This is a genomic window from Streptomyces sp. NPDC096310, assembly GCF_044763125.1.
GTDB lineage: Bacteria > Actinomycetota > Actinomycetes > Streptomycetales > Streptomycetaceae > Streptomyces.
This window is the reverse complement of sequence record NZ_JBIWFO010000005.1, coordinates 57,690-115,360: the sequence shown is the minus strand read 5'-3', so window position 1 is coordinate 115,360 and position 57,671 is coordinate 57,690. Positions and strand designations below refer to the sequence as shown.

The following is a 57,671-nucleotide window of genomic DNA, read 5'->3' as shown; positions in this document are numbered from 1 at the left end:
TGCCCGTCCTCCAGGCCATCGCCCTCATCAGCGCGGTCGTGTACGTCCTGTGCAACCTCGCCGCCGATCTCGGCGCGATGGCCCTGAACCCCAAGCTCCGTATCCGCGGCGGGAGGACTCGATGAGTGAGGACCCGATGATTTCCGTGAGTTCCCCGAAGCCCGCGAGCCCCGTGAGTTCCGTGAGTTCCGCGCCGCCGCCCGCGGGGGCGGAGGCACCGCCCGTACGTCCGGGCTTCGTGGCCCGCACCTGGCGGACCGTGCGCTCCTCCCGCGCCGCCTCCGTCGGCCTCGCCGTCGTCGCCGTCCATGTGGCCGTCGCCGCGCTCGCCCCGCTCCTCACCCCGTACGCGCCCACCGTGGGCGACTCCGCGCGCGCCCTGCTCGGACCGGGCGCCGACCACTGGGCCGGCACCGACCAGTACGGGCGCGACGTCCTGACCCGCGTGCTGTACGGCGGGCGGTACGCGCTCGGCGTCTCCGCCGCCGCGACCCTGCTGACCATCGCCCTCGGCACCGTCCTCGGCTGCGCCACGGCGCTGCGCGGCGGCCGGCTGGACGACGCGCTGATGCGGGTGCTGGACGCGGTGCTCTCCGTCCCCTCGATCCTCGCCCTGCTCGTCATCGTGACCGCACTCGGCTCGGGCCCGGGCGTCATCGTGCCGGCCGTCGCCGTCGTCTACGTACCCCAGGTGGTACGGGTCGTGCGCGGCGCGGCCCTCGCCGTCGTCCCCGCGGACTACGTCACCGCCGCACGCGCCCGGGGCGAGTCGACCTGGTCGATCCTGCGCCGCGAGGTGCTGCCCAACATCACCGACGTGGTGTGCGTGGAGTTCGCGATGCGCGCTTCGTGGGTCGTCCTGCTGATCAGTTCCCTGTCCTTCCTCGGCTTCGGTGCCAACCCGCCCACCCCCGACTGGGGGCTGATGGTCGCGGAGAACCGGACCGCCATCACCGTCGTACCGATGGCCAGCGTCGCCCCGATCATCGCCCTGGCCACCCTCGTGGTCGGGCTCAACCTCGCCGCCGACGGCCTCTCCAAGGCGTGGGGCGTCGACCGGATCAGGGAGGGTTTCTGATGACCACGCACGCCGGCGGCGCCGCCACCCGTACGACCGCTCAGAGCGCCGGGCTGGTCTCGGTGACCGGCCTCCATGTCGCCTACCGTTCCGGCGGCGTGGACATACCCGTCGTCCAGGACGTCTCCCTCGACGTACGGCCCGGCCGGACCCTCGCCCTGGTCGGCGAGTCCGGCAGCGGCAAATCCACCGTCGCCGCCACGCTCCTGGGCCATCTGCGGCACGGCTCCCGGATCACCGCGGGCACCGTGAGCGTCGCCGGACAGGACGTCTTCGCGCTGCCGGCCCGGGAGCTGCGGCGGCTGCGCGGCGGTACGGTCGCGATGGTCGCCCAGAACGCGGGGCACGCGCTCACCCCCTCCATGCGCGTCGGCCGGCAGATCGCCGAGGCGCTGCGCGGCGAGGACGCCGCCCGCCACTCGGTGACGGACCTCCTCGAACAGGTCCGGCTGCCCCGCCCCGCCGACCTCGCCCGGCGTTATCCGCACGAACTCTCCGGCGGCCAGCAGCAGCGCGTCGCCATCGCCATGGCCATCGCGGCCCGGCCCCGGGTCCTGGTCCTGGACGAACCGACGACCGGCCTGGACGTCGTCACCCAGCGCGGCGTCCTCGACCTGATCGGCGCGCTGCGTGACGAACTCGGCCTCGCCGCCGTCCTGGTCAGCCACGATCTCGGGGTGGTCGCGCACATGGCCGACCAGGTCACGGTGTTGCGCGCGGGCCGCATCGTGGAGAGCGCGTCGACGCACCGCCTCTTCGGCGCGCCCGCCGAGCCGTACACGCGCCGGCTGCTCGCCGCCGTGCCGCGCCTCGCCGACGACGGACTCGCGCTGGTCGCCGAGGACGGCACGCGCGAGATCCGGCCCCGGGCCGTGCTGCCCGCCGACACCCCCGAGGCCGTCGCCGTACGGGACGTCACCATCGACTACGGGGCCACCCGCGCCGTCGACGGCGTCTCGTTCCGGGTGCGGCGCGGGGAGATCCTGGCGCTCGTCGGGGAGTCGGGCAGCGGCAAGTCCACCCTCGCGTGGTCGCTGGCCGGGCTGCGCGCCCCGTCCGGCGGCACGATGACGGCGACGGCCGACAGCCAGGACGACGGCGACCGGGGCGGCGACAAGGGCGGTGGCCCGGTCGGCGGTGATCGCACCGGCCGCGGTCGCACCGGCGGCGCCCCGGGTACCGGCGGCCCCGGGGGCGGGGACCTCACCGCGCCGTCCCGCAAGCGCCCCCGCGAGCTGCGCCGCAAGGTCCAGCTCGTCTTCCAGAACGCCGACACCTCTCTCAACCCCCGCCGCACGGTGGGCGACGCGGTACGCCGCCCGCTGCGGGTCTTCGGTACGGCGGCCTCCCGTACGGACGCGGCCCTACGGGCCCGCCGCCTCATCGCCGACGTCCACCTGCCCCCGGAGTTCGCCGACCGGCTGCCCGCGCAGCTCTCCGGCGGCCAGCGGCAGCGCATCGGTATCGCGCGGGCGCTGGCGGGCGAGCCCGACGTGCTCATCGCGGACGAGATCACCACCGCGCTCGACGTCTCCGTCCAGGCCGAGGTCCTGCGACTCCTGGACGACCTGCGCCGGGAGCGCCGGCTGGCCTGTCTCTTCATCAGCCACGACCTGGCGGTGGTCCGCGGTATCGCCGACCGGGTCCTGGTGCTGCGGCACGGCGTGGTGGTGGAGGAGGGCCCCACGGACGCGGTGTTCCTCGCTCCGGCCCACCCGTACACGCGCCGGCTCATGGCCGCCGCGCTGGAACCCGACCCGGAGACGGAGCGGGCACCGGTGCCTGAGGAGGAGTGGCAGGACGCGGCGTCCGGGGACGACATGTGGACGGAGATCACCAGCAGCCACCGCGTCCGCCGCTGGCGCCCCGCGCCCACCTGACCCGCCAGGCCCGCCCCGGCCGCACCCATCGATCGAGCAACCCCCACCGACAGCGACCCGGCCCGCGCAGGCGGCGCCGGTTCAGGCGCGAGGACAACCATGCGGTATCGCGAGACGTACGACCGGCCGATCCACACCGAGGACGTCTGGATCCCCACCCGGGACGGCACCCGGCTGCACGCCCGGATCTGGCGGCCCCTCGACGCCACGGCCGACCCGGTCCCCGCCCTGCTGGAGTATCTGCCGTACCGCAAGAGCGACTGGACCGCGCCCCGGGACGCCCAGCGCCACCCCTGGTACGCCGGGCACGGCTACGCGTCCGTACGGGTCGATCTGCGCGGCAGCGGGGACTCCGAGGGCGTCATGCTCGACGAGTACACCGAGACCGAGCTGGCCGACGGTGTCGACGTCGTCAACTGGCTGGCCGCACGGGACTGGTGCACCGGCAAGGTCGGTATGTTCGGGATCTCCTGGGGCGGCTTCAACGCGCTCCAGATCGCCGCCCTGCGCCCCGAACCGCTCAAGGCGATCGTCACCGTCTGCTCCACCGACGACCGTTACGACAACGACGTCCACTACACGGGCGGCGCCGTCCTCGGTATCGACATGCTCGCCTGGGCCGGCACGATGCTCGCGTTCACCGCCCGGCCGCCGGACCCCGCGCAGGTCGGCGCGGACCGCTGGCTGCCGCTGTGGCGCGAACGGCTCGACGCGATCACCCCGTATCTGCACACCTGGCTGGACCATCAGGAGCGGGACGACTACTGGCGCCACGGCAGCGTCTGCGAGGACTACTCCGCCATCGACGCCGCCGTTCTCGCGGTCGGCGGCTGGGCCGATCCGTACCGGGACACCGTGCTGCGGCTGGTCGAGCGGCTGGACGCGCCGGTACGGGGGCTGATCGGCCCCTGGTCGCACCAGTACCCCGACCGGGGCCTGCCGCCCGGCCCGGCCATCGGCTTCCTCCAGGAGACGCTGCGCTGGTGGGACCAGCACCTCAAGGGGACCGACACCGGGGTCATGGCCGAGCCCGCTCTGCGCGCCTGGATCAACGACCCGGTCCCGCCGGCCACCTCGTACGTGACGATGCCGGGCCGCTGGGTCGGCGAGGAATCCTGGCCGTCGCCCGCCGTCACCTGGGACGAACGCCCGCTCGGCGACGCCGGAGCGGCCCCGGTGATTGTACGGTCGCCGCACCACACCGGGCTCGACGCGGGCCGCTTCTTCCCCTTCGGCAACCCCACCGACCTGCCGCCCGACCAGCGGGAGGAGGACGGCCGCTCCGTCTGCTTCGACTCGCCGCCGCTGACCGGAAGGACCGAGATCCTCGGCCGGCCCCGGGTGCGGCTGCGGCTCGACTCCGCGACCCCGCGCGCCCATGTGATCGCCCGTGTCTGCGACGTCGCGCCGGACGGCTCGTCCACCCTCGTCACCCGGGGCGTGCTCAACCTGCTCTCGCGGCACGGCAGGGAACGGGCGGACGCGTGGGTGCCCGGCACCTTCGAGGACGTCGAGTTCGAACTCAACGCCACCGGTTACGCCTTCCCGCCGGGCCACCGCGTCCGCGTCGCCGTCTCCGACACGTACTGGCCCTGGGTCTGGCCGCACGGCGAGCGCGGGGCGCTGACCGTGCTCCCCGGCGAGAGCGCCGTCCTGCTGCCGGTACGGGATCCGGCGTACGACGCGGGGCGCGCCCCGATCCGCTTCGAGGAGCCGGAGCAGGCCGTGCCGCTCGCGGTGACCGTGGACGCTCCGGACCCGGCCGCCCCGCCGCGCCCGGAGCGGGTCGTACGGCACGATGTCGCCACCGGCGAGTGGACGCTGGAGGTCGACCCGAACTACGGCGGCTCCCGTACCTATCCGGACGGGCTGCGGTACGAGGAGAGTGCCCGCGAGGTCTACCGTATCCGTGCCGGTGACCCGCTGTCGGCCGTGGCGGCCTCACGGTGGACGATCCGGCTGCGGCGCCAGGACGGCTGGGACGCGTACCTCACGGCCGGCACGGAACTACGCGCCACGGCAACGGAGTTCATCATGGACAGCACCCTCGTAGCACGGGCGAACGGAGAGACAGTGGCCGAACGGTCATGGCACAGGACCACCCCCAGGACATCCGGATGACGGGCCGGACGCCACGGCGGGCCGTCGACGCCGCCAGCCGGACCCGCCAGCCCACCGAGGTACGCCGCCGCCTCATCGCGGAAGCGGCGGTGCCGCTCATCGCGGAGCGCGGCTCGGCGGCCGTCGGGGTACGGGACGTCGCGGCGGCGGCCGGGGTCTCCGTCGGCACGGTGACGTACCACTTCGAGAGCGTGCAGGAGGTGCTCTCCGAGGCGATGGTGCTGCACATCGAGCGGTACTACGCCACGCTCAGCGCCTCCGCCGACCGGGCCACCCGGGCCGCGGAGGGGCTACGGCTGCTGATCGACGCGCTCTTCACCGACCACACCGACCGGCACTGGCGGATGTGGTTCGACTACTGGAACGCGGGCGACCGGGACCAGGCGTTCGCCCGCGGCCAGGCGGCGCGGTACGAGAGCTGGCACGGGGAGATCCGCGCGCTGGTCGAACGCGGCCGGGACGAGGGCGACTTCGCCTGCGAGGACCCGGCCGACTTCGCGGTGCGCTTCGCCGCGCTGGCGGACGGACTCGCGCTCCAGCGGCTGCGCCAGTCCCCGCCGCTCACCACGCCGGACGCGCGCCGCCATCTCTACCGGCTGGTCGAGGTGGAGCTGGAACGCGGGGCCTGACGGGGCGGTCGCGGCCGTCGCGGCGGCCGGACCGGGGGCTCAGCGCGCGGGTTCGGCGGCGGTCTCGGCCACCGGCTCGGACCTGCGCGCCCGGTACGCCATCCACGCGGCGACCAGCGCGCCCGACACGTTGTGCCACACGGAGAACACGGCGGCGGGCAGCGCGGCCAGCGGGCTGAAGTGCGCGGTCGCCAGCGAGGCGGCGAGCCCGGAGTTCTGCATGCCGACCTCGAAGGCCATGGCCCGGCTCGCCGGCCGGCCGAGCCCGGCCAGCTTGCCCGCGCCGTAGCCGAGCGCCAGCCCGAGCCCGTTGTGCAGCACGACGGCGACGAACACCAGCAGGGCCGCCGACTTGATCGCGGCGGAGCTGCCCGCCACCACGACCGCGACGATCACGGCGATCGTCAGCGCCGACAGCCAGGGCAGCGCCCCCAGCACCCGGTCGACGTACCGCCCGGCGAGCAGCCGGACCGCCAGCCCGGCGAGGACCGGCAGCAGCACGGTCTTCAGGATGTCGGTGACCATCGAGCCCGCGTCGACCGGCAGGAACTCGCCCGCCAGCAGCAACGTCAGCGGCGGGGTCACCAGCGGCGCCAGCACCGTCGAGACGGTGGCGACGGACACCGACAGCGCCACGTCGCCCCGCGCGAGATACGTCACCACGTTCGACGCGGTACCGCTCGGCGCACAGCCGACCAGGATCACGCCCGCCGCCAACTGGGGCGGCAGATCGAGGGCGGTGGCGATCAGCCAGCCGAGCCCCGGCATGATCACGTAGTGCGCGACCAGGCCGAGCCCGACCGCCCACGGCCGCTTGGCCACCCCTTCGAAGTCCTTCGGCGTCATGGTCAGCCCCATGGCGAACATGACGACGCCCAGCAGATACGGCACCGAGACCGACCAGCCCGCGAAGGTGCCCGGGGTCAGCAGTCCCAGGGCGCCCGCGGCGAGCACGAGGACGGGGAAGACGGTGACCGCGCGCCGCGCCGCCCGGTCGCCCGCGTCGGCGTCGGCGGTGACCGGCGCGCCGGGCGAGGCGGTGACGGCGGGGGCATCAGGGGCGTCGGAGGTGTCAGACGCGTCGGGGGCGTCAGGGGTGGCTTCGGTGGGGGAGTCAGGTTCGGATCGCACGGCGCGATGCAACGCCTCGGCGCCGCCCCGCGCAACACCGTCTCGCGATGTGAGCATCGATGACCACAGAGCGGGACGGCCGTGCCGGTGGTCAGGTGTACTGGCCGACGGGCTCCCAGGGCTGTGTCAGAGGGGCCGCGGTGTGGTGCCAGTGGCTGACGATGCCGTTCCAGTCGGTCTGCGTCGCCATGGAGCTGTCCCATGAGGGGGTGTGGGTCGAAATCTGCTGCCAGGTGATGTCGTCGTTGTTCCGCGGATACGGCACCGCGTGCCCCGAGGCCCCGCCGGAGACATGGCCGCCCAGCTCCGTCGGGGGGACTGCGTCCAGACGGCGGTGCCGGCCGGCCCGGTCCTCGTGGGGCGAGGGCTGGTTGAGCCGGCCCTCGGCGGAGAGCCGCTGGGCCCGGGCGACGAGATGGGCCAGTTCGAGGCCGAACTCCGAGGCCAGCGCGGTCAGGTCGAGCCCGGTGTGCCAGCCGCCCACCAGGACCGCGTCCAGCGCGGCCGACCAGGCGGAGTCCGCGACCGGCACGCCCGTGGCCGGAGCGTGCGCGGAGTGCGGGGTCTGTACGGGCGGCGGCGGGATGGTCTGCTCGGCGGCCGGGAAGTCCGTCTGCGCTCCCGGGCCGAACCCGGTGGCCGCGGACCCGGCCGTGGGGTCGACGGGTGCGGCGCCCGCCGTCTGGTGGTCGTCGGGTGCCACGGTGAGGAGATGCTTGGCGACCGTACGGGCGTCGTCCTTGCCGACGGTGCGCCGGGCGAGCCGTACCTCACGCTCGTTGAGTCCGAGGAGGTTGGCGACGGCGCAGTCGCTGCCGACGGTCACGGCGAAGGCGGCGAGCATCCGCGTCCGGCCCGCCTGCGCCTCGTCGAGAATGCCCTGGGCTTCCCGGACCTGGTCGTCACTGCCGCAGAATGCCGCCGCGAGCACGGAGTGACGCTCCCACAACTCTCTGGGTTCCATGACGTGATCAACGGCCGTTGAGATCTTATGGGTCGATTTGCCGCTATAGATCACTACATCGAGTGCTATTTCCTTCAACCACTTATCCCGGGCCGGTCCGGAGCCGAAAAGGCGCTCCCGGACCGGGCCGTGCGCGGCCGGGCTCTCAGCCGAAGGCCCCGCTGTACGCGTTCAGGGCGGGCTGGCCGCCGAGGTGGGCGTAGAGCACGGTCGAGTCCCTGCCGATCTCGCCCGTACGGACCAGATCCATGAGCCCGGCCATGGACTTGCCCTCGTACACCGGATCGATGATCATCCCCTCCAGGCGTCCGGTGAGCCGGATGGCCTCCAGCGTCGACTCGACGGGGACACCGTAGTAGTCGCCCGCCCACCCTTCGAGCACGCTGATCTCGTTGTCGCGCAGCTCGCGCCCGAGGCCGATCAGCTCCGCCGTACGGCGGGCGATCCGCTCCACCTGGTCCCGGGTCTCCTCGATCCTGGCGGACGCGTCGATCCCGATGACCCGCCGGGGCCGGCCCTGCCCGGCGAACCCCGCGATCATCCCGGCGTGCGTGGAGCCCGTGACGCTGCACACGACGATCGTGTCGAAGAAGACCCCGTGCTCGGCCTCCTGGCGCTCCACCTCGTACGCCCAGTTGGCGAACCCGAGGCCGCCGAGCCGGTGCTCCGAGGCGCCGGCCGGGATCGCGTACGGTGTGCCGCCCTCGGCGCGCACCTCGTCCAGCGCCTGCTGCCACGAGTCCTTGATGCCGATCCCGAAGCCCGCCGAGTCGAGCCGGACATCGGCGCCCATGATGCGGGAGAGCAGGATGTTGCCCACCTTGTCGTTCACGGAGTCGGGCCAGTCGACCCACTTCTCCTGTACGAGCCGGGCCTTCAGCCCCAGATGGGCGGCGACGGCGGCCACCTGGCGGGTGTGGTTCGACTGGTATCCGCCGATCGAGACCAGGGTGTCCGCGCCCTGCTCCAGTATGTCGGGGACGATGTACTCCAGCTTGCGGGTCTTGTTGCCGCCGTACGCGAGCCCGGAGTTGCAGTCCTCGCGCTTGGCCCAGACGGCCGCACCGCCCAGATGGCGGCTCAGCCGCTCCAGCCTGTGGATCGGGCTCGGGCCGAAGAGCAGCGGATAGCGTGCGAAGTCCTCGATCGCCACGGGGGTGTTCCTCTCGCTCGGACTGGGTGGTGCGGGACGTACGGGGCCGTGGTGCGGGGAGGGCGGCCGCTCAGCGGGCGAGGACCAGGCCGTGGCCGCCGGAGACGGCCGGGGCGGGGTCCGTCTCGGTGAGGGTCATCCAGGTCGTGTGCGCGACGGACGCCGCGGTGGCCGCGTCCCCCGCCGCGCAGGCGTCGATCATCCGGTCGTGCAGGGCGACGGAGCCGAGTCCGGCCGCGGAGGAGAAGCGCACCCGCTCGATACGGCGCAGCAGCGGTGTGTACTGGTCGAGCACGTCCGTGACGACGGTGTTGGCCGCGGCCGTCACACAGATACGGTGCAGGGCGTCGTCGGCCGCCAGCGCGCCCGTCACGTCGCCCCGCTCCAGCGCCGCCGCGAACGCCTCGTTCCCGGCCCGCATCGCCTCGATGTCCGCCGGGGCGAGCACCGGGACGGCGAGCCGTACGGCCAGTTCGTGCAGGGACGCCACCACCGGCTGCGCGTCGCGGACGGCCCCGGCGTCGAGCGCGCTCACCCGGGTCGACCTGCCGGGCCTGCTCACCACGAGGCCGCCGCGCTCCAGCCGCATCAGGGCCTCCCTGATCGGCGTACGGCTCACCCCGATCCACCGCTCCAGCTCGCTCTCCCGAAGCTGCTCGTCGGGGCGGAGCGTGCCGTCGACGATGGCGTCCCGCAGGGCGCTGAAGGCGCGGTCCCGCAGCAGGACCCGGGAGGTGAGCGAGGTATCGGGAATCGGCATGCAATATATTGCATGCGCCGACCGGGGGCGCTGTCAAGAGCGGGCCGCGGGCGGACGCGGTTCAGGACGGACGCGGGGCCGTGTCCTGCCGCCCGTCCACGGACGGGGCGGGGAGCCAGACCCCGGGAGCGAGAACGCCCGTCACATAGGCGTGCGCGACCAGCGCCGCCCGGTTGCCGACGCCCCAGCGCCGGGAGAGCCGGCCCAGGTGGCAGGTGACGCCGTCGACCGTCAGCCCGACCGTCCTCGCGATCTGCGCCGTCGTACCGCCGCCCGCCACGAGCGCGAGGATCCGTGCCCCGGCCGTACTGGCCCCGCCGCGGATGTCCGCCGCGCCGGCGGCCGGGGGAGCGGTGGCGCGCTCCCCCCGTACCCGCAGCGCCAGCAGCAGAAGAGCGGAAAGGCCCGGTTGCGCCAGGCGACCGCGTCGCCGTCCCACTCCATGGGGTTCTGTCCGTGCGTCACCGCGCCGGCCCTTCTCACCATCCGACGGCTGGGGCAACCCCGTACCGTGATCCGACACTACAGGAACGTGTAGGGGCGGGGCCGTCCAAGGCGGTTGCGCCGGGCCAGGGTTGAGGAGCCGCCGAAGGCTCTTCGGCACCGGCCGGGAGCCCGCCCCACGTCAGCGGAAGGTGATCCCGCACATGACCGAGACCGTGCTCCCGACGAGGACCGCAGCCCCCGACAGCTCCGGATCCGCCACGACGGCCGGAACCGGCGGCACCACGGGTACCGCCGGAACCACCGGAACACCGGACATGCTCGATGCCCCGGGGGCCACCGGGGACCCCGGTCCCGGTCCCGGCCCCGCCCCCGTTCCTGTCTCCGATGTCTCGGAGAGCTTCGCGGGCAGCCTCCCCGTCCATGCGCAGATGGACTTGGTACGCCGCCACGGCCCGCTCGTCGTGCAGCGCAGGTACGGGCGGGACCTCGTCATGGCGGCCGGGCTCGACATCGTCACGGAGCTGGCCGACGAGCGGCGGTTCGCCAAGTACGTGGGGCCCGCGCTGGAGAACGTCAGGGAGTTCGCCGCCGACGGACTGTTCACGGCGTACAACGACGAGCCCAACTGGGCCAAGGCGCACGACATCCTGATGCCCGCCTTCTCCCTCGGCTCGATGCGCACCTACCACCCGGTGATGCTGAAGGTCGCCCACCGGGTGACCGGCGCCTGGGACCGGCACGCCGCCGGGGGAACCCCGGTCGATGTCGCCGACGACATGACCCGGATGACCCTCGACACCATCGGACTGAGCGGGTTCGGCTTCGACTTCGGCTCGTTCGAGCGGGACGGTACGCACCCCTTCGTGGACGCCATGGTGCGCTGCCTCGACTGGTCCATGACCCGCCTCCTGCGCGCCCCCGGCACCGACCACAGCGAGGCGGACGCCGCGTTCCGCACCGACGCCGCCCATCTCGCCGCGATCGTCGACGAGGTCATCGCGGCGCGCACCGCCGCCGCGGACGGACCGGGCGGACCAGGCGGACCGGAAGGACCGGGTGGGCGGCAGGCCCGAGGCGCCCAGGAGGCACAGGACCTGCTGGGGCTGATGCTCACCGCGCCCCACCCCTCCGACGGCACCACCCTCTCCCTGGAGAACATCCGCAACCAGATCATCACCTTTCTGATCGCCGGTCATGAGACCACCTCGGGCGCGCTCTCCTTCGCCCTGTACTACCTGCTCAAAGACCCGACCGCGCTCCGTCTGGTCCAGCGCGAGGTGGACGAGCTGTGGGGGGACACCCCCGACCCCGAGCCCACGTACGAGGACGTCGGACGGCTCCGCTACACCCGCCAGGTCCTCAACGAGGCGTTGCGGCTGTGGCCCACGGCCCCCGGCTTCCAGCGCCAGGCGCGCGAGGACACCGTGCTCGCCGGACGGCTGCCGCTGCGCGCCGGGGAGGGCGTCCTCGTCGTCGTACCGATGCTGCACCGTGACCCCTCGGTGTGGGGCGACAACCCGGAGCTGTTCGACCCCGCACGCTTCACCCCGGAGGCCGAGGCGGCGCGCTCCCCGCACGCGTACAAGCCATTCGGCATCGGCGAACGGGCCTGCATCGGGCGGCAGTTCGCCCTGCACGAGGCCACGATGCTGCTCGGGATGCTGGTGCACCGCTATCGGCTGATCGACCAGGACGACTACCAGCTCACCCTGAAGCAGACACTGACCATCAAGCCCGACGGCTTCACCCTCACCCCCGTACGGCGCACCCCCGCCGACCGGGCGGCGGGCCGCGCGGCCCTGCCCGCCGGTTCCGCGAGCACAGCCGCCGGCGTGCCCGGCGCCGCCCCGGACGGCGGTCACGACCCGGCGCGGCAGGCCGGGCTCCCCGTACGGGTCCGGCAGGGTACCGGCGCGCTCCTGCTGCACGGCACCAACTACGGGACCTGCCAGGACTTCGCCGCGCGGCTCGCCACCGTCGCCGGCGACCTCGGCTGCGCCACCGACGTCGCACCGCTCGACGCGCACGCCGCGGCCCTCCCCACCGACCGGCCCGTCGTCATCGTCGCCGCCTCCTACAACGGACAGCCCACCGACGATGCCGCGGCCTTCCTCCGCTGGCTGGAGCGGGCGGAACCCGGCGCCGCCGACGGGGTCGCCTACGCCGTCCTCGGCGTCGGCGACCGCAACTGGGCCGCCACCTACCAGCGCGTCCCCACGCTCATCGACGAACGGCTCGCCGCGCTGGGCGCCACCCGGCTCCTGCCCCGCGCCGAGGCCGACGCCTCCGGCGATCTGACCGGGGCCGTGGACGCCTTCGCGGACGCGCTGAGCACCGTACTCCTGGAGCGTCACGGCGACCCCGACGCCACCGAGGACCCCGCGCGGGCCGCCGCCGACGCCCCCGCCTACACCGTCACCGAGGTCACCGGCGGCCCGCTCGACACACTGACCGCCCGCCACGGACTCGTCCCGATGACGGTCACGCGGACGGCTCCCCTCACGGACCCCGCCCACCCCCGCGTCAAGCGGTTCGTCCGGCTCGCCCTGCCCGACGGGGTCACCTACCGCACCGCGGACCACCTCACCGTGCTCCCCGCCAACGCTCCCGGCCAGGTCGCCCGCGCCGCCGCGCTGCTCCACGCCGACCCCGAGACCGTTCTGAACATCGTCGCCAACCGTCCTGTACGGGGCGGGATCGCCGTCGACCGGCCGGTGACCGTACGGGAACTCCTCACCCGCCACGTCGAACTCCAGGACCGCCCCACCGCCGCCCATCTGGCCACCCTGGCCGCGCTCAACCCGTGCCCGCCCGAGCGTGCGGCGCTGCGCGCGCTCGCGGACGACGAGGACGCGCGGGCCGCCGACCACCGCACCCTGCTCGACCTGATCGAGGACCATCCGGCCCTGCGCACGGCCCTCACCTGGCCCGTGCTGCTGGAGCTGCTGCCGCCGCTGCGGCCCCGCCACTACTCCCTCTCCTCCTCGCCGTCGACGAGCCCGCACCACGCCGACCTGATGGTCTCGCTCCTGGACGCGCCGGCCCGCTCGGGGCGCGGCGGCCATATCGGTGTCGGCTCCGGGTATCTCACCTCGCTGCGGCCGGGGGAGACCGTGCTCGCCCGGGTCCAGCCCTGCCGGGAGGCGTTCCGTCTCCCGCACGACGCGACGACCCCGCTCATCATGATCGCCGCCGGTACCGGTCTCGCCCCGTTCCGCGCCGCCATCGCCGAGCGGCGCGCTCTCGTGGAAGCGGGCGCCCGACCGGCCCCCGCGCTCTGCTACTTCGGCTGTGACAGCGCGGACGCCGACTATCTGCACGCCGACGAGCTGCGCGCGGCCGAGCGGGCCGGCGCGGTCAGCATGCGCCCCGCCTTCAGCCACACCCCGGTCGGCGGCCGGCGCTTCGTGCAGCACCGTCTCGCCGACGAGGCGGACGAGGTGTGGGCCCTGCTGGGCGAGGGCGCCCACGTCCGTGTCTGCGGCGACGGTGCCCGGATGGCGCCCGGAGTCCGGGACACCCTGCGGGAGTTGTACGTACGCCACACCCCCGGCGCGGACGGGGACGCCTCCCAGCGGTGGCTCCAGGAACTCACCGCCCAGGGCCGCTATGCCGAGGATGTCCACACCGGCTGACCCTTCCCGGACGACCGTCCCCCGACCGGCCGTCGGGGCGGGGGAGGCGTCAGTCGAGCAGGCTGCCCAGCCTGCCTTCGAGCAGCACCAGCAACTCGGCCAGCGAATCGGCGAGTTGCCGGTGGTTCTCGGCGTCGAGGCCCTCCAGCAGCGACGCGTCGTACGCCACCTGCTCGGGCAGCAACCGGTCGAGCAGATGGCGTCCCCCGTCCGTCAGCGAGAGATGGGTGACCCGGCGGTCCCGGTCGTCGAGGCGCCGGGCGATCAGGTCGCGGCTCTCCAACTGCCGTAGCCGCTTGGTGACGGCCGCGCCCGACGCGAACGTCTCACGGGCGATCCGGCCGGGGGTCAGCTCCCGGCCCGTTCTGCGCAGCGCCCCCAGGATGTCGAACTCCGCCCGGGTCAGCCCCTCCCGGCGCAGCGGGGCGTCGGCGGCCTGCTGGAGCAGCGCGGCGCAGCGGTTGAGACGTCCGATCACCGCCATCGGCGCGGTGTCCAGACCGGGCATCACCTGCTCCCACTGCCGCATCACTCCTGCGACGGCGTCCTCGGTGTTCTCGGCCACACCCACACTCCTTCGTTACGGTCGGGCCGATTCTGCCCCCGGGTCCGGGTGGTCAGGACACCGGGACCCGGGGCGCGGCGTGGCGGACCAGCCGGGCCAACGTACGGTGGCCCTCGCGTTCGGCCGCGGCGATCCGCTCGGCGGGCAGGGCGCGCTGCCACCACTCGCCCGAGGCGACCTCGAACGCCTCGCGCAGCTCGACGAGGGCGAGCGCGAGCCGGTCCCGGGCCCAGCCGGTCTCGCGGTCGGCGTCCCCGGCGTCCGGTCCTGGGCCGTCGTCCGCGCTCGCGCTTTGGCGTTCGCCTTCGCCTTGACCTTCGCCTTCGCCTTGGGCTTCGCTCTCGCCGAGACGGCGCAGCGCCGCGCTCCGCGCCGCCGTCACACGTGCCAGCGCCTCCTCGATCCGGTCGGTGGCCCGGCGGTTGGTGACCACCGCGCAGCAGACCAGCCCCACCGCGACACCGACGACCGTGTCGATCAGCCGGTCGGCGATCAGCGTCCCGGCCGGCAGACGGCCGCCGAACTCGGTGAGCAGCAGCGCCATCGGGGTCACACAGACCGAACCCAGCCAGTAGTTACGGGTGATGAGGGCTTCCGCGCCGATCTGGAGCGCCAGGGCGAGCAGCACCATGACGGGCGGACCGATCCGGATCAGCGGCAGCAGCGCGAAGAAGAGGACCAGCCCGAGGACGTTCCCGAGCACCCGCTGGAGGGCCCGCTGCCCGGAGAGCGTGCTGTTGGCCTGGTAGATGGAGGCCGCGGAGACCACCGCCCAGTACGGATGCCCGACCCCGGCGGCCAGGGAGGCCCACCCCGCCAGGGTGCAGCCGACGGCCACCCGGGCCCCGATCGGCAGCAGCGGGGAGCCGGGCCGCAGCCGCGCCAGGACGGCCCGTACCCCCGTGGCCCGGTCCGGCGCTGGACACCGCTCCAGTGCCGGAACAGTGTGTTCCGCTTCCGTCGCGATGCCGGTCAGCCGGCGGGCCTCGTCAGGGGTCGGGTCGATCTCCGGCAGGGCGCCCCCGCCCCGTACCGCCCGTGCCGCCGCGGCGCACCGCTCGGCCTCGTCGGCCGGAGTGTGCGGACGCCCCGTGCGGGGCGTGGCGAGCGCCGACTCCGCGTGGGCCAGCAGGCGGGCGAGCCGGGCGCGGGCGTCGTCGGTGCCGGGGGCGAGGAAGAGCGTGTGCCAGGCGGAGTTGACCGCTCCGGCCAACGCCTGGCGGGCCGTCAGCTCGGTGTCCGGGCGCCCCGTGCCCTGGCGTCCCGGTGACTCCGTCCCCTCCCGCCGGACCCGCCACAGCCCCGCCGCCGACTCCAGCGCCCGGGCCACCGCGACCCGTTCGGGGCCGTGCGGCCGCACCAGCCCCGGCGCCATGCAGACGAGCCAGGCCACCGCCCCGGCGGCCACCGCCAGGGCGAGATGGAGGGGCACGTCGACGAGCCGCTGCGGCACGAAGAACGCGGACGACGAGATGAACGTGAGGATCAGATTGCCCGGCGACCCCACCCGGGTCGCGTCGCAGAGCGTCTTGTGCGCGGCGGCGACCAGTGAGGCGCCCACCACCAGCAGGACGGGTGAGGCGGTCAGCGAGGCGGCCGTCAGCGCGATCCCCAGGCTCACGACCATGCCCAGCACCACCCACGCCAGGGTGCGGGCGCGGGCCGCGTACGGCAGCCCGTGCGCGTACAGGGCGCACATCGCCCCCGCCGACGTGTACAGGACGAGATCCAGCCGCCCCAGCGCCAGCAGGGTCAGATCGGGCACGGCGAGTGCCGCCGCCGCGCTGAGCGCGGGCTTGTGCCAGGTGTCGACGGGGCGCCGCAGCCGAACGGCGCTTCTGAGATGCTTGCCCATGGAAAAAGATTAACAGGTGTTTTACCTGTAAATGAATTTTTGACCTCCGGCCCCTGCTACACAAAAGCGTGAAAAGCGAGCAAACTAGGGTTGTTACGGCTCGATGCCGTACATCCCGGTCAGACTTGCACGAAATGAAGGAGGCGAGTCGTATGGCCGACGTCTCACATTCGAGGGGCGACCTGTCCAGTCACCCCGATGTTCCCGAGATGCGCGCGAGGTACGCCCGCATGCTCGGCGGGCGCGGTGCGGCGCTCCTGGACGGGCCGGTGTTCCTCGTCGGCCTGTTCTGCGCCCTGTCGCCCTGGATCATCCACTTCACCGCCAGCCAGCCGGCCCTCGCGACCCACAACCTGATCATGGGGATCGCGATCGTCGTGATGGCGCTCGGCCTGACCCTCGCCCCGGTGCGGATGGCCGGGCTGAGCTGGGCCATGTGTGCGATGGGCGTCTGGCTGATCATCGCTCCATGGATCGTCGGCAGCGGACCGGACGCGGGTGTGATCTGGACCAATGCCGTCATCGGCGCCCTCACGTTCCTGTGCGGACTGGCCTGCGCCGCCATGGCGATGCGAGCCGCCCGGAAGGTGTGACCCGCCCGAGCCGTACACCGGGCGCGGCCGGCCCGTCCCGAGCGGGCGGGCCGCGCTCCGTCCGGCACGGTTCCCGGCGCGCCCACCGGGTGGGATCATGGCGCGATGACGCTGATCGACCACGTGGACGCCCTGCTCGAATCCGCCGGCACGCCCCCCGTCGTCGCGGCCGGCGACCCGGTTCTGCGCCGCGCGGCGGCCCCGTACGACGGGCAGTTGGGGGACGAGCGGCTGGCGCGCCTGATCCGGCTGATGCGCGAGACGATGCACGCCGCCCCCGGGGTCGGGCTCGCGGCGCCCCAGATCGGCATCCCGCTGCGACTCGCGGTCGTCGAGGACCCGGCCCAGGCTCCGCAGGACGTCCTCGCGGCCAGAGGGCGGGTGCCGCAGCCCTTCCGGGTGCTGGTCAACCCGTCGTACGAACCCGTCGGCGTGGACCGGGCCGCCTTCTTCGAGGGGTGCCTCAGCGTCCCCGGCTGGCAGGCCGTGGTGGCCAGGCACCGGGCGGTCAGACTCCGCTGCCAGGACGAACACGGACGGGAGACCGACGAGGAGTTCTCGGGATGGCCGGCCCGGATCGTTCAGCACGAGACGGACCATCTCGACGGAACGCTCTACATCGACCTGGCCGAGACCCGCTCCCTCTCCGCCACCCACCACCTCACCGAGCGCTGGTCCCAGCCCACTCCGGCCCTCGCCGCCCAGGAACTGGGCTTCCCTCTCTCCTGACCGTCCTTGTGTCCCGCTGACGCGGACTCCCCCCGCCCGGCCTCTGGTACGGTGCGACCCATGGGTACGCATTCTCATCTCCGTGCAGTGGAGTCGCGCTTCGGCGACCCCCACGGTGTGTGCGCGCCCCGCGGCATCAGCTTTCTGCGCCGCCGAGGCCGGGTGGGTTCTCCCCCGGCGTTCTCCTGTCTCTGTCGCTGACCCCTGCCGTAGGCCCGTAGCTCCGTAGCTGCTGAGCCCCCCAGGCCAGGGGCCGCGTCGTCAGGCACCACCCCCTCTCCGCGTTTTCTGTCGCACCCGTTCCGCCGTTGCGCCGTTCCGCAGTTCCGTCATGCCGACCCGAGGAGCCCCGTGACCACCACCGTCGAACCCACCACCGTCGAGTCCGCCGCAGCCGAACCCACCGACTCCGTACCGGCCGCGCTGCGCGACCACCGCATCCCCGCCGACGGTCTCTACGAGGGCCACCGGGAACTGCGCCGCCTCCCGGAGGGGTGGCCGGAGCGGCCGTACGAACTCTTCGGGCTCGTCCCGCAGGCGCGCACCATCGGCGCCGAGATCCGCGGCCTCGACCTCTCCCGCCCGCTGCCGGCCGGCGTCCGCGCCGAACTCGACCGCGCCCTGCTGGAGTGGAAGGTGCTCTTCTTCCGCGGCCAGCACCTCACCTCCGAGGCGCAGCGCGACTTCGCCCTGAACTGGGGCGAGTTGGAGACCAATCCGCTGCTCGCCACGGCCGGTGCGCCGGATGTCGTCCGGTTCGACCGCTCCGCCGTCCCCACCTTCGAGAACGTCTGGCACACCGATGTGACCTTCCGGGAGCGGCCCGCGCTCGGCGCCGTCCTGCAACTGCGCGAGGTGCCGCCCTCCGGCGGCGACACGATGTGGGCCGACATGGCCGCCGCGTACGACAACCTCCCGCAGGACGTGAAGGACCGTATCGACGGCGCGCGTGCCGTCCACGACTACATACCGGGCTTCTCGCGCTTCTACTCCGTCGAGCGGCTGGCCCCCTTCCAGGACGAGTTCCCGCCGGTCGAGCACCCGGTGGTGCGCCGCCACCCCGACACGGGACGGCGGATGCTCTTCGTCAACGCGTCCTTCACCACCCGCATCGTGGGGCTGGAGCGGGCGGAGAGCGACCGGCTGCTGCGGCTGCTCTTCCAGCAGGCCCATGTGCCCGAGTTCCAGGTGCGGTTCCGCTGGGAGGCGGGCGACATCGCCTTCTGGGACAACCGCGCCACCCAGCACTACGCCGTCGGCGACTACGCCCCGCACCGCCGGGTCGCCGAACGCGTCGCCATCGCGGGGGACCGGCCCTTCTGACCGGCCCTCCCGATCGGCCCTCCTGACCTGGCCTTTCGGCCGGGCGTCCCGACCGGTCCTCCTGCCACCGCGCCACCCCGTTTCCCGGGGCCCGTCCGCCTTTCGGACGGGCCCCGGTGCGCTGTGCGGATACGCCGGGACCGCGCGAGATCCCTGTTCAGACCCTTGACAGTGCTGGTTCACGCACATCAGGATGCCCGGGTGAACCTGTCAGACAGCCAGACAGCCGGGGACCCGCCCAGAAGGATCAGCGCGATGGAAGCCGTGCTGAACCATCTGCGCAGCGCCATCGAGCGGAGCGAGTACGCGGTAGGGGAGAAGCTGCCCTCCGAGGCGGAGCTCTGCCGCCGTCTCGAAGTGAGCCGGCCCGTGCTCCGCGAGGCCCTGCGGGCACTCCAGACGATGGGGCTGACCGTCTCACGTACCGGAAGAGGCACTTTCGTCGTGTCCAACGGGCCGGTGGAGGACCCCACCTTCGGCGACTACTCGGCGAGCGATCTCCTGGAGGTACGCCGCCATGTGGAAATCCCCGTCGCCGGGTACGCGGCCACCCGCCGCACCGCCGAGGATCTCGACCACCTCACCCATCTGCTGGAGCGGATGGAGCACGAGACCGACACCACCGCGTGGGTGGCGATGGACACCCTCTTCCATCTCTCGGTCGCCCAAGCGGCCCAGAACCCGGTCTTCCGCCGGGTCATAGAGGAGATCCGTGACGCACTGGCCCGCCAGTCGGCGTTCCTCAACGAACTCGGCGGGCGGCGTGAACAGTCCAACCTGGAGCACCGGGCGATCGTCGAAGCCCTCGTCGAGCGGTCCGAGAACGACGCCGTCGACGCCATGACCCACCACCTCGCACGGGTCGAGTCGACCCTGACCACCATCGTGCGCTCCCCCCACCGTGCGACACCCCCCGAAGAAGGCGAAGACCAGGCGTGAGCGAGCAGTCAGTCCAGACGGAGCAGCAGACGGGGCAGCCGGGGGAACCACCGGTCCCCCCGAGCGCCCATGTCGACGCCGGCGACGCCGGATACAGCAAGACCCTGAAGTCCCGGCACATCAACATGATCGCCATCGGCGGGGCCATCGGCACCGGGCTCTTCCTCGGCGCCGGTGGCCGGCTCGCCGCCGCGGGCCCCTCCCTCGCCGTCGCCTACGCGGTCTGCGGTCTGTTCGCCTTCCTCGTGGTGCGCGCCCTCGGCGAGCTGGTCCTGCACCGGCCGTCCTCCGGGGCCTTCGTCAGCTACGCCCGTGAGTTCATGGGCGAGAAGGGCGCCTTCGTCGCGGGCTGGATGTACTTCCTGAACTGGGCGACCACCGGAATCGCCGACATCACGGCGGTGGCGACGTACACCCACTACTGGGGCATGTTCTCCGACATACCGCAGTGGGTGCTCGCCCTGATCGCCCTCGCGGTCGTGCTCACCGTGAACCTCATATCCGTGAAGATCTTCGGCGAACTGGAGTTCTGGTTCGCGATCATCAAGGTCGGCGCGCTCGTCCTCTTCATGCTCATCGGCATCTTCCTGCTGGTCACCCAGCACCCGGTCGACGGCCACACCCCCGGCCCCTCGCTGATCACCGACAACGGCGGTCTCTTCCCGGCCGGGATGCTCCCGATGCTGCTGGTCATCCAGGGTGTCGTCTTCGCGTACGCCTCGGTCGAGCTGGTCGGTGTCACGGCGGGCGAGACCAAGGAGCCGGAGAAGATCATGCCCAAGGCGATCAACTCCATCATGTGGCGCGTGGCCCTCTTCTACGTCGGCTCGGTCGTCCTGCTGACGATGCTGCTGCCCTGGAACAAGTACTCCGCCGGCGAGAGCCCCTTCGTCACCGTGCTCTCCAACATCGGCATCCCGGCGGCGGGCGATGTGATGAACCTCGTCGTCCTCACCGCCGCGATGTCCAGCCTCAACTCCGGCCTCTACTCCACCGGACGCATCCTGCGCTCCATGTCGATGTCGGGATCCGCGCCGAAGTTCACCGGGGTGATGAGCCGCAGCCAGGTGCCGTACGGCGGAATCCTGCTCACCTCCGGCATCTGTGTGCTCGGAGTCGGCCTCAACTACGTGGTGCCCAGCGAGGCCTTCGAGATCGTCCTGAACTTCGCGGCGCTCGGCATCCTCTCCACCTGGTCCATGATCATGATCTGCCACCTGCTCTTCTGGCGGAAGACCCGGGACGGGCTGCTCGCCCGCCCGAGCTATCAGCTCCCCGGCTCCCCGTGGACCGAGATCGTCACCCTGCTCTTCCTCGCCTCCGTACTGGTCCTCATGTACGCGGACGGCGGCGCGGGCCGGACGACCGTGCTGGCCCTGCCGCTGATCGCCGCGGCGCTGGTCGGCGGCTGGTACCTGGTACGGGGCCGGGTCGGGACCATCCGGGACGCGGCCGCCCGCGAGCACGCCGCCGCCACGGGTGCCTCCGGCTCCTCCCGCACCACCGACCGCGACCAGAACACCGAGAGCTGACCATGAACGACCTCACCACCCGGCGTCACACCCCGGGCGAGCCCCCCGCCGTCCGCGCACCGGGCCATGTCCCCCTCGCCCATGTCGTCCGGGGAGGCGTCGTCGAGGGCGTCCACCACGGCTCGGTCGTCGTCCTGGCGGCCGACGGCAGCGTGGAGTTCCTGGCCGGGGACATCGAGGCCGCGTTCTATCCGCGCTCCGCCCTCAAGCCGCTCCAGGCGGTCGCCCTGCTCCGTGCCGGGCTGCCGGTACCCGACGACGAGGCGCTGGCCCTCACCGCGGCCAGCCACTCCGGCGAGGAGATCCACCTCGCCGTCGCGCGGCGCATCCTCGACTCCGCCGGACTCACCGAGGACGACCTGGGCAACACCCCTGATCTGCCGTACGGGGCCGAGCAGCGCGACGCGTGGCTGCGCCGCGGCCTCGGCCCCAGCCGCCTCGCGCAGAACTGCTCGGGCAAGCACGCCTCCATGCTCAGCACCGCCCAGGCCCGGCAGTGGCCGCTGACCGGCTATCTCGACCCGGGCCACCCGCTCCAGAAGGAGATCGCCAGGACTGTCGAGGAGCTGACGGGACAGCGCATCGCCCGGGTGACGGTCGACGGCTGCGGCGCCCCGCTCTTCTCCGTCTCCCTGCACGGACTCACCCGGGCGATCGCCCGGCTCGCCACCGCTCCCCCGGACACCGACGAGGGCCGGGTCGCGCACGCCATGCGCGCCCACCCGGAGCTGGTCTCCGGCACCGGCCGGGACGTGGCCGCGCTGATGCGAGCCGTACCGGGGCTGCTCGCCAAGGACGGCTTCGAAGGCGTCCAGGTGGCGGCGCTCCCGGACGGCCGGGCCGTCGGCGTGAAGATCTCCGACGGCGCGGACCGCGCCCGGATGCCGGTGACCGCCGCGGCCCTCGCCCTGTGCGGGGTCGACCCCGGTCTCCTCGACGCGTTCGCCCGTACCCCCGTGACCGGCGGCGGCCAGGAGGTGGGGAGCCTGCGGGCGGCGGGCGCGCTGGCTCCCGCCGCCCCGTGACGAGCCCGCCTCCTCAGCGGCCCCGGGCCGCGCAGGCCATGTCCGGCCGACTCCCTCCCCCCTTCACGAAGGAACCCTGAGCCATGACTGCCGGCCACCGCTCCGAACACGATCTGCTCGGCGACCGCGACATTCCCGCCGACGCCTACTGGGGCGTGCACACCCTGCGCGCCTCGGAGAACTTCCCCATCACCGGGACGGCCATCTCCGCGTACCCGCATCTGATCGACGCGCTCGCCGCCGTGAAGGAGGCCGCGGCCCGCGCCAACGAGGACCTCGGGCTGCTCGCGGCGGAGAAGGCCGCGGCCATCGCCACCGCCTGCCGGGAGATACGGGAGGAGGGCAGGCTGCACGACCAGTTCGTCGTGGACGTCATCCAGGGCGGCGCCGGCACCTCCACCAACATGAACGCCAACGAGGTGATCGCCAACCGGGCGCTGGAACTCCTCGGCCACGCCAAGGGCGACTACGCCCGTCTGCACCCCAACGAGGACGTCAACCTCAGCCAGTCCACGAACGACGTCTACCCGACCGCCGTCAATGTGGCCACCATCATCGCCGTACACGAACTGCTCGACGCGATGACCGTGCTGCGCGAGGCGTTCGCCGCCAAGGCCGAGGAGTTCCACGACGTCCTCAAGATGGGGCGCACCCAGCTCCAGGACGCCGTGCCCATGACGCTGGGGCAGGAGTTCTCGGCGTACGCGGTGATGCTGGAGGAGGACCAGAGCCGGCTGGCCGAGGCCGTCCTGCTCATCCACGAGATCAACCTCGGCGCGACCGCCATCGGCACCGGCCTCAACGCGCCGGCCGGCTACGCGGAGGCCGCCCGCCGCCATCTCGCGGACCTCACCGGGCTGCCGCTGGTCACCGCCGCCAACCTCGTGGAGGCCACCCAGGACTGCGGCGCGTTCGTCCATCTCTCCGGTGTGCTCAAGCGCATCGCCGTGAAGCTCTCCAAGAGCTGCAACGATCTGCGGCTGCTCTCCTCAGGACCGCGCGCGGGCTTCGCGGAGATCAACCTGCCGCCGGTCCAGGCGGGCTCCAGCATCATGCCCGGCAAGGTCAACCCGGTGATCCCCGAGGTCGTCAACCAGGTCGCCTTCGAGGTGATCGGCAACGACGTCACCATCACCATGGCCGCCGAGGCGGGACAGCTCCAGCTCAACGCCTTCGAGCCGATCATCCTGCACTCCCTCTCGGAGAGCATCACCCATCTGCGGGCCGCCTGCCTCACCCTCGCCGAGCGCTGCGTCCGCGGCATCACCGCCAACGTCGAGACGCTGCGCGCCACCGTGGAGAACTCCATCGGGCTCGTCACCGCGCTCAACCCGCACATCGGCTACACCGCCGCGACCGAGATCGCCAAGGAGGCGCTGGCCACCGGCCGCGGCGTCGCCGAACTCGTCCTGGAACGCGGTCTGCTCCCGGCCGACCGGCTCGCCGCGCTGCTGCGCCCCGAGGTGATCGCGGGTACGGGGCCCCGCCCCGTCTCCTCATAGCGCGGGCGCACGTGTGCCCGGCGCATGTGTGCCCGGCACACATGCCGTGGGGCGCGCCGGTCCTTTCGTACTCCAGGGGTACGGGACCGGCGCGCCCGTACGGCGTGGGGCGCGCGCCCGGTTCAGACGGGGTGCACGCCCGGCCGGCCCGCCTCGGTGACGAAGGACATCCGGGTCGACACCGGGGCGCCGGGGGTGGTCACGTAGGGCAGGACCCGGAAGTCGGCGCGGCAGCTCTGCGGGGTGAGGGAGCAGCGGACGTAGCCGCGCTGGTAGTTGGTGAACTTGATGTGCTCGTTGGCGGCCAGCAGGTTCGCCCCCGACGGGTCGAGGTCCATGCCGTCCATCTTGGTCGAGACGGAGGTGCCGACGAACTCGACCCCGATGGTGGGGGAGTCCGGGTCATCGAAGTTCCGCTTGAGGTCGGCTGCGAGATGCCGGTGCATGTCACCGGTGAGGACGACCGGGTTGGATACGTTCCGGTCGTCGATCTCCTTGAAGAGCCGTTCGCGCGAGGCCACATAGCCGTCCCAGAAGTCCATCACGAAGGACTGGCCAGGGCCGGGATCGGTGTCCACCTGGTTCATCGCGATCTGCTGGGGGATCAGATTCCACTTCGCGTCGGAGCGCCCGAGTCCCTGGTAGAGCCAACGTTCCTGCTCGGCGCCGAGAATGGTGCGGTCCGGTTCGAGCCGCTCCTCGCAGCCGGTCTTGGTGCCGTCGCCGCACGGCTGGTCGTCGCGGTACAGCCGGGTGTCGAGGATGTGGAACGTCGCCATCCGCCCGTACCGGAGGCTGCGGTACATCCGGGCGTCGAAACCGCTCGGCTTCTGCGGCAGCCGCAGCGGAAGGTGCTCGTAGTACGCCTGGAACGCCCCCGCGGCGCGCTCGCGGAAGACCGCGGGGTCCACGTCCACGTGCTTGGAGTGGTCGCCCGCCCAGTTGTCCTCGACCTCGTGGTCGTCCCAGACGAGGGCGAAGGGATGGGCCTGGTGGGCGGCGATCAGATCGCTGTCGAAGCGGTGCAGCGCGTGACGGTTGCGGTACTGCGTCAGATCCATCGGCTCGGGGCGCAGCTCGGCGGCGACGGGGGTCTTGCGTACGCCGCCCATCGCGTCGATGGGGTTCTCGTAGATGTAGTCGCCCAGATGCAGGATCAGATCCACGTCCTCGTCGGCGAGATGCCGGTACGCGGTGTAGAACCCCTCGAACCACGCCTGACAGGAGACGAACGCGAAGTTCAGCGAGCGGGGGTCGCTGGTCGGCGAGGGCGCGGTGCGTGAGCGGCCCACGGGGCTGAGCACCCCGCCGGCGCGGAAGCGGTAGAAGTACTGCCGGCCCGGTTTGAGCCCGGTGACCTCGACATGGACGGAGTGGGCGAGTTCGGCCACCGCCCGGGTCCACCCCCGGCGTACGACCCGCCGGAAGCGCTCGTCCTCCGCGACCTCCCACTGGACCTTGACCGCGCGCGGGTCCATGCCGCCGGTGCCGTCGGGGGCGAGCGGGTGCGGCGCGAGCCGGGTCCACAGGACGAAGCCGTCCGGCCAGGGGTCGCCCGACGCGACCCCGAGGGTGAAGGGGTCCTCGTGGAGGCGGCGTTCGGCGGCGCCCGCCCGGCCCGCCGACAGATTGCCCGCGGCGACCGCCAGTGCGACCGTTCCGGTGGCGCCGAGCATCGCCCGTCTTCCGAAGCCTGAGGCTGTGCTGATCCCACTGTTCATAGGCATGAATCCTGGTCCGTTCGTCGTGCGCGATCCCCGCGTGACCCGAGGCGGAAATGACGCGTGATTTAACGTCCGGTCATGTTGTAATCACACGGTGAATATCACACGTATTCACCCGTCACAAGACCACCCGCCGCCAGGTCGACAACGCCTGTCGCAGGCGACTGTACGGCGGCGTCGTAGCGAAGTCCGGTCGCGCCATGGGGTGTCCAATCAGCACCTGTGTAACACCCTTGACACTCCTCGCGGGCGGCTCATAGTGTCCACGCCACAGAATTCACGTTAGATTTCACATGGAGACGTGTCGTCTTCACGCCGGGTGGGTGGCGAACGACGGCGTAGGAACGATGTGATGCGCCGTTAGCCCGGCGCGCAGGAAGGACGTGTCCGTGTCCGTTCCCTCCGCCGCGGGGCACCTGCGCCCCTACGGTCTGCGCTGCGACCACCGGGTCACCCCTCTGGGTATCGACGAGCCGGAGCCCCTGCTCTCCTGGCGGCTCGCCTCCGACCACCGGGGCGACGACCCCGTGGCCCACCGGGTACGGGTGGCACGGCGGCCCGGGGACCTCGCGGTGGGCGGCACGGGCGGCGCAGGCGGCGCGGACGGCGAACCCCTCTGGGACAGCGGGCCGCTGACGGACCCGCACACGATCGGCGTCCGCTACACGGGGCCCGCGCTGGAGCCCCGTACCCGCTACCACTGGCAGGTCACCGTCCAGCCGGCCGGCGCGGCGGAGCCCACCGAGGCCGCCTCCTGGTTCGAGACCGGCCTCGTCATGGCGCCCTCCGACACGCCGCCGGCCGGCCCGCCCGGCGAGGACGGCTGGCGCGCCGCCTGGATCACCCACGACCCCGACCCCATCGACGTGATGGACGCGCCGACCGAGGGCGAGGCGGCCCTCGACCACCACGGACTCGCCCCCTGCCCCGTCCTGCGGCGCGCCTTCTCCGCCGCCCCCACCCCCGTCACCCGCGCCCGGCTGTATGTGAGCGCGCGCGGGCTGTACGAGATCCGCCTCAACGGCACCCGGGTCGGCGACGCGGAACTCGCCCCCGGCTGGACCGACTACCACCATCGCGTCCAGTACCAGACGTACGACGTGACGGAGCTGGTCCAGGGCGGCGAGAACGTGCTCGCCGCGACCGTCGCCGACGGCTGGTGGAGCGGGTTCGTCGGCTTCGAACCCCGCAGGGCCGGCGCCCACTACGGGACCACTCCCCAGCTCCTGGCCGAACTGCATCTGGTCGACGCCACCGGCCGTACCACCAGAATCATCACCGACCACACCTGGCGCACCCGCACAGGAACGATTCGCCATGCCGACCTGCTCATGGGCGAATGCCACGATCTGCGCCACTCGGCCGACGGCTGGGACCTGCCCGGCTACGACGACCGCCACTGGTCGCCCGCGCGGGTCACCGACGCCGACCACCGGCTGCTCGTCGCCGCCCCCGACGAACCCGTACGCGCCACCGCCGAACTGCCTCCCCGTACGGTCACCCGGCTGCGCGACGGCGTTCATGTGGTCGACTTCGGCCAGAACCTCGCCGGGCGGGTACGGCTGCGCGTCGACGGACTCGCCCACGGCGCTCGGGTGACGCTGCGCCACGCCGAGGTGCTGGACAAGGACGGTCAGCTCTACACCGCCAACCTGCGCACCGCCGCCGCCACCGACCTGCTGATCGGCGACGGCCGCGCCCACACCGTCTTCGAGCCGCGCTTCACCTACCACGGCTTCCGCTACGCCGAGATCAGCGGCCTCGACGAGCTGGCCGCGCCGGACATCGTCGCCGTGGCCCTGCACAGCGACACCCCCTGGGCCGGCTCGTTCGACTGCTCCGACCCCGACATCCGCCGGCTCCACACCTGTGTCACCTGGGGCCAGCGCTCCAACTTCGTCAGCGTGCCCACCGACTGCCCCCAGCGCGACGAACGCCTCGGCTGGCTCGCCGACGCCCAGGTCTTCCTGCCCACGGCCGCCCTCAACGCCGATGTCGCCGCGTTCTTCACCAAGTGGCTGCGCGACGTGGACGACGCCCGTGCCCCCGACGGCGGCTTCACCAACGTGGCCCCGCGCCTCGTGGGCGTCGCCGACGAGGGCGCCCCCGGCTGGGCCGACGCGGGCGTCATCATCCCCTGGCACCTCTACCGCACCTACGACGACCCGCGCTTCCTCGCCCGCGCACTGCCCGGCATGTGCGCCTGGGTCGAACTGATCCGCCGTCACAACCCCGACCTGGTCTGGCGCCACCGCGTCGGACCGCACTTCTCCGACTGGCTCGCCCCCGGCACCCCCACCCCACGCGAGGTCGTCGCCACCGCCTACTTCGCGCACAGCGCCCACCTCACCGCACGCGCCGCCGACGTGCTCGGCCACCACGAACTCGCCCGCGACCACCACCGGCTGGCCGCAGCCGTACGGGCCGCCTTCACCGACCGCTTCGTCACGCGCCCGCCCGGCACCGGCGGCGGTACGGACAGCGGTACGGACAGGGGGACGGACGGGGGCGTGAACGGGGGTGCGAACGGTGGTGCGGACACCCTGCGGATCGCGGGCGACACCCAGACCGGCTACCTTCTCGCGCTCGCCTTCGGCCTGCTGCCCGAGGAGCACACCGGCGCCGCCGCCCGGCGCCTCGCCCACCTGGTCGAGGCCGCGGGCCCCGGACTCGTCACCGGCTTCCTCGGGGTCGCGCTCGCCGCGCCCGTCCTGGACGCGTACGGCCGCGCCGACCTCGCCCACGCCCTGCTGCGCCGTACCGAGGCGCCCTCCTGGCTCTTCCCGCTGCACCACGGCGCCACCACGATCTGGGAACGCTGGGACGGCTGGACCCCCGACGCCGGTTTCCGCGCCCCGGCGATGAACTCCTTCAACCACTACGCGCTCGGCTCGATCGGCGAATGGCTCTACCGGGGCGTCGCCGGACTCGACCAGAGCGCGGACTCCACCGGCTACCGGCGACTGACCGTACGCCCGGCCCCCGGCGACCTCACCCACGCGAGCGCCCGGTACGAATCGGTCCGCGGCACCGTCGCCGTCCGCTGGGAGCGGAGTGGCGACACCTTCGCGCTGCGCGTCCGGGTGCCCCCGGGCGCCACCGCCGAGGTCCACGTCCCCACCACCGACCCCGCGTCCGTCCGCGAGTCCGGTGAGGTGCCCGTGGACGGCGCGCACCTCACCCGTGCCGGGACCGCCCCCGGCCGCGCCGTCTACCGGGTGGCCTCCGGTGTCTACCGCTTCACCGCGGCCTACGTACCGGCGGGCACGCCGGGCTCACCGCAGAACAGCCCGCGCTCGTACGCCGCGCACGTCAGCACATCAGGTCCGGCGACGCCGTCGTACGCCGGCCCCCACGAGGAGGAGACGAAATGACCACGGGTTCCCGCACCCCGCCCCTCCCCGGCACGGTCGGTCGCCGAGGGTTTCTGCGGATGGGCGGCGGCGCCGCGGCGCTCGCCGCGCTCCCCACGGCTCTCACCGCGTGCGCGGGTTCAAGCGGTTCCGGCAACGGCAAGATACGTATCGTCGGCGTCGCCGACCAGCAGAAACCCATCGAGGAACTGCTCGCCGCCTACCGCAAGAGCCACGCCGGCACCGCCTTCGCCACCTCCTTCGCCCCCACCGACCAGGTCCAGACCGTCGTCCGCACCCAGCTCGCCGGCGGCAACGCACCCGACGTGCACGTCCTGTTCCCGGGCAGCGGCAGCGCCATGTCCATGGTCGAACTCGCCAGGGCGGGGCTGCTCGCCGACCTCTCGGCGCAGAAGTGGACCCAGGGCATACCCAAGAACTTCGACGCCGCCTACCGCTACGAGGGCAAGACCTACCTCTACTCGGCGGGCAGCAGCGTCATCGGCGCCGTCTACAACAAGAAGACGTTCGCCACGGCGGGTGTCCGGCCGCCCACCACCTGGAGCGAACTCCTCGACGTCTGCGCGACGCTGAAGGCGAAGGGCATCGTCCCGATCGCCCTGGGCGCCCAGACCCCCTGGGTCACCCAGCTCATCACCTACGCGCTCGTCCCCAACGCGGTCTACGCCGGGACCCCCGGCTTCGACGCCGACATGGCCGCCGGACGCACCACGTTCGCCGACTCCGGCTGGGCCGACGCCATGGGCAAGTACAAGGAGCTCCAGACCAAGGGCTTCTTCAACGACAACCCCAACGGCACCACCTTCGAGCAGCAGACCTCCCTCGTCGCGAGCGGCAAGGCGGCCATGGCCGTCCAGGTCTCCGCCGTGCTCTCCACCTTCCGCGACGCCACCAGGACCCCCGACGACCTCGGGATGTTCCCCTTCCCCGGCGGTGACGACGCGGCGCGGCTCTGGATACCCGCCGGCATCGTCGTCGGGCTCGGCGTCGCCGCCCACGCCAAGAACCCGGACAAGGCCAAGGCGTTCGTGGAGTTCCTCGGCCGCCAGGAGAACATCAACGCCTGGGCGACGGCCGTCTCCGCCATCCCTTTCCAGCGCGACGCGTCGACCGAGATCGACCCCGTGCTCGGGGAGTTCCTGCCGATCATCGACGCCGACCGCGCCGTCCCCTTCATGGACCAGGCCTGGCCCAACGCGGAGGTGCAGCCCGCCCACTTCGCCGCTGTACAGGACCTGCTCGCGGGCAAGACGGACGTCAAGGGCGCGCTGGGGCAGATGGACACGGCCTACGGCAAGAAATCGTGAACACCCTGCCCGAGCGGACCACGCCCGACTCGCGGCGGCCGTCCCCCGCGCGAGCCGACCCCCGCGAGCGCCCGGACCCGCGCGGCCCGGTGCGTAACGCCAGATGGCGGCGCGATGCCACCGTCCCGCCATGGGGCTTCGTCGTGCCCGCGCTCCTGGTGTACGCCGTCGTCGTCCTCTACCCGAGCCTCGCCGGCGTCGTCTACGCCTTCACCGACTGGTCCGGCATCGGCGGCTTCTCCTTCGTCGGTCTGGACAACTTCCGTACCCTGCTGGACGACCGGCGCGCCCTGGAATCCGTCAGCAACACCCTGCTGCTCACCGTCGCCGTGGTCGTCGTCCAGAACGCCGTCGGACTGCTGCTCGCGCTCGGTGTGCACGCCAACATCAGATCGCGCTCCCTGCTCCGCGTGATCTTCTTCGCGCCCGCCGTGGTCAGCCCCGTCATGGTCGCCTTCCTGTGGAAGTACGTCTACAACCCCGACGACGGCGCCGGACTCAACGGGATCCTCGGCGCCCTCGGCCTCGGCGGGCTGCGCCAGGACTGGCTCGGCGACCCCTCCCTCGCCCTGTGGTCCGTCGCCGCGATGGTCGTGTGGCAGTACGCGGGCTACTCGATGGTCATCTTTCTCGCGGGGCTCCAGGGCGTACCCGCCGAACTCCACGAGGCCGCGCGGATCGACGGCGCCGGTACCTGGCAGCGCTTCCGCTACGTCACCTGGCCGCTGCTCGCCCCGGCGCTCACCGTCAACCTGATGCTGTCGACCATCGGCGGCCTCAAACTCTTCGACCAGGTGTACGCGGCCACCAACGGCGGCCCCGGCACCTCCAGCGAGACCCTGTCGACCGTGCTCTACAAAGAGGCCTTCGTCTACGGCAAGTTCGGCTACAGCACCGCCGTCGCCCTGGTCCTCGCGCTGTTCGTCGCCGCCGTCTCCCTGGTCCAGCTCCGCTATCTGCGCGCCCGGGAGGTCACCGCGTGAGTTTCCTGAGTCAACCTCTATGCCGCCAAGGGCGTGTCGGTGATCGTGTTGATCTTGCTGTTGGCTTGGTGGGTGGCGGGGTCGTTCCAGGTTCCGTCGCGCCAGCAGGCCCACATGACACGAAGCCAGGCGCGGGCGGGGATGCGGATGGCGTGGGGATGTCGTTTCTGGCGGGAGCGGGCGTCGTTGTAGATTTTCGCGGCCCGGTCGCCGCTGTGCCGGCTGTTGTCGGCGAAGGCGGTCAGGGCGACGCGGGCTCTGCGGTTGGTCGCGAACCGGAATGCGACCGTGCGGGACTTGCCCGATGCTCGCGTCACGGGAACGACACCGGCCTCGGCGATGAGCTGCTCGCTGGTGCGGGCGCGTTCCAGGAGCGGGCCGATCTCGCCGACGACCTGGCCGAGGCTGACTTTGCCGATGCGCGGCATGGTCGCGAACAGCGGCGCGTAAGGGTGGGTTTCGACCGCTTCGGCGATGGCCTTGTCCAGCGTGCGGATGGTCGTGCGGATGCCCTTCACCAGCTGAACCTGGACCTGGACCAGCTGCTCGACGGCTGCCTCGCTGAGGCGGGAGGCGGCCTTCGGGGCCGTCCGCAGGCGTTCGATCAGGACACCTCCGGGCTTCCTGCCGGAGTAGCCGTGGCGCTTGCACCAGGCTTCGAGGCGTCCGGCGGTGAGCCTGGCGGCGGAGGCCGGGGTGGGGTAACGCTCAAGGAAGGCCACCGCGATATCGCTGTCGAGGTCGGCGAACACGGCCTTGCCGCCGGGCCAGTGCGTGTCCAGCAGCGCGGCGAGCTGATTGACCGCCGCGATGCGGGCCTCGACGTGGTCGGCGCGGGTCCGGGTGAGGGCCTGCAAGTCGAGGGTGGCCCGCTCGGTGGGCTCCAGCCGGGGCAGCAGGTGTCCGTCGGTGCGCAGGTAGTCGGCGAGTTTCATGCTGTCGCCAGCGTCGGTCTTGGCCTTGCTGGCGCCCCAGCGTGGGCGCGTCGCGTGGAAGGCGTTCGGGTGCACCGGGACCACAGGATGGCCGGCGGCCGGCAGCCGGTCCACGGCCAGGCCGCGGCTGGTCTCGATCATCACGGGCAGATCCGCCGGGGCTCCGTGCTCGCCCAGCCGTGTCAGGGTCCTGGCGAATCCCTCTTCGGTGTGGGCGAACTCCCACCGGTCCACGCGTTTTCCGGTGTCGTCCATGACGGTCACGTCATGGGTCTCGGTCGCCCAGTCCCCTCCGATGAACACGAAAGAAGTACTCCTGTGACGTCGACGGAGCACCTGCCCGGTGGTGGTGAGGTCGTCTGCCGGGAGCTCATCAATCGGCCCTCTGCGGGGCGTGTCCCTGAAGCCGATCAGACGGCCTCGGCCCGGCGGGGCCGGCGGAACTCACGCCGGCCGTCGAACGGCTCGCACTACTGGCCATGCACCTGCCGGGACCGAGAGGTCACAACCCTACCGAAGAGGGGTGCAGAAGGGATGGTCCTCTCATGAGCACCACCGCCACCGCCCCGCAGGACGTACGCCCCGCGGGCCGGCCGCCGAAGGGCTTCTCCCGTTACCGCGGTTACGCCCTGGAACTCGTGATGATCGCCGTCGCGGTGGTCTTCCTCTTCCCCGTGTACGCGCTGGTCACCCTGGCGATGAAGGACCCGCGGCAGATAGCCGAGTCGCCCCTGTCCCCGCCCGCGCCGCCGACCTTCGCCAACTTCGGGGACGCCTGGTCCTCCGCCTCGCTCGGACCCGCCCTGGTCAGCAGTGCCGTCATCACCACCGTCAGCCTGCTCCTGCTGATCCTCCTCGGCTCCACCGGCGCCTACTACCTCGCCCGCCGGGCCCGCGGACTCGGCTACGGGCTCTACGTCCTCTTCCTGCTCGGGATCGTGCTGCCGTTCCAGCTCGGGATGATCCCGCTCTACAAACTGGTCGACACCCTCGGCTGGCTCGGCACCTACCAGGGCATGGTCCTCTTCTACACGGGCATCCAGCTCCCGTTCACCGTCTTCCTCTACACCGGCTTCATCCGCGCCCTGCCCGCGGACTACGCCCAGGCCGCGCTGATCGACGGCTGCGACCATCGGCAGGCGTTCACCCGGGTCGTCTTCCCGCTGCTGCGGCCCATCACCGGCACCGTGATCATCCTGAACGCGGTGTTCATCTGGAACGACTTCTTCACCCCGCTGCTCTACCTGGGCGGATCCGGCAAGGAGACCGTGCCCGTGGGGGTGTTCGCCTTCGTCGGCCAGTACGTCTCCGACTACGGCCTGGTCTTCGCCGGACTGGTGCTGGCCGCGCTGCCGATCCTGCTGGTGTTCCTGCTGCTCCAGCGCTATGTCATCAAGGGGTTCGCGAGCGGCCTCAAGGGCTGAGCGGGCCGGGAGGGCCGGGAGGTTTGACTCCAGGGTCCTCCCGGGGCTCCCGGTCCTCCCGGTCCTCCCGGGGCGGCGTCGGGCTCACCGGGCGCCGGCGGGGCCCCGCCACCGGGCCCGCGCGCTCTCCACCCGGAACAGATACTCCGCGTACGCCTCCTCGTAGAACGCCACGCCCGCCGGATCCGGCTCCACCACCGCCTCCGGCGCCGTCCACGCGGCGACGTCCAGCTCCCGGCCCAGCCGCTCGCCCCGGGCCGCGACGGCGGCCAGCACCGCGCCGCGCGCGCCCGGCTCCGGGCCGCGCGCCACCCGCAGCGGCCGGCCGATCACCTCGGCGAACAGCCGCAGCCAGGCCGGGCTGCGGGTACCGCCGCCGCACACCGCCAGATCGCCGGTGAGGCCCGCCGCCTCCAGACAGTGCCGGGCCGCGAAGGCGATCGCCTCGCACATGGCCCGTACGAGGTCGGCGCGCGAGGCCCGCAGATCGAGGCCGGTGAACTCGGCGCGCGCGGTGTGGTCCACGAACGGGACGCGCTCGCCCGAGGGCGACAGATAGGGGAGCGCGGCCACGCCCCGGGCGCCGCGCGGTGTCCCGTCCAGCAGATCCGAGAGCTGCGCGTGCGAGGTGCCGGTAATTCCCAGCACCCAGTCGAGCGCGACCGTCCCGGTCATCGCGGGCAGGGCCCGCATATGGCGGTCGGATCTGGCCAGCGCGAGATGGAAGCCCACCGGCTCCGCCTCGAACGCCACCCGCTCGACCACGACCTGGCACGCCAGCGTCGTACCGACGATGAGCAGCCCGTCCCCCGGCTCCGTCACCCCCGCGCCGATCGCGCACGCGGGCAGGTCGTAAGGGCCCGAGGTGACCGGTGTCCCGGCGGGCAGCCCCGGGACGTTCCCGAGCGCCTCCCCGTACGGCAGACTCGCCGCGATGGGCGGCAGCAGCCCCGCGCGGTGACCGACGCCGAGGGCTTCGAGCGCCTCGGGGGCGTAGGCGCGGGTGCGCGGGTCGAGGAAGGGGACGGAGGCGTCGGAGAGATCGGTGGAGCGCTCGCCCGTCAGCCGCAGATGGAGGATGTCCTTGCAGCACGCGGCGGTCGTCGCCGCGTCCAGGGAGCGCGGCTCGTACCGGTCCAGCCAGGCCAGCAGCGGCCCCGGGGAACCCGGGAACAGGACGTTCCCCGTCCGCCGGTACATCTCCCGCGCCGTACCGTCGGCCATCCACCCCGCGACGAGGGCGCCCGCGCGGCCGTCCATCCAGGAGAGCGCGGGGCGCACGGCCCGGCCCCGGTCGTCGGCCAGCCACAGGCCGTCGCCCTGGCCGGTGAGGGCGACCAGCGCGGGGGTACGGCCCGCGGTCACCGCGGCGACCACGGTACCCGCGGCGCGCACCACCTCTTCGACGTCCTGCTCCACGTGGTCGCCCTGCCCGCCCAGCGAGATCGGGACCGACTCCACACCGCGTGCCGCCCCGTCCTCCGCGAAGGCGACCGCCTTGGCCACCGAGGTACCCATGTCCACTCCGACGAACACCGTGTCTCCTCTTGCCGATTCGATTCGATGTGCTGTGCCGCGGGGGCCGTAGATCTTCAGACGACGCGGTGCGCGAGCGGTTCACCGCGCAGGAAACGGCCCACCTCGGCCGCCGCGATCCGTGCCGCGTTGTGCGCGACGGCGGTGTTCGCGCCCGCCAGATGGGGCGTCATGACCAGCCGGGGAGCGGTCCGCAGCCGCGACCCCGGCGGGGGCGGCTCCACGGCGTACACATCGAGGCCCGCCGCGCCGAGCCGCCCCGACTCCAGCGCGTCGCACAGCGCCTCCTCGTCCAGCAGCGCGCCGCGCGCGCAGTTGACGACCACCGCGCCCTCGGGGAGCAGCGCCAGTTCGCGGGCGCCGAGCAGCCCCCGGGTCTCCGGCGTCAGCCGTGCGTGCAGCGACACCACCTCGGAGCGGCGCAGCAGCTCGTCCAGGTCGGCGACGGGCGTACCCGCCGCGCGCAGCGCTTCCTGGTCCGCGTACGGGTCGTACAGGAGGACCCGCGCGCCGAACGCGGCCAGGGCGCGCGCCACCCGGCTGCCGACCGCGCCGCAGCCGACCAGTCCGACCGTCGCACCGTCCAGTCCGGGGCCGCAGTTGCCGTACGTGTAGAACTCGCCGGCCCAGCGGCCCGCGGCGAGCGCGGCGGACGTCTCCGGGATGCGGCGCATCGCGGCGAGGAGCAGGCCCACCGTGTACTCGGCGGTGGCGGCGGCGTTCCGGCCGGGCGTGTTGCAGACCTGGACGCCCCGCTCCTTCGCCGCGTCGAGATTGACGTTGACGGGCCCGCCCCGGCCGACCACCACCAGCCGCAGCTCGGGGGAGCCTTCGAGGACCTTACGGGTCACCGGGGCCATCTGGGTGACGCAGACGCGCGCCCCCTCCAGCGCGGCGAGGACGGTCTCCTCGTCACCCGACGCCTCCACGACCTCGCCGACCGGGCCGAACGGGGTCAGCGGCCAGTCCAGCAGCAGCTCCGCGATCGTATGGTCACGGCCGATCTCGGCCTCCAGTTCCCGGGTGAACAGGTCGGGGGCGACGAAGTGGTCGCCCGCGGCGAGGATTCTCATCGGCGCGGTCTCCTTCGGCTGGACTGGGCGGACGCCGGGTGGTTCGGCCGAACCCGGCGCCGCATGCGTACGGGGGGCGGGCCGACGGCATGTCAGACGGCGGCGGTCTCGGCGATCTGGTAGGGGACACCGCGCTCGTCGAGGGAGCGCAGCACATCGGGCGGGGTGCGGTCGTCGATGAGTATCAGATCGAAGGTGGTGAGCGGGGTCAGCCGGTGCAGCGCGGTGCGGCCGAGTTTCGAGTGGTCGATCATCAGGACGCTGCGCCCGGCGGCCTTGAGCATCGCCCGCTTGACGGCGACGATGCGCTGTTCCTGGTGGAAGGCGTAGTCGCCGTGGACGGACGAGGTGGAGACGAAGCACAGGTCGACGCGGAGCGCCTCCACGGCCTCCACACAGGGGACGCCGAGGAACGAGTCGTGCAGCGGGTCGTAGTCGCCGCCCAGCGCCATGAGATGGAGGCCGCGTTCGTCCGCGAGGAGGTTCAGCACCTCCAGGAAGTTGGTCACGACGGTCAGCGGCTCGAAACGGGGAAGGAGCCGGGCCAGCTCCAGCGCGGTGGTCGAGTCGTCCAGCATCACCGACATGCCGGGCTCGATCAGCGACGCAGCCCTGGCCGCGATCGCCGCCTTCTCGCGACGCATGGACTTCTTGCGGAACGCCACATTGCTCTCGAACACGCCGGAGGGCTGGACGGTGACCCCGCCGCGGAACTTGCGCAGCACACCCTCGCGTTCCAGCTCGTCGATGTCGCGGTAGATCGTCATCACGCTCACGCCGAACCGCTCCGCGAGATCCGACGCCGACACCGAGCCCTCGGTCAGCACATGGTCGGAAATCTCGCGGCGGCGCTGGAGGGGGCCCCGCCGGCTCTTGTCCTGTGACATTCCTCGGTCCTGTTCCAGCGACACCTCAGTAACATCAAGCTCTGAGGATATAACATTGTTTGTTGATGTACCGTCGGCAGTGTTCACCACGGACAGCGGGCAGGTCAACCCGTCGGCCGACCGGGTGGAGCGTTCCTCACCAGGCAGGACACGGGAGATCCGGGCCGCGGTCGGCTGTCGGGACGTCAGCCCTGAGGCGTGGGCGCGGGTGTGAAAATCGCCCTGAGGTCACGCGTCGTCAGCTCAGCGGGCATCGCTGTCCCATGACGGGCATCGCTGTCCACGACGGGCATCGCATACCACGACGGGAACGACGGGAAGGCGGGAGCTTGTGACGGACCCACGCCACGGGGACGTGTGGATCGGCGTCGACCTCGGGACCCAGAGCGTGCGCGCGCTCGCCGTCACCGACGACGGCCAGGTGGCCGGCCGCGGCTCCGCCCCCCTCACCGGACACCGCGACCAGGACCGCCACGAACAGCTCCCCGCCGACTGGTGGTCGGGCGTCCGTGACGCGCTGCGCGGAACGCTCCGTACCGTCGCCGCCGCGCGGGTACGCGGCCTCTCCGTGTGCGGCACCTCCGGTACGGTCCTGCTGACCGGACCCGACGGCGCGCCGCTCAGCCCCGCGCTCATGTACGACGACGGGCGCGCCGGCGCCGAGGCCGTACGCGCCCAGGAGGCCGGCGCCGAGGTATGGCGGTCGATGGGACACCGCATCCAGCCGAGCTGGGCCCTCGCCAAACTCCTCTGGCTGACCGGGGCGGGCACGCTGTCCGGTACGGCGCTCCGGGGGGCCCGCGTCTGCCACCAGGCCGACTTCGTCACCGCCCGGCTCGTCGGTCACCCCGTGCCGACCGACACCAGCCACGCGCTGAAGACCGGATACGACCTGACCACCCGGACCTGGCCGCTCGCCGTCCACGACCGGCTCGGCCTCACGGAGCTGGACTTCCCGGCCGTCGTGCTCCCCGGCACCCTCCTCGGTACGGTGTGCGCCGAGGCGGCCGAGGCGACCGGGCTCGCCGTGTCCACCCCGGTCGTCGCCGGCATGACCGACGGATGCGCCGCCCAACTCGGCTCCGGGGCCTGGGACATCGGCCAGTGGAACACCGTCCTCGGTACCACCCTCGTCCTCAAGGGCGTCACCGCCGCCCCGCTCCACGACCCCGCCGGCGTGCTCTACAGCCATCTCTCCCCGGACGGCCACTGGCTCCCCGGCGGCGCCTCCAGCGTCGGCGCGGGCGCCCTGACCCGGGCGTTCCCCGGGGCCGACCTCGCCCACCTCGACCGGCTCGCCGCACACCGCGAACCGGCGGGCGCCGTCGCCTACCCCCTCGTCTCGCACGGCGAGCGCTTCCCCTTCCTGGCCGCCGACGCCGAGCCCTTCCTGCTGTCCACGCCCCGCGACGACGCCGACCACTACGCCGCGCTGCTCCAGGGCGTCGCCCTCGTCGAACGGCTCTGCCTGGCGTACATCGGCCAACTCGGCGCCCCCGTCGACCGGGCGGTCACCTTCACCGGCGGCGCCACCCGCAGCGCCTACTGGAACCAGCTCCGCGCGGATGTCCTGGGCCGCAGAGCCACCGTCCCCGCGCACACCGACTCGGCGCTCGGCATGGCGGTGCTCGCCGCGCACGGCGTCCGGCGCGCCGCCACGGACGCCGGCCGGGCGGGACCGGACGCGCCGCTCTCCGACCTGCGCGCGATGGTCCGCGTCCGTACGGTCCTGGAGCCGCGCCCCCGGGTCGGCGCCCGCTTCCAGGAGCCCTTCGTGGCCCTGGTCGACGCACTGGAACAGCGCGGCTGGCTGCCCGCGCCGACCGCCGCCTACGCACGGGAGCACGGATGAACCCCGACTCGACCCCCCTCGCGCCGGCGCCCGCGGCGCCCGCGACACCCCCGGCGCCCGCGACGCTCTTCCTCGCGCGCCACGGCGAGACCGTCTGGCACGCGGAGAACCGGTACACCGGCGTCAGCGACATCGAACTGACCCCGCGCGGCGTCGAACAGGCCGGGGAACTCGGCGGGTGGGCGGGCGGCGCCCGGCTCGACGCGATCGTCACCTCCCCCCTCTCCCGGGCCCGGCGCACCGCCGAACCGGCCGTCCGTACGACGGGCCTGACGCCCGTCGTCGAACCGGAGCTGACCGAGGTCGACTTCGGGGTCGCGGAGGGGCGCACCCTCGCCGAACTCCAGGCGTCGCACCCCCGCGAGACGGCCGACTTCCTCCGCGACCCGGCCGCCCATCCGCTGCCGGGAGGGGAGGACCCGAAGGCCGCCGCGGGCCGGGGCGCGGCCGCCCTGCTGCGCCTCGCGGAGGCGTGGCCCGGCGGGCGTGTGCTGGTCGTCGCGCACAACACGCTCTTCCGCCTCGTCCTGTGCCGGCTGCTCGGGATCCCGGAGAGCGAGTACCGCAGGGTCCTTCCGGGGCTCCGCAACTGCGCGATCACCGAGGTACGGGTGACGGCGGGGCAGCCCGCGCTCCTGTCGTACAACGTGCCCGCGACATCGTCGGCGTGACCGCGCAGAGGCCGGCGTCATCCCATCGGGTCCGGGAACGTGCCCTCCGGCGCTCCCGCTCGTTGTATCGATCATGAACGTGCAACGGATTCTCACCGCAGCCGCCGCCGGTTCCGCGCTTCTCGCCGCCGTCGCCCCCGCCGCCCAGGCCGCCGACCTCGGCTCCACGCTGAGCGGTACGGCGAAGACCGCCGTCGCTCTCGGCCAGGAGGCCAAGCCGGTTGTCCAGGGTGTCACCGGGGACAAGGTGGGCAAGAAGGTCGGCGCCGTGAAGAAGGCCGTCCAGGCCGGAACGGACGCGGTCCAGGCTGGCAATGAACTGATCAACTGACCCGACGAGCGTATGTCCGGGGCGGGGCGGTGCCGACAGGCGCCGCCCCGCCCCCGCGTTCCGCCACCGGTGTGTTCCGGCCGCCTGTATGCCGAAGCCCCTTGTTACCGAACCCTCTTGTATGCCGAACTACCCAGGCGTGGTTGCCCGTTGGCGTCCCGACGTCAACAATGCCCATGACAAACCGAAGGAACTTCGGTCACAGAGGGGACACCACATGAGAAAGCCTCTCCTCGGCGCGCTTCTCGCCGTCCTGCTCCTCGGGGCAGGCGCGGCACCCGCGATGGCCACAAGCCATGACGCGGGCGCGCCCACGAAGGCTGTACGGGCCGACGCGGCCACCCGCGTCGCCGATCCGGCACCCCGAACCCAGCTCGCCGCGGTCGACTTCGCCGGAACGGTCGCGCTCAGCAACTGCTCAGGCTCCGTCGTCCGTACACCCCGGTCGCAGCCGTCCGACCCCGCACTGGTCCTGTCCAACGGGCACTGCCTGGAGACCGGCTTCCCGGCCGCCGGGCAGGTCATCGTCGACCGGGCGTCCACCCGGACCTTCACCCTGCTCAACTCGGCCGGCACCGGGGTGGCGACCCTGCGGGCCAGCAAGATCGCGTACGCCACGATGACCGACACGGACGTCTCGCTGTACCAGCTCACCAGCACCTACGCCCAGATCCAGAGCGCGTACGGCATCACGGCGCTGGAACTCAACGCCGCGCGCCCCGTGCAGGGCACGGCCATCAAGGTCGTCTCCGGCTACTGGAAGCGCATCTACAGCTGCGGCATCGACGGCTTCGCCTATCTGCTGAAGGAGGGAAGCTGGACCTGGAAGGACTCGGTCCGCTACACCTCGGCCTGCAACACCATCGGCGGCACCTCGGGCTCGCCCGTGATCGACGACGCCACCGGCAAGGTCGTCGCCGTCAACAACACGGGCAACGAGGACGGCGCGCGCTGCACGCTCAACAACCCGTGCGAGGTCGACGCGAACGGCACGGTCACCGTGCGCCAGGGCATCAACTACGCGCAGGAGACCTACGGGATCGTGGCTTGCGTCACCACCGGAAGCAAGATCGATCTGAGCGCCGCGGGCTGCACCCTGCCCAAGCCGTAAGCCGTAAGCCGTAAGCCGTAAGCCGTAACGCCCGCGCCGCGCGGTGTGCGACGCGCGACGGCTGCCGTCCGGCATCCCGGACGGCAGCCGTTCACTGGGGGCGCCGGGTCACCTCGGTACGGAACTCGCCGGGCCGGCAGTCCTCTTGAGCGGGCCCACCGACTCCAGGGTCGGGACCACCCGGTCGATCGTGCCGTCCGCCGCGAACATCATCCGGTCCAGAGTGGTCTCCCGGTGCATCCCGTCACCGCGCGGCTTGCCGGGGCCCGAAACCGCGAAACGGTGGTACGCGATGTACCAGTCGTCCGTGCCGGGGGCCCGCACCACCGAGTGGTGTCCCGTGCCCTTGATGCCCAGGTCGGGACGTTTGGAGAGGATCACGTCCCGCTTGGTCCAGGGGCCGAGCGGGGAGGGCCCGGTGGCGTACGCGACCTGGTAGTTCTCGCTGCGGGTGTCGTCCTCCGACCACATCAGGTAGTACGTGCCCTGCCGTTTGACGACGAAGGTGCCCTCCCGGAAGCCGCTCGGGGTGATCCGGCGGATCTCGGACGGATCGTACGACACCATGTCGTCGTGGAGCGGGACCACGTACGCGTCGCCGTTGCCCCAGTAGAGATACGACTGCCCGTCGTCGTCGGTGAACACCGACGGGTCGATCATCTGCCCGCTGAGCCCACCGCCCTTGGCGACCAGCGGCTTGCCGAGCGCGTCCTTGAACGGACCCGCCGGGCTGTCCGCCACGGCCACCCCGATCTGCTGCTCGGCGCAGAAGTAGAAGTAGTACTTCCCGTCACGCTCGGCCGCCGCCGGTGCCCACGCGTTGCCGTCCGCCCAGCTCACATCGGGCCCGAGGTCGAGGACCACCCCGTGGTCCCGCCAGTTGACCAGATCGGCCGAGGAGTACGCCTTGAACCGGGTCCCGCTCCAGCCCTCGAAGCCGTCCGTCGTGGGATAGATGTAGTAACGCCCGTCGAAATACTGGATGTCGGGGTCCGCGTTGAGCCCGGGGAGCAGCGGACTGCGCATGTGCAGCGCGGTGACCGTCCAGGTCCTGCGGGTGCCGTCGGCGGCGGTGACGGTGTATGTCTGCGGGGCGCGGAAGTCCCGTCGCGTTCCGGAGGGCGGGCTGATCCGCGCGCCCGCCGAGAGGCCGAACTCCGGTGCCAGGTGCGAGAGACGCGTGCCCGGCTCCAGCGGCAGGGTGACCTTGGCCGTCGCGTCGTCGACGAGGGCGTACGCCTTGAGGCCGGGGCTCGTCGCGTCCGCGACCGACGCCTTGGGGGCGTACGCGCCGAGCAGCCGGTCGTACTCCGCCCGGGTCACCGGCAGGACGGTCCCGTGACGCGGGCTCGCCGGGAGTTCGTAGTTCTCCGACATGGTCCACCTGCCGGAGTCGAGGTCGGTGGTCTCGAAGGGGATGTAGCCCCGGCCCCCGAACTCGTCGATGAACAGGTACCACTTCTCCTCGGTGTTGGACTTGAAGACCGTCGGCCCCTCGCCCCGGGAGATCGAACCTTGGCCGATGCAGTCGGCGACGAAGTCGTACGAGGGGGAGCGCAGGTCGTCGGACTTCTCGGCGGTGATGAACTTGGCGCACGGGGTGGACGAGGAGCCGTCCCGCTCGTCCTTCGTGAAGCGGTAGTAGCTGCCGTCGTGCCGGATCACGGTCGAGTCGATGACCGAGTAGCCGGGGTCGTTCCACACCTTCGCCTCGCTGAAGGTACGGAAGTCGCGTGTGGTCGCGTACATCATCTTGTTGTACGTCGAGCCGGTGTGCTGCGGGTCGTCGTCCGCGTAGATCTTCGAGGCCCAGAAGACGACGTACGCGTTCAGCTTGTCGTCGTAGTACGCCTCGGGGGCCCAGGTGTTGCCCGCCGTGTCCGGGGCGACCTTCACCAGCCGCTGGTCGGTCCAGTTCACCAGGTCGGTGGACTCCCACACCATGATGGACTTGCTGCCGGTGCGCTGCACCTGGTCCCAGTTGCCGTTGCCGTACATCCGGAGGTCGGTGGCGATCTGGTAGAACTTGTCGCCCTCGGGGGAGCGGATGACGAACGGGTCGCGCAGCCCCTTCGTACCGAGGTCCGAGGAGAGGACCGGGTTGCCGCCGTTCAACTCCCGCCAGTGCAGCGGGTCGTTGCCGCGGCTGAGCGCGGTACGGATCTGCTCGCCGTTCGCGGTGCCCTCACCGGTGAAGTAACTGAAGGCGTAGCCCGTGTACTTCTGCTTGGCGGGCAGTTCGCGGACGGTGGCGGGGAACACCCGGGTGGCGTGGGCCTTGCCGCGGGTGACGGTGGCGGTGAGCCGTACGGACCGCGGGCCGGAGCCGTGCCGGGGGCGGTGGACCAGGCCGGTCGTGTCGATCACCGCCGGCTTGTCGGACTTCCAGCGCACGGAGGTGGAGGCGGTGCCGGTGTCCGGCAGGGTGAGATGGCCGCGTACGTCGTCCAGGCCGGCCACGGTGAGCTGTTGGGCGGCGAGCGTGGTGGCGGCCTTGTCGCTGTCGTCAGGGGACTCCGCGTGCGCGGGCCCCCCGGGTACGGCGAGCAGTCCGAGAAGCAGGGCGAAGAGTGGAACGAAGCCTCTGCGTGCGGAGCGGGGGCGCATGGAGGTCCTCCCCGGACAGAATGTTCTGTGAGGTATTGCGCGTTCCTGTTGGAACGGCCGTCTCGAAGTGTTGTCACTTGTGCGACACAGCGTCAATGGTCGTGCACGGATCGGCCGCACCGGAATTCCTCCGGTGCGGCCGATCCGTGCACGGTGGCGCGCGGGTGCCTCTCCGTCTCCGGGGCCGTCTTCCCGCGCGGGGGCCGTTTCCTACGCCGGTGGTGTGAGCGCCGCCGTCGGTGTCAGCGCGAGGAGCAGACAGGCCGGGGCGGCCGGCAGCTCGACGGTCAGCTCCGCGCGCTCCGCCCGCCAGCGCGCCCTGCCGGACGAGGCCAGGGGGTGCAGGATCTCCACCCGCGCCTCGACACCCGCGAGATGCGGTACGGACAGGATGCGCGCGGCCTCCGCGTCCCGGCGCCAGAGCGACAGATAGGTCGTACCGCCGGCCGCCTCCACGGACCCGTCGCCGGGCCGCAGCCCCAGCGCGATCCAGGCGTCGGTCCACTGCGGCAGCCCCAGCGGCCAGAAGGGCACGGCGGAGGGCAGATCGCCCCGCAGCCGTTTGTACGTGGCCACCGCCTGCTGGACCAGGGCGAGTTGGTCCGGCGTCATATGGTCCAGGTGGCCGGAGAGATGGATCCGGCCCAGCAGCGCGCTCCCGAGGGTGAAGGTGATCTCCTCGGGGGTGAACCCCGGCTGCGGGTAGGCCCAGACCGCGCCCTGCTCCGGTGGCACCGCAGTGGGCGCCGAGGCCGCGATCGGCGGGTAGTACAGGGGGTCCTGCTGATCGCTGGTGGACTGGAGCTGGGCGACGGCCAGAGAGGCGCCGTCCATCCGCATGCCGCCGGACGCGCAGTTCTCGACCACCAGACCGGGGAAGCGGTCCAGCACCGCGTTCAGCCATGCCAGATAGGCGCGGGTGTGGCCGAGCAGACCGCCGCCGGGCGAGGTGTCCCCGTCGCCCTGGGTGCCCGGCGCCACGCTGATGTTGTAGTCGAGCTTGAGATACCCGACGCCCCAGTCGCCGGCGATCCGGTCGATGGTCGCGTCGAGATGCGCGCGGGCCGCCGGATGGCGCAGATCGAGCTGATGACGGCCGTGTTCGGTGATCCGGACCCCGTCGCGCCGGAAGAACGCCTCCGGAGGCAGGGCCTTGGCGACCGGGCTCCGTACCCCCACCACCTCGGGCTCCAGCCAGAGCCCCGGCACCATGCCGCGCGAGCGGATGTGGTCCAGCACCGCCCGGATCCCGCCGCCCGGGAAGCGGCGCTCCGAGGGCTGCCACTCGCCGACGCTGTCCCACCAGCCGTTCGCGTGGTCGTCGTACCAGCCGGAGTCGATGCAGAAGTACTCCGCGCCCGCCTCGGCGGCTGCGTCGACGAGCGGCAGCAGACGCTCGGTCGTCGGGTCGCCCATCAGGGTGTTCATGTAGTCGTTGAAGACCACCGGCAGCGCGGTGTGATCCGGGTGCGGGCGGCGGACGGCACGGCGGTACGCGGTGAGCTGGCCGAGGGCGTCCTCGAAGTCCGAGCCCACCGCGATCGTCGCGCCGACCGTGGTGAACTCCTCGCCGGGCGCCAGCCGTTCACGCCACTGGTGCTCGGCGTCGGTGGGCCCGTTCAGCGCGAGATACGCCGCGCCGGCCCGCTCACCGGTGTCCCAGCGCCACCCCGCCGCCGACTCGATCTGCCAGAGCAGCGAGTGCCCGGTGGTGCGGTCGGTCAGCCCGCCCATCGGCAGATGGCCGTCGCTGGGCCAGCTCCCGCGCCCGGCGAGGACGAGCGCGGCCCGGCTGTCGTGCTCGTGGGCCTCGTGGTTGAGCCCGGCGACCGTCTCGCGCAGCGGAGCCTGGTACCAACGGCACTCCGCCAGCCAGTCGTTGCGCGCGCGGTGCACGTCGAGTACGTCAGGGGAGGGCAGCCCGCCCAGGAGCAGGCTGCTGACGGACTGCACGACGAGTGGCTCCGCGCCCTCGTTGACGAGCCGCACCTCACCGCGGAGCACGGCCACCCCGTCCGGCGAGGAGAACCGCACCTCCGCGGTCAACCCGCCGAGCGGATCGTGCAGTTCGAGGGTGAGCCGGTGCCAGCCGCCCGCCCGCACGGAGCGATGCGCACGGTACCGCAGCCGCGAGCCGAGCGCGCCGTCCAGGAAGCGCTGCCCCGACCAGCCGCTGCCGTGGCCCAGCGCGGTCACCTCGACGAGCGGCAGCAGCGCCGGGGTGCCCGCCGGGGCGGCGGTGGTCCCGCCGGGGCGGACCGGCCCGGTCATCCTCAGCGTGCCGTCGGCGGCGGTGGCGAAATCCGCCCGGAGCGCCGCGTGCCCCCAACTGAACGTCTCCCGCGTGCCGTTCGGCTGACCGGTCAATGTGTCCCCTCCCGATCCGCCGCAGTCGGCGGTGTGCGTCCGGTACGTGAATCCTTCGTTACGGTCTCTTGACGCGTCCTGTGTGACCGGTCACAATCCTGGCATGAATGTGACCGGTCACACAAGGAAGACGGCCAAGGCGGGCGCGAAGGCGGGCCCGAGCATCCGGGATGTCGCCGCCGCCGCGGACGTCTCGTACCAGACCGTCTCCCGTGTGATCAACGGTCATCCGAGCGTCAGACAGTCCACCCGCGAACGGGTCCTCGCCACCATCGACGAACTGGGATTCCGGCGCAGCGCCACCGCGCTCGCGCTGGCCAGCGGCCGGTCCAGGTCGGTCACCGTGCTCACCGCGAACACCACGCACCACGGCTACGCGGCGATCCTCCAGGGCATCGAGGAGGCGGCGCGCGGCGCCTCGTACGCCATGGGGATCCGGGTACTGGAGTCGGCCGACGAGAGCGCCGTACGGGCCGAGGTCCAGCGCGCCGCCGACACGGGCGGCGGGCTGATCGTGATCGCGTACGACCCGGCCGGGGTGGCGGCGCTGGCCGCCGTCCCCGCCGGGCTGCCGTTCGTCGGCGTGGTCGAGACCCCCGCGAGCCCGCCCGCCGACGGACTGCCCTGGGTGTGGACCGACGACCGGCGGGCGGCCCACGAGGCCACCCGCCATCTGCTGGGGCTCGGCCACCGGACCGTGCACTACGTGGCGATCCCCTCCAGCACCCGGCGCACCGCGCCCCGGACGGCGGGATGGCGGGCCGCGCTGCGCGAGGCGGGGGCGGCCCAGCCGCGGTGGATCAAGGGCGGCTGGGGGCCGGCCGACGGGTACGCGGCGGGGCGGAAGCTGGCCGCGGACCCGGCCGTCACCGCGATCCTCTGCGGCAACGACGATCTCGCGCTCGGTGTGATCCGGGCGCTGCACGAGGCGGGCCGGGCGATCCCCGGCGAGGTGAGCGTGGCCGGTTTCGACGACGCGCCGGGCTCCGCGTACCTCACCCCGTCGCTCACCTCCGTACGACTGGACTTCACCGGCCTGGGGCGGGCCGCCTTCGGGCTGCTGCACGGGGTGGTCGAGCAGTCGGAACCGGTGGCGCCGCGCCCGCTCTCCGTACCGGAGCTGGTGGTGCGGGAGAGTTCGGGCCCGCCACCGCCACCACCACCCGGGAGCCGTGACACGACCCGGGGGCGATGACACCACCCCGGGCCGGAGCCCCGCACCGGGCCTACCGCCGTAACGCCACGCCGGACCCACCGCCGCAACCCCACCGCCGGAGCCACCCACCGGAAGCCACCGCCGGAGCGCGTCCTCCCCATGTCCCCCTACGCAGTGAGGCAGAGACCCCGATGAAGAGAGTTCTCCCAGCCCTCGTCCTGATATGCGTGACCGCCCTCACCGCCACCGCGTGCAGCGACCCCACGGCCGGGGACGGCGGCAGCGGCGCGGACTCCGGCTCCGGCGTCCCGGTCGACCCGACGGCCAGGCTCGACGGCGTCAAGCTGACGATGTGGACGGCGCAGAACACCGTCAACGCGCCCCGGCAGGTCATCGACGCCTTCGAGAAGGCCACCGGCGCCACGGTCGACACCCAGGCCATCCCCGACCTGTACGAGCAGAACGTACCGACCAAGCTCGCCTCGGGCGACAAGCCGGACCTGATGTTCTGGCAGCCGTCCGTCTCCACGCTCCCCTTTCTCCAGCCCCGGCAGAACCTCCTCACACTCGACAAGGAGCCGTGGGCCGACAAGCTCGGTGACACGGAGAGGTCCCTCGGTGTCATCGACGGCAAGCGGTACGCCGCGATCGTCACCAGCCCCGCCATGCTCGGCGTCTACTACAACAAGGACGTCTTCCGGAAGGCGGGCATCGCCGAGGACCGGTTCCCCCGGAGCTACGGGGAACTGCTGAAGCTCGGCCACACGGTCAAGGACCGCACCGACGCCGCCGCGTTCTACGAGTCCGGTGGCGACAAGTGGCCCCTTCAGTGGCAGATGCAGCTCCAGCTCACCGACCTCGACCGGCAGTGGTGGGACGGGCTCAACACCAACAAGGAGAAGTGGACGGACCCGGTCGTCGTCAAGGCCGTCACCACGTACAAGGACCAACTCCTCGGCGCGGGGCTCGCGCAGAAGAACTACCGTACCGGCACCTTCACCGGCTCCGCCGACGCGCTCTGGAACGGCGACGCGGGCATGGTCCTCAACGTCACCTCCTTCCAGACACAGTTGCAGGCGAAGCACACCACCGAGGAGATCGACCGGAGGATCGGCTGGTTCCCGGTCTCGAACTCGGACGCGGCCGGACTCTACTCGCCCGACCAGACGAACGGTGTCGTCGCCTTCAGGACCGGCGACGAGAAACGGCAGAACGCCGCCCGCCAGTTCCTCGCCTTCTGGCTCGGCCCGGACTACGCGGACTACATCAAGGCGATGAAGATCCCTTCCGTCCAGCCCGCCGTGGACAGCCCCGCCGGACTGCCCGGAACCTCGCTGGCCCAGCTCAAGGCGCTGCCGACGGCGCACGGTGTGTTCCAGGCCAAGGCCGTCGTCGCCCCGGACACCCACCTCTACCTCGCCGACATGATCTACGGCAAGAAGACCCCGGAGCAGGTCACACAGGCCATCCAGGACCAGTTCGCCCAGGTGGCCAAGGCCCAGGGCGCACCCGGATTCTGACGCGAACCGTCCATCCGGCCGGTTCGCGGAACACCTCACCACTCACACCTCACCACTCAGCACCACAGCACTAGAACACCTCATCGCTGAACACGTCAGAACGAGGGATGCCAGCCGTGGCGCAGACAGCCATACGCTCACGCAAGGCGGCGCCGCCCGCCCGCGGGGAGAGGAAACCGGTGGGAAGGCTGCCCCGTGCGGCCGTGCACCACCCCTGGTGGTTCGCGCTGCCGGCGGTCGTGCTCTTCGTCGGCTTCTTCCTGGTGCCGAACCTGCTCAACTTCTACTACCCGTTCACCAATTGGTCCTCGTACCACTCCGACATCGCCTTCACCGGGCTCGACAACTTCGCGACGATCGCCGAAGACGGCTCCCTGCTCAGGGCCATCAGGACCACCCTGGTCTACGCGGCCCTGGCCGCCCTCTTCCAGAACGGTTTCGGGCTCGGCCTGGCCCTGCTGCTGGAGCGGGACTCCCGCTTCAACCGGTTCTTCCGCGCCGTGTTCTTCCTGCCCGTACTGATCTCCGCGCTCGCCGTCGGCTATGTCTTCCAGGCCCTGCTCGAACAGGACGGCGCGGTCAACTCGCTCCTCGGTACGGACATTCCCTGGCTCGGCTCCACCACCTGGACGCTCGTCCTGGTCTCCGTCATCCACGGCTGGAAGTGGATGGGCCTGTCCATGCTGATCTATCTCGCCGGCCTCAAAGGCATCCCCGGCGACATGCTGGAGGCCGCCAGGGTCGACGGGGCAGGGCCCTGGCGCACCTTCCGCTCCGTGCGGTGGCCGATGCTGGCGCCCGCCCTCACCTTCAATGTGACGACCGCGCTCATCGGCTCGATGAACACCTTCGACATCGTCCAGGCCACCACCGGCGGCGGCCCCGCCGCCTCCACCGAGGTCTTCAACATCTACATGTTCCGGATCTTCGGACAAGGTCTGTACGCCCAGGCCTCCGCGATGAGCCTCGTCCTCTTCCTGATCGTCGTCGCCATCGCGATCCCCCTCGTCATCGGGCTGCGCCGAAGGGAGCAGATGCTGTGACCACCGTCCACGCCCTCCGTACGGCCGGCCGCGCACCCGCCCCCGGCCGGGAGTCCCGCGCCTGGCGCCTCGGACGCCCCGTCCTGGTGGTGCTGCTCGCCGCCGTCGCCGTCGGCGTGCCCCTGTGGCTGGTCCTCGTCACCTCGGCCAAGCCGCAGGGCGAGGCGGTCCGCCCCAACCTCGATCCGCCGCGCCAGTGGCAGCCAGCCGACAACTACGCCGATGCCGTCAGCCAGGGCGAGATGGTGCGCGGTTTCGTCAACTCCCTGCTGGTGGTGGTGCCTTCGGTGGCGCTGGTGCTGATCCTCGGCGCGGGCGCCGCCTGGGTCTTCGCGCGCCGCTCCTCCCGGCTGGTCTCGGCGGCGTACGCGCTGACCATCAGCGGTCTGCTGCTGCCGCCCGCCGTGATCACCATCGTGATGGAGCTGCGGCAGCTCGGACTGGCCGGCACCCGACCCGGGATGATCGCCGTCTACACCGGGATGTATCTGTCCACCTCGATCTTCTTCATGACCGGGTTCATCCGCACCATCCCCTACGAGCTGGAGGAAGCGGCCCGGATGGACGGCGCCAAGCCGCCGCGTGTCTTCCTGAGCCTCATCCTGCCGCTGCTGCGGCCGGTCATCGCCACCGCGACGATCATGGTGATGCTCTACGCCTGGAGCGACATCTTCTACGCCTTCTTCGTTCTGGGCGGCTCCGACGCGGCGACCCTGCCCATCAACCTGTACCAGGTCGCCGGAGCCCAGCTCTATCTCAACAACTGGCATCTCGTCTTCGCCTATGTGGTGGTGATGAGCCTGCCGATGGTCGCCCTCTTCCTGGTGGCCCAGCGCGGGATCGTGTCCGGAATCACCAGTGGAGCCGTCAAGTAACCCCGAACAAGCGGAGGTTCAGTGAGTACGACCCGTACGTTCCGTAGCACCCGTACACCGGGCAGAACCCGGCACCGAGTGTCCACCGCCGTCGGAGCCACCTTGCTGGGAGCAGCGTTGACCGCAGGATTCCTGCCCGCCGCCCAGGCGGCCGACCACCCCCGTACGGTGGCGGCCCAGCGCCTCACCGTCGATCTCGCCGCCTCCGAGGGCAAGGTCATGCTCGGCGCGAACGGCGCGCTCTACGGGCTGGGCGACGACGGGGTACCGAGCGACGCGGCCCTGGCGCCGCTGAAGCTCACCAGCGTCTCGCAGAAGCCGCAGGGCGGGGCGCAGCACCCCAACGGGGACGCCCTCTCCGTCTCGAAGTCGTTCCTGCGCAACGGCGGCGGGGACGTTCTCGTCCTGATGCAGGACATGTACGCCAAGTGGCCCTACGAGGACCTGGGCATCGGCGACTACCTCACCAAGGTCGACCGGATCGCCGCGGACATCGCCGCCGCCCCGGACAGCGAGCACTTCGTCTACGTACCGTTCAACGAGCCCGACCAGATCTGGTACAACCTGGGCGTCGCCGACCAGGCGGCGTACGAGGTCAACCGCGACCGCTTCCTCAAGGACTGGAAGACGGTGTACCAGCGCATCCGCGCGGTCGACCCGGACGCCCGGATCGCCGGGCCCAACGAATCCTCGTACCACACACGGCTGTTGACCGACTTCCTCACCTTCGCGAAGAGGGAGAACGTCCTGCCGGACATCACCACCTGGCATGAGCTGGGCCCGTCCTCCCTGCGGGACTTCCAGGCCCACCATGACAACTACCGCTCCATCGAGAAGAGCCTCGGCATCGGTCCGCTGCCCGTCAACATCGACGAGTACGCCAATCGCCGCGATCTCTCCGTACCGGGGCAACTGGTCCAGTGGGTCTCGATGTTCGAGCGGAACAAGGTCTTCGCCAACCAGGCGTACTGGGACGCCGCCGGCAACCTCAGCGGCAATGTCGTCCACACCAACATCCCCAACGGCGGCTGGTGGTTCTTCCGCTGGTACGCGGGGATGACCGGCCGGACGGTGAAGGTCACCCCGCCATCGGCGAACACCGTGGACACCCTCCAGGGCCTGGCCTCCCTCGACACCTCGCGCCGGCAGGCGCAGGTCCTGCTCGGCGGGTCGGCGGGCGACGCGGACGTGGCCGTGCGCAACGTCGACCCGAAGGTCTTCGGCACCTCCGTCACCGCGACCGTCGCCGAGGCCGCCTGGTCCGGCTACGAGGGGCGGCACGCCACCCCGCGCGTGCTCTCCCGGACGAAGCTGTCCGTGGCCGCCGACGGCACCGTGACCGTACCGCTCACCGGCCTGGACCGGATGTCCGCCTACCGGATCCTGCTCACCCCGGCGGGTTCCGGCACGCCCGCCACCGCCGCCGTACCGTGGTCCGCGTCGTACGAGGCGGAGGACGCCCGGATCACCGGCGGTCAGGTCTACACCCAAGGCACCGTCGCCAACGCCAACGGGTACGCGGCCTCCGGCACCAAGGACGTCGGCTCGCTCAACACCGACGCCAGCAAGGTCGACTTCACCGTCGACGTCCCGGCCGACGGCACGTACGACCTGTCGGTCCTGTACGGCAACGAGTCCGGCGCCCCGGCCACCCAGACGCTCTCCGTCGACGGCGGGGCGGCGCGCACCGTCGGCTACCCCTCCACCCAGAACTGGCTCTACCGGGGGAAGCAGGACGTGACGGTGGAGCTGACCGCCGGGCGGCACACCCTCACCCTGGCCAAGGGAGCCGGTGAGGTCACCCTGGACCGGATCGACCTGATGGCGCACACCACGCCCGCGACCGCGTACGAGGCCACCTTCGCCGACATCTCCGGCAGTGTGTCGTACGACTACCGTGACGCGACCGGCACCGGTACGGGCGCGCTCGTCCTGGGCTACGGGGGCAGGGCCGTGCTCGACGTGTACGCGCCGCGCGACGGCTACTACACCGTGACCTCGCGCGCCTCCGCGCCCGTACAGCTCGCGCTGCACGGGGAGAGTGTCACCGCGGCGCCGGACCAGGCGCTGAAGCTGTACCTCGTGGCGGGCAACAACCGGGTCACCGCCACGGGCCGGGCGGCGCTGCGCTCCCTCGACGTGTCGGGCACGGGCACCTCCGCCGGTTCCGTCGCCTACGAGGGTGATCGGGCCACGCTGGCGGGCGGTGCGCGCCTCGTCGACAACGCCCACGCGTCCGCCGGTACGTACATCGGCCGGCTGGGCAACAGCGCGGCCAGCACCGCCGGATTCACCGTCACCGCGCCGCGCGCCGGACAGTACGTCCTGGTGCTCTCCTACAGCCACAACGACCGCCGGGACAACGGCCACGCCTACAACACCGACATCATGTCCCGCACCGCGGACATCACCGTCGGCGGTGCGACCCGGAAGGTGACCTTCAAGAACACCTGGAGCTGGGACGACTTCTGGACCCTCGGGGTCCCGGTCACCCTGAAGCAGGGCGCCAACACCCTCACGATCGGCAACGCTTCCGCGTGGGCGCCGAACATCGACCGGATCGAACTCGCCCCCGTCCGGGGCTGATCCGACCGACCCGCACCACGACCGAGGACCGGCCCCCTGGGGGGCCGGTCCTCGGCTGCTCTCCGCGTGGCACTAGCTCAGGCCGGTGACCTTCCAGCGCTGGTTCGTACCGGAGTTGGGCGTCCAGACCGAGACCCGGGAGCCGTCCGCCGTCGCCTGGCCCGGGACTTCGAGGAGCTTGCCGCTCTCCGCGCCGACCAGGGTGCGGGTGCCGTCACCGGTGGTGGACAGGATCCACTGTGCGGCCGCCTTCGCCCGGCCCCGGTCCGGTTCCAGCACCGCCGCGCCGTCCCGTACGGCCAGCCGCAGCTTCCGCTCCGCGTTGCGCACCACGTAGCGGTCCCGGTTGCCGGTGCCGTTCGACACCTTCTCGATCCGCCACCGCTGGCCGGTGTCGGCCGTGTCGGTGGTGCGGATGACGGTGCCGGCGGCGTCGTCCGAGACGTCGAGCGACTTGCCGCTGCCCACGCCCGTCAGGGTGTAGGACCGCCCCCGCTGGAGCTCCGCGGCGTCCTTCGCGACCCCGGAGACCCCCTTGACCAGCAGACTGGTCACCGACTGCGCCGGCACGGTGACGGTCGCGCCGCCGCCCTTCACGGGCACCGGAGTCCCCTTGACGAGGGCGCCGCCCGCGTCCGTGACCACCGGTGTGACCGTCGCGTCCCGGGAGATCCGGCCGAAGCCGGAGAGGTCCACGGTCACGGCGCGCGGCGCCGTCGTGTCATTGACGTGGACGACGGTGGCATCCCGCCCCGACGCGGAGACGGCCGCCGCGCTCGCGGTGTCGTCCGTCTTCACCAGCCTGTCGCCCGGCTTGATGAAGTGGGTGAAGTTCCGGGCCGTGTCGAACTTGGTGTTGGTCCTGACCGGGCAGGTCTCCAGGGTGTCCTTCGCGGTGCAGCTGAACGGCACCTGGATGGAGCCCCAGTTGCCGCCCTTCGCGGATTCCCCGCCCGGCTTCATGTTGTCGTAGTCCTCCACCGGCTGCCAGAACAGCCAGGCGGTGGGCTCCAGTTCCCGCAGGTCGTCCACCACGTGCTTGGCGAGCCCGAGGCCCGGCTTCATGCTGGTGAAGTCCTGGCCGTCGCCCCAGTCGCCGTCGACCTCGCTCATCCACAGCGGCTTGTCGGCCGCCTTGGCGATGTCCCGGGCGGTGGTCCTGCCGCCGGTGCCGTACGTGTGCACGTTGAGCTGGGAGACCAGGTCCCGTACGTCCTGCGGGTAGGACTCCCAGTTGCGGGCGAACGTGGTCGGGTTGGTCTCGTCCATCGCCGAGATCACCGCGTCGGTCCTGGACTTGTCCAGCTTGGCCGCGAGCGCCCTGATGACCTGCTGCTGACGCTCGGGGCCGACGTGGGCGCCCTCCTGCCGGCCGCCGATCGGCTCGCCGTCCGGGCCCAAAGTGGTGCCCCAGTAGGAGGTGTTGGGCTCGTTGAACGGGTCGATGGTGTCGACCTTGATCCGGCTGGACTTCTCCAGCCGCTCCACGGCGCCCGTCAGATACGCCGCGAAGTCGTCCACCGAGCCGGGCTTGAGCTGGTCCTGGCCGGCCTGGAAGTTGCCGGAGACATAGCCGCTCTCGGTCATGAACCACGGCGGGGAGTTGGAGAACGCCTCCCAGTGGGTGATGTCCTTGGCGATCCGGTCCACCCACCAGCGCTGGGTGGCGTCGGCCTGGGGGTTCCAGTCGGCCGGGTCGTCCGCCGACCACCAGGTGGTGTCCTCGCGGGTGGTGCCCTCCGGCGCCTTCCACCAGCCCTGCACCGCGCCGCCCGCGCGCAGATAGTCCTTCACGTCGGGGGCGTTGCCGCCGCCGATGTTGTAGCGGGCGATGTTCAGCGCGAGACCGTCGTCGCCGAAGACCAGCTTGGCGAGCTTCTCGCGGATCGCCGGGGGATAGCCGCCGGTCGCGTTGGCGAACCAGACGAGGCTGGTGCCCCAGCCCTCGAACTTCTGTCCCTGGTACGAGGGGTCCGGCCGTACGGTGACGGCGGAGCCCGGCTCGGCCGCGGCGGCGGCCGGCAGCGGTCCGCCGGCCAGCACACCGCCGGTGGCCAGGACGACGGCCAGGGCCGCCGGCAGATACCGGATGGTACGTGGTCGCTTCATCGTGGGGTCTTCCCTTGTCCTCGTCGCGTCATCGGGGGAGAACTGCGCACGTGCCTGTCGAAGGTGGTCGCGGTCGTACGTCCCTTCTCTGCGGAGGAAGCCCTCAGCGGCGCACCACCGCGACGCCGCGCGGGCCGAGAACGAGGGGCCGCCCGGCGGAGCGCTGGTCCGCCCCGGCCGTCAGCGCGAGCAGGGTCCCGTCCACACCGGGCAGTTCGACGGGCTCGTCGGTGCGGTTGACCAGGAACCAGTAGTCGGTGGTGCCGTGGCCGCGCACCACCAGCTCGACCCGGCCGCGGGCCGCCTCCGGCAGGTCGCCGCTCACCCCGGCGCCGTCGAGCAGCCGGGCGAGCACGCCCCGTACCCCCTCGGCGCCGAGCCGGGTGGAGACGTACGCGGCGGACCCCCGGCCCACCGCCCGCCGGGTGATCGCGGGGCGGCCCGCCTGGTCACCGGAGGTGTACGAGGCCAGCACCTCCACCGCGTCGTCGGTGAGGGTGACCGGGTCCGTCCACAGCGTCCCGGTGGAACCGTCGTCCAGGGTGACGCTGCGGCCCTCGGGCAGCGGTGCGAACTCCTCGATCCTGATGCCCAGCAGATCGCGCAGCGCACCCGGGTAACCGCCCAGCCACGCATGGTCGTTCTCGTCCACCACACCGGAGAAGTAGGTGGTGACGAGATGGCCGCCGTTCTCGACGAAGCTGTTCAGCTCCTTGGCCAGCGGGCGCGGGACCACATGCAGCACCGGCGCCACCACCAGGTCGTAGCCGCCGAGTTCGGCCCCGGTGTGGACGATGTCGGCCCGTACGCCGAGGGCCAGGAACGCCGAGTACCAGTCGAGCGCCTCCTGCCGGTAGCGCAGCAGGGAGGACGGGTGGGAGTCCTGCTCGGCGGCCCACCACGACTCCCAGTCGAAGAGGATCGCCGCCCGCGCGGGGCGCCGGGTGGACCCGGCGACCTCGGAGAGCTCGCCCAGCAGTGCGCCCAGCCGGGTCACCGAGCGGAACACCTCGCTGTCGGCGCCGGCGTGCGGCACCATCGCCGAGTGGTACTTCTCGGCGCCCGCCGCGGACTGCCGCCACTGGAAGTAGCAGACGGCGTCGGCGCCGTGCGCCACATGGAGCAGCGAGTCCCGCGCCAACTCCCCTGCGCGTTTGGCCAGGTTGACCGGCTGCCAGTTGACGGCGCTGGTGGAGTGCTCCATCAGGAACCATGGCCGGCCGCCCGCGATCGAGCCGGTGAGGTTCGCGGAGAACGACAGCTCGTCCAGGCCCTGCGGCCCCGGATGGACGTAGTGGTCGTTGGAGACGAAGTCCACCTCGCGCGCCCAGTCGGCGTAGTGCATGCCCTTGGTCTCGCCCATCACCATGAAGTTGGTGGTGACCGGTATCTCGGGGGTGAGCCGGTACAGCACATCGCGCTCGGCGCGCAGATGCTCCTTGAGGGCGTCCGAGGAGAAGCGCTTGAAGTCGAGCTGCTGGGTCGGGTTGGGGTGCGAGGCGGCCAGCCGGGGCGGCAGGATCTGTTCCCACTCCGTGTAGCGCTGGGACCAGAAGTCGGTGCCCCAGGCGTGGTTGAGCGCTTCGACCGTGCCGTAGCGGGCGGCCAGCCAGGTACGGAAGGCGCGGGCCGCGTCGTCGGAGAAGTCGTAGACGTTGTGGCAGCCCAGCTCGTTGGAGACGTGCCAGGCGACGAGCGCCGGGTGGGAGCCGTACCGCTCGGCCATCTTCGTGGCGAGCTTCAGCGCGTACGTGCGGAACACCGGGGAGGTGGGCCGCCAGTGCTGGCGGGCGCCCGGCCACACCGTCTCGCCGTGCGGCCCCACCGGAAGGATCTCGGGGTGCAGGGTGGTCAGCCACGGGGGCGGGGAGGCGGTGGCCGTGGCCAGGTCGACGGATACGCCGCCCGCGTGCAGGAGATCCATGATCTCGTCCAGCCAGCCGAAGTCCCAGACGTCCGGGGCGGGTTGGATACGGGCCCAGGAGAAGATGGCGAGGGAGACGATGTTCACCCCGGCCTCGCGCATCAGCCGGATGTCCTCGGGCCACACCTCGCGCGGCCACTGCTCCGGGTTGTAGTCGGCGCCGTAGGCGAACCCCGGTGCGGGGGCGTCGTGCGGCCTGCGCAGCCAGCGGGGCGACGGGGCGCGGGTCATCTTGCTCCTCGGGAAGATCGTGCCGGGTCCGCGCGGTCCGGGTGGAGCGCGGGCACCGGGCGGTGGGGGGGGGGGGGGGGCCCGCCCCCCCCCCCCCCCCCCCCCCCCCCCCCCGGGGGGGGGGGGGGGCCCCCCCCCGGCGGGCGCGGGCACCGGCGCGGGCTGGGCCCCCGCGGCGGCGGCG

The 57,671-nt window shown here is 72.1% G+C and carries 42 protein-coding genes (1 of these 42 only partly in view); 26 read left to right on the top strand and 16 right to left on the bottom strand.

The window, feature by feature from the left end; all coding sequences use genetic code 11:
* The 5 genes from ACIQ7D_RS14080 to ACIQ7D_RS14060 form a co-directional block, all read left to right on the top strand.
* A protein-coding gene (locus ACIQ7D_RS14080) for an ABC transporter permease (protein ID WP_403937174.1) crosses the window boundary here: on the top strand, nucleotides 1-125 show its final stretch. Its footprint begins 835 nt before the window's first position; 125 of the gene's 960 nt are visible here — the last part of the coding sequence; the start codon falls outside the window, past its left edge; the stop codon is at nucleotides 123-125.
* 47 nt (nucleotides 126-172) lie between these two features.
* Nucleotides 173-1,078 carry an ABC transporter permease gene (locus ACIQ7D_RS14075; protein WP_403937478.1) on the top strand — a complete coding sequence of 302 codons (906 nt, stop codon included), beginning with the start codon at nucleotides 173-175 and terminating at the stop codon, nucleotides 1,076-1,078.
* On the top strand, nucleotides 1,078-2,958 hold the full coding sequence (locus tag ACIQ7D_RS14070) for a dipeptide ABC transporter ATP-binding protein (protein ID WP_403937172.1): 1,881 nt from the start codon (nucleotides 1,078-1,080) through the stop codon (nucleotides 2,956-2,958). The genes ACIQ7D_RS14075 and ACIQ7D_RS14070 overlap by 1 nt, the downstream gene beginning before the upstream one ends.
* A gap of 99 nt (nucleotides 2,959-3,057) precedes the next feature.
* On the top strand, nucleotides 3,058-5,079 hold the full coding sequence (locus tag ACIQ7D_RS14065; protein WP_403937170.1) for a CocE/NonD family hydrolase: 2,022 nt from the start codon (nucleotides 3,058-3,060) through the stop codon (nucleotides 5,077-5,079).
* Nucleotides 5,046-5,708, top strand: a complete 663-nt coding sequence (locus ACIQ7D_RS14060) for a TetR/AcrR family transcriptional regulator (RefSeq protein WP_403937168.1) — start codon at nucleotides 5,046-5,048, stop codon at nucleotides 5,706-5,708. Before ACIQ7D_RS14065 ends, ACIQ7D_RS14060 begins: the two co-directional genes overlap by 34 nt.
* 39 nt (nucleotides 5,709-5,747) lie before the next feature.
* On the opposite strand, the gene ACIQ7D_RS14055 is transcribed toward ACIQ7D_RS14060, so the two are convergent.
* The 5 genes from ACIQ7D_RS14055 to ACIQ7D_RS14035 all read right to left on the bottom strand — a co-directional run bounded on the left by ACIQ7D_RS14055 (nucleotide 5,748) and on the right by ACIQ7D_RS14035 (nucleotide 10,155).
* A complete protein-coding gene (locus ACIQ7D_RS14055) occupies nucleotides 5,748-6,839 on the bottom strand; it encodes a bile acid:sodium symporter family protein (RefSeq protein ID WP_403937166.1) in 1,092 nt (363 codons plus the stop codon).
* A 91-nt stretch (nucleotides 6,840-6,930) separates the two neighbouring features.
* The gene (locus tag ACIQ7D_RS14050; protein ID WP_403937164.1) at nucleotides 6,931-7,803 is read right to left on the bottom strand and encodes a hypothetical protein; all 873 of its coding nucleotides are present in this window, start codon (nucleotides 7,801-7,803) and stop codon (nucleotides 6,931-6,933) included.
* A 145-nt stretch (nucleotides 7,804-7,948) separates the two neighbouring features.
* Nucleotides 7,949-8,956: a 1-aminocyclopropane-1-carboxylate deaminase gene (locus tag ACIQ7D_RS14045; protein ID WP_403937162.1), complete on the bottom strand. Its 1,008-nt coding sequence runs from the start codon at nucleotides 8,954-8,956 to the stop codon at nucleotides 7,949-7,951.
* A gap of 70 nt (nucleotides 8,957-9,026) precedes the next feature.
* Nucleotides 9,027-9,716, bottom strand: a complete 690-nt coding sequence (locus ACIQ7D_RS14040) for a GntR family transcriptional regulator (protein ID WP_403937160.1) — start codon at nucleotides 9,714-9,716, stop codon at nucleotides 9,027-9,029.
* A gap of 61 nt (nucleotides 9,717-9,777) precedes the next feature.
* Nucleotides 9,778-10,155 carry a LuxR C-terminal-related transcriptional regulator gene (locus tag ACIQ7D_RS14035; RefSeq protein WP_403937159.1) on the bottom strand — a complete coding sequence of 126 codons (378 nt, stop codon included), beginning with the start codon at nucleotides 10,153-10,155 and terminating at the stop codon, nucleotides 9,778-9,780.
* Nucleotides 10,156-10,477: 322 nt separating this feature from the next.
* Between ACIQ7D_RS14035 and ACIQ7D_RS14030 the strand changes: the two genes are divergently transcribed.
* Nucleotides 10,478-13,798, top strand: coding sequence for a cytochrome P450 (locus tag ACIQ7D_RS14030; protein ID WP_403937476.1), 3,321 nt, complete (start codon nucleotides 10,478-10,480; stop codon nucleotides 13,796-13,798).
* Between the two features lie 49 nt (nucleotides 13,799-13,847).
* Here ACIQ7D_RS14030 and ACIQ7D_RS14025 read toward each other — a convergent pair whose 3' ends face one another.
* Nucleotides 13,848-14,327, bottom strand: coding sequence for a MarR family winged helix-turn-helix transcriptional regulator (locus tag ACIQ7D_RS14025; protein ID WP_403937474.1), 480 nt, complete (start codon nucleotides 14,325-14,327; stop codon nucleotides 13,848-13,850).
* Between the two features lie 88 nt (nucleotides 14,328-14,415).
* Nucleotides 14,416-16,218 carry an FUSC family protein gene (locus tag ACIQ7D_RS14020; protein ID WP_403937157.1) on the bottom strand — a complete coding sequence of 601 codons (1,803 nt, stop codon included), beginning with the start codon at nucleotides 16,216-16,218 and terminating at the stop codon, nucleotides 14,416-14,418.
* A 152-nt stretch (nucleotides 16,219-16,370) separates the two neighbouring features.
* Between ACIQ7D_RS14020 and ACIQ7D_RS14015 the strand changes: the two genes are divergently transcribed.
* The 7 genes from ACIQ7D_RS14015 to aspA all read left to right on the top strand — a co-directional run bounded on the left by ACIQ7D_RS14015 (nucleotide 16,371) and on the right by aspA (nucleotide 23,861).
* Nucleotides 16,371-16,811, top strand: coding sequence for an SPW repeat protein (locus tag ACIQ7D_RS14015; protein ID WP_403937155.1), 441 nt, complete (start codon nucleotides 16,371-16,373; stop codon nucleotides 16,809-16,811).
* A gap of 105 nt (nucleotides 16,812-16,916) precedes the next feature.
* The gene (gene def, locus ACIQ7D_RS14010; RefSeq protein WP_403937153.1) at nucleotides 16,917-17,540 is read left to right on the top strand and encodes a peptide deformylase; all 624 of its coding nucleotides are present in this window, start codon (nucleotides 16,917-16,919) and stop codon (nucleotides 17,538-17,540) included.
* A gap of 423 nt (nucleotides 17,541-17,963) precedes the next feature.
* Nucleotides 17,964-18,863 (top strand): TauD/TfdA dioxygenase family protein, encoded by a 900-nt coding sequence (locus ACIQ7D_RS14005; RefSeq protein WP_403937472.1) that lies wholly within the window; start codon nucleotides 17,964-17,966, stop codon nucleotides 18,861-18,863.
* A 201-nt stretch (nucleotides 18,864-19,064) separates the two neighbouring features.
* Nucleotides 19,065-19,802, top strand: a complete 738-nt coding sequence (locus ACIQ7D_RS14000; protein WP_403937151.1) for a FadR/GntR family transcriptional regulator — start codon at nucleotides 19,065-19,067, stop codon at nucleotides 19,800-19,802.
* Nucleotides 19,799-21,334, top strand: a complete 1,536-nt coding sequence (locus ACIQ7D_RS13995) for an amino acid permease (RefSeq protein WP_403937149.1) — start codon at nucleotides 19,799-19,801, stop codon at nucleotides 21,332-21,334. Before ACIQ7D_RS14000 ends, ACIQ7D_RS13995 begins: the two co-directional genes overlap by 4 nt.
* A gap of 2 nt (nucleotides 21,335-21,336) precedes the next feature.
* Entirely contained in the window at nucleotides 21,337-22,359 is a 1,023-nt protein-coding gene (locus ACIQ7D_RS13990; protein WP_403937147.1) for an asparaginase, read from the top strand.
* An 83-nt stretch (nucleotides 22,360-22,442) separates the two neighbouring features.
* Nucleotides 22,443-23,861, top strand: a complete 1,419-nt coding sequence (gene aspA / locus ACIQ7D_RS13985; RefSeq protein WP_403937145.1) for an aspartate ammonia-lyase — start codon at nucleotides 22,443-22,445, stop codon at nucleotides 23,859-23,861.
* Nucleotides 23,862-23,983: 122 nt separating this feature from the next.
* Here aspA and ACIQ7D_RS13980 read toward each other — a convergent pair whose 3' ends face one another.
* On the bottom strand, nucleotides 23,984-25,588 hold the full coding sequence (locus ACIQ7D_RS13980) for an alkaline phosphatase D family protein (RefSeq protein ID WP_403937144.1): 1,605 nt from the start codon (nucleotides 25,586-25,588) through the stop codon (nucleotides 23,984-23,986).
* A gap of 386 nt (nucleotides 25,589-25,974) precedes the next feature.
* Here ACIQ7D_RS13980 and ACIQ7D_RS13975 point away from each other — a divergent pair, with 386 nt between their 5' ends.
* Genes ACIQ7D_RS13975 through ACIQ7D_RS13965 form a run of 3 tightly spaced genes read left to right on the top strand, consistent with a single transcriptional unit; the run spans nucleotide 25,975 to nucleotide 31,249 of the window.
* Nucleotides 25,975-28,959 carry a family 78 glycoside hydrolase catalytic domain gene (locus ACIQ7D_RS13975; RefSeq protein WP_403937142.1) on the top strand — a complete coding sequence of 995 codons (2,985 nt, stop codon included), beginning with the start codon at nucleotides 25,975-25,977 and terminating at the stop codon, nucleotides 28,957-28,959.
* Nucleotides 28,956-30,266 (top strand): extracellular solute-binding protein, encoded by a 1,311-nt coding sequence (locus tag ACIQ7D_RS13970; RefSeq protein WP_403937140.1) that lies wholly within the window; start codon nucleotides 28,956-28,958, stop codon nucleotides 30,264-30,266. The genes ACIQ7D_RS13975 and ACIQ7D_RS13970 overlap by 4 nt, the downstream gene beginning before the upstream one ends.
* Nucleotides 30,263-31,249 carry a carbohydrate ABC transporter permease gene (locus tag ACIQ7D_RS13965; protein WP_403937138.1) on the top strand — a complete coding sequence of 329 codons (987 nt, stop codon included), beginning with the start codon at nucleotides 30,263-30,265 and terminating at the stop codon, nucleotides 31,247-31,249. Before ACIQ7D_RS13970 ends, ACIQ7D_RS13965 begins: the two co-directional genes overlap by 4 nt.
* A 17-nt stretch (nucleotides 31,250-31,266) precedes the next feature.
* Here ACIQ7D_RS13965 and ACIQ7D_RS13960 read toward each other — a convergent pair whose 3' ends face one another.
* Entirely contained in the window at nucleotides 31,267-32,487 is a 1,221-nt protein-coding gene (locus ACIQ7D_RS13960) for an IS110 family transposase (RefSeq protein WP_403937136.1), read from the bottom strand.
* A 242-nt stretch (nucleotides 32,488-32,729) separates the two neighbouring features.
* On the opposite strand from ACIQ7D_RS13960, the gene ACIQ7D_RS13955 reads away from it, so the two are divergent.
* Nucleotides 32,730-33,608, top strand: coding sequence for a carbohydrate ABC transporter permease (locus tag ACIQ7D_RS13955; RefSeq protein ID WP_403937134.1), 879 nt, complete (start codon nucleotides 32,730-32,732; stop codon nucleotides 33,606-33,608).
* 84 nt (nucleotides 33,609-33,692) lie between these two features.
* Here the strand turns inward: ACIQ7D_RS13955 and ACIQ7D_RS13950 are convergent, their stop codons facing one another.
* The 3 genes from ACIQ7D_RS13950 to ACIQ7D_RS13940 form a co-directional block, all read right to left on the bottom strand.
* Nucleotides 33,693-35,144, bottom strand: a complete 1,452-nt coding sequence (locus ACIQ7D_RS13950; RefSeq protein ID WP_403937133.1) for an FGGY family carbohydrate kinase — start codon at nucleotides 35,142-35,144, stop codon at nucleotides 33,693-33,695.
* 56 nt (nucleotides 35,145-35,200) lie between these two features.
* Nucleotides 35,201-36,217 (bottom strand): 2-hydroxyacid dehydrogenase, encoded by a 1,017-nt coding sequence (locus ACIQ7D_RS13945; RefSeq protein ID WP_403937131.1) that lies wholly within the window; start codon nucleotides 36,215-36,217, stop codon nucleotides 35,201-35,203.
* Between the two features lie 92 nt (nucleotides 36,218-36,309).
* A complete protein-coding gene (locus ACIQ7D_RS13940; RefSeq protein WP_403937129.1) occupies nucleotides 36,310-37,104 on the bottom strand; it encodes a DeoR/GlpR family DNA-binding transcription regulator in 795 nt (264 codons plus the stop codon).
* A gap of 331 nt (nucleotides 37,105-37,435) precedes the next feature.
* Here ACIQ7D_RS13940 and ACIQ7D_RS13935 point away from each other — a divergent pair, with 331 nt between their 5' ends.
* The 4 genes from ACIQ7D_RS13935 to ACIQ7D_RS13920 all read left to right on the top strand — a co-directional run bounded on the left by ACIQ7D_RS13935 (nucleotide 37,436) and on the right by ACIQ7D_RS13920 (nucleotide 41,069).
* Nucleotides 37,436-38,956, top strand: a complete 1,521-nt coding sequence (locus ACIQ7D_RS13935) for an FGGY-family carbohydrate kinase (RefSeq protein WP_403937127.1) — start codon at nucleotides 37,436-37,438, stop codon at nucleotides 38,954-38,956.
* The gene (locus ACIQ7D_RS13930; RefSeq protein ID WP_403937126.1) at nucleotides 38,953-39,627 is read left to right on the top strand and encodes a histidine phosphatase family protein; all 675 of its coding nucleotides are present in this window, start codon (nucleotides 38,953-38,955) and stop codon (nucleotides 39,625-39,627) included. The genes ACIQ7D_RS13935 and ACIQ7D_RS13930 overlap by 4 nt, the downstream gene beginning before the upstream one ends.
* Before the next feature lie 73 nt (nucleotides 39,628-39,700).
* Nucleotides 39,701-39,958, top strand: coding sequence for a hypothetical protein (locus ACIQ7D_RS13925; RefSeq protein ID WP_403937124.1), 258 nt, complete (start codon nucleotides 39,701-39,703; stop codon nucleotides 39,956-39,958).
* Nucleotides 39,959-40,175: 217 nt separating this feature from the next.
* The gene (locus tag ACIQ7D_RS13920) at nucleotides 40,176-41,069 is read left to right on the top strand and encodes a serine protease (RefSeq protein WP_403937122.1); all 894 of its coding nucleotides are present in this window, start codon (nucleotides 40,176-40,178) and stop codon (nucleotides 41,067-41,069) included.
* A gap of 108 nt (nucleotides 41,070-41,177) precedes the next feature.
* Here ACIQ7D_RS13920 and ACIQ7D_RS13915 read toward each other — a convergent pair whose 3' ends face one another.
* Together ACIQ7D_RS13915 and ACIQ7D_RS13910 are read right to left on the bottom strand one after the other, a co-directional pair.
* Nucleotides 41,178-43,676, bottom strand: a complete 2,499-nt coding sequence (locus ACIQ7D_RS13915) for a family 43 glycosylhydrolase (protein WP_403937121.1) — start codon at nucleotides 43,674-43,676, stop codon at nucleotides 41,178-41,180.
* 210 nt (nucleotides 43,677-43,886) lie between these two features.
* Complete coding sequence (locus ACIQ7D_RS13910) at nucleotides 43,887-46,043, bottom strand: glycoside hydrolase family 36 protein (RefSeq protein WP_403937119.1); 2,157 nt, start codon at nucleotides 46,041-46,043, stop codon at nucleotides 43,887-43,889.
* A gap of 103 nt (nucleotides 46,044-46,146) precedes the next feature.
* Here ACIQ7D_RS13910 and ACIQ7D_RS13905 point away from each other — a divergent pair, with 103 nt between their 5' ends.
* The 5 genes from ACIQ7D_RS13905 (at nucleotide 46,147) to ACIQ7D_RS13885 (ending at nucleotide 53,223) form a co-directional block, all read left to right on the top strand.
* A complete protein-coding gene (locus ACIQ7D_RS13905; RefSeq protein WP_403937117.1) occupies nucleotides 46,147-47,238 on the top strand; it encodes a LacI family DNA-binding transcriptional regulator in 1,092 nt (363 codons plus the stop codon).
* A gap of 152 nt (nucleotides 47,239-47,390) precedes the next feature.
* Complete coding sequence (locus ACIQ7D_RS13900) at nucleotides 47,391-48,719, top strand: ABC transporter substrate-binding protein (protein ID WP_403937115.1); 1,329 nt, start codon at nucleotides 47,391-47,393, stop codon at nucleotides 48,717-48,719.
* 116 nt (nucleotides 48,720-48,835) lie between these two features.
* On the top strand, nucleotides 48,836-49,762 hold the full coding sequence (locus tag ACIQ7D_RS13895; protein ID WP_403937113.1) for a carbohydrate ABC transporter permease: 927 nt from the start codon (nucleotides 48,836-48,838) through the stop codon (nucleotides 49,760-49,762).
* Nucleotides 49,759-50,637 (top strand): carbohydrate ABC transporter permease, encoded by an 879-nt coding sequence (locus ACIQ7D_RS13890; RefSeq protein WP_403937111.1) that lies wholly within the window; start codon nucleotides 49,759-49,761, stop codon nucleotides 50,635-50,637. Before ACIQ7D_RS13895 ends, ACIQ7D_RS13890 begins: the two co-directional genes overlap by 4 nt.
* A 219-nt stretch (nucleotides 50,638-50,856) precedes the next feature.
* On the top strand, nucleotides 50,857-53,223 hold the full coding sequence (locus ACIQ7D_RS13885) for a CBM35 domain-containing protein (RefSeq protein WP_403937470.1): 2,367 nt from the start codon (nucleotides 50,857-50,859) through the stop codon (nucleotides 53,221-53,223).
* 72 nt (nucleotides 53,224-53,295) lie between these two features.
* Here ACIQ7D_RS13885 and ACIQ7D_RS13880 read toward each other — a convergent pair whose 3' ends face one another.
* Together ACIQ7D_RS13880 and ACIQ7D_RS13875 are read right to left on the bottom strand one after the other, a co-directional pair.
* Nucleotides 53,296-55,332, bottom strand: coding sequence for a glycoside hydrolase (locus ACIQ7D_RS13880; protein ID WP_403937108.1), 2,037 nt, complete (start codon nucleotides 55,330-55,332; stop codon nucleotides 53,296-53,298).
* A gap of 103 nt (nucleotides 55,333-55,435) precedes the next feature.
* A complete protein-coding gene (locus ACIQ7D_RS13875; RefSeq protein WP_403937107.1) occupies nucleotides 55,436-57,487 on the bottom strand; it encodes a beta-galactosidase in 2,052 nt (683 codons plus the stop codon).
* Nucleotides 57,488-57,671: the final 184 nt, after the last annotated feature.

Coding starts and splice junctions, on each gene's coding strand:
- ACIQ7D_RS14020 (WP_403937157.1), bottom strand. CDS start 16,218: ATGGGCAAGCATCTCAGAAGCGCCGTTCGGCTGCGGCGCCCCGTCGAC.
- ACIQ7D_RS14030 (WP_403937476.1), top strand. CDS start 10,478: ATGCTCGATGCCCCGGGGGCCACCGGGGACCCCGGTCCCGGTCCCGGC.
- ACIQ7D_RS14025 (WP_403937474.1), bottom strand. CDS start 14,327: ATGCGGCAGTGGGAGCAGGTGATGCCCGGTCTGGACACCGCGCCGATG.
- ACIQ7D_RS13980 (WP_403937144.1), bottom strand. CDS start 25,588: ATGCCTATGAACAGTGGGATCAGCACAGCCTCAGGCTTCGGAAGACGG.
- ACIQ7D_RS13900 (WP_403937115.1), top strand. CDS start 47,391: ATGAAGAGAGTTCTCCCAGCCCTCGTCCTGATATGCGTGACCGCCCTC.
- ACIQ7D_RS14040 (WP_403937160.1), bottom strand. CDS start 9,716: ATGCCGATTCCCGATACCTCGCTCACCTCCCGGGTCCTGCTGCGGGAC.
- ACIQ7D_RS13875 (WP_403937107.1), bottom strand. CDS start 57,487: ATGACCCGCGCCCCGTCGCCCCGCTGGCTGCGCAGGCCGCACGACGCC.
- ACIQ7D_RS13930 (WP_403937126.1), top strand. CDS start 38,953: ATGAACCCCGACTCGACCCCCCTCGCGCCGGCGCCCGCGGCGCCCGCG.
- ACIQ7D_RS13940 (WP_403937129.1), bottom strand. CDS start 37,104: ATGTCACAGGACAAGAGCCGGCGGGGCCCCCTCCAGCGCCGCCGCGAG.
- ACIQ7D_RS13905 (WP_403937117.1), top strand. CDS start 46,147: ATGAATGTGACCGGTCACACAAGGAAGACGGCCAAGGCGGGCGCGAAG.
- ACIQ7D_RS13920 (WP_403937122.1), top strand. CDS start 40,176: ATGAGAAAGCCTCTCCTCGGCGCGCTTCTCGCCGTCCTGCTCCTCGGG.
- ACIQ7D_RS13885 (WP_403937470.1), top strand. CDS start 50,857: ATGCTCGGCGCGAACGGCGCGCTCTACGGGCTGGGCGACGACGGGGTA.
- ACIQ7D_RS13970 (WP_403937140.1), top strand. CDS start 28,956: ATGACCACGGGTTCCCGCACCCCGCCCCTCCCCGGCACGGTCGGTCGC.
- ACIQ7D_RS13880 (WP_403937108.1), bottom strand. CDS start 55,332: ATGAAGCGACCACGTACCATCCGGTATCTGCCGGCGGCCCTGGCCGTC.
- ACIQ7D_RS14065 (WP_403937170.1), top strand. CDS start 3,058: ATGCGGTATCGCGAGACGTACGACCGGCCGATCCACACCGAGGACGTC.
- ACIQ7D_RS14050 (WP_403937164.1), bottom strand. CDS start 7,803: ATGGAACCCAGAGAGTTGTGGGAGCGTCACTCCGTGCTCGCGGCGGCA.
- def (WP_403937153.1), top strand. CDS start 16,917: ATGACGCTGATCGACCACGTGGACGCCCTGCTCGAATCCGCCGGCACG.
- ACIQ7D_RS13990 (WP_403937147.1), top strand. CDS start 21,337: ATGAACGACCTCACCACCCGGCGTCACACCCCGGGCGAGCCCCCCGCC.
- ACIQ7D_RS14070 (WP_403937172.1), top strand. CDS start 1,078: ATGACCACGCACGCCGGCGGCGCCGCCACCCGTACGACCGCTCAGAGC.
- aspA (WP_403937145.1), top strand. CDS start 22,443: ATGACTGCCGGCCACCGCTCCGAACACGATCTGCTCGGCGACCGCGAC.
- ACIQ7D_RS13915 (WP_403937121.1), bottom strand. CDS start 43,676: ATGCGCCCCCGCTCCGCACGCAGAGGCTTCGTTCCACTCTTCGCCCTG.
- ACIQ7D_RS13955 (WP_403937134.1), top strand. CDS start 32,730: ATGAGCACCACCGCCACCGCCCCGCAGGACGTACGCCCCGCGGGCCGG.
- ACIQ7D_RS14060 (WP_403937168.1), top strand. CDS start 5,046: ATGGCACAGGACCACCCCCAGGACATCCGGATGACGGGCCGGACGCCA.
- ACIQ7D_RS14015 (WP_403937155.1), top strand. CDS start 16,371: ATGGCCGACGTCTCACATTCGAGGGGCGACCTGTCCAGTCACCCCGAT.
- ACIQ7D_RS13945 (WP_403937131.1), bottom strand. CDS start 36,217: ATGAGAATCCTCGCCGCGGGCGACCACTTCGTCGCCCCCGACCTGTTC.
- ACIQ7D_RS13925 (WP_403937124.1), top strand. CDS start 39,701: ATGAACGTGCAACGGATTCTCACCGCAGCCGCCGCCGGTTCCGCGCTT.